Genomic DNA, 52,215 nt, shown 5'->3' on the forward strand with positions numbered 1-52,215 from the left:
ATTACCCGAGGCGGGACCGGGTCCCCAGCGATTGCCCGAGGCGGGATCGCCCGGGCCGGTTCGCCCGGAGCGGGGCTGCTCAGGTCTGCGCCATGTCCACGAAGCGCGAGTAGTGCCCCTGGAAGGCGACGGTGATCGTCGCCGTCGGACCGTTACGGTGCTTGGCCACGATCAGGTCCGCCTCGCCCGCACGCGGCGACTCCTTCTCGTAGGCGTCCTCACGGTGCAGCAGGATCACCATGTCGGCGTCCTGCTCGATCGATCCGGACTCACGAAGGTCGGAGACCATCGGCTTCTTGTCGGTGCGCTGCTCGGGGCCACGGTTCAGCTGGGAGAGCGCGATGACGGGCAGCTGGAGTTCCTTGGCCAGCAGCTTGAGGTTTCGGGACATGTCCGAGACCTCCTGCTGACGGCTCTCGGCACGCTTCGAGCCACCGGACTGCATCAGCTGCAGATAGTCGATGACCACCAGCTTGAGGTCGTTGCGCTGCTTCAGACGACGGCACTTGGCCCGGATCTCCATCATGGAGAGGTTCGGGGAGTCGTCGATGTAGAGCGGGGCCGCGGAGACGTCGGGCATCCGCCGCGCCAGCCGGGTCCAGTCCTCGTCGGTCATGGTGCCCGAGCGCATGTGGTGCAGCGCCACCCTCGCCTCGGCGGAGAGGAGACGCATCGCGATCTCGTTCCGCCCCATTTCGAGGGAGAAGATCACACTGGGCAGGTTGCTCTTGATCGAGCAGGCGCGGGCGAAGTCCAGGGCGAGCGTGGACTTACCCATGGCCGGACGGGCCGCGATGACGACCATCTGGCCCGGGTGGAGGCCGTTGGTCAGGGCGTCGAGGTCGGTGAAACCGGTCGGTACACCGGTCATCTCGCCGCTGCGTGAACCGATCGCCTCGATCTCGTCGAGCGCGCCCTCCATGATGTCGCCCAGCGGCAGGTAGTCCTCGCTGGTGCGCTGCTCGGTGACGGCGTAGATCTCGGCCTGGGCGGAGTTGACGATGTCGTCGACATCACCGTCGGCCGCGTATCCCATCTGCGTGATCTTCGTGCCGGCCTCGACGAGCCGCCGCAGGACGGCGCGCTCATGAACGATCTCCGCGTAGTACGAAGCGTTGGCCGCGGTCGGCACCGACTGGACCAGGGTGTGCAGATACGGGGCTCCACCCACCTTGGTGATCTCGCCGCGCTTGACCAGTTCGGCCGCCACCGTGATCGGGTCGGCCGGTTCGCCCTTGGCATAGAGGTCGAGGATCGCCTGGTAGACGGTCTCGTGCGCGGGCCGGTAGAAGTCGTGGCCCTTGATGATCTCCACGACATCGGCGATGGCGTCCTTGGACAGGAGCATGCCACCGAGGACGGACTGCTCCGCGTCCAGGTCCTGGGGCGGCACCCGCTCGAATCCGGAGGAACCGCCCTCCCAGTCGCTGCTCTCCCGGCCTCGCTCGTGCTGCTCGCCGCGGTCCCTGCTCTCACCCCGGCGCTGGCGGGAAACGGGCAGCCGGTCGCTGGGACCGGTGTCGGCCCAGGGATCGTCCAAAGGCTCGGGAATGCTCATCCGGCCACCTCCTCCCGTCCGCTCCGCGGACCTAGCCGTGCCACTCTTTCTTACGGCACGGCACCGACAAACAAGACGCCCGACTCCGGTTCCGGTGTGTCGGGTTCTGCGGGTTTCCAGGGCCGAAACGAGGTGTGGGCGCCGGACCACGTTAGGCGCCTCGGCACCGTCAGCCAATCTGGTTATCCACAGGGCATGTGGACGACGGACCAGATGCTGTGGAGAAGTCCGCAGAACCTGTGCACGGACCGGGGGACAGCACTGTGGACAAACTCATAGCCACGCCACCATCAGCGGCTTGACCTGCGCTTTCTCCATCCACGGGCTGTGGGGGAGAAAAACTTTCCGAGTCAGCACAAGATCGTGGCAACCGGCACATGCCAGAACGTCACTCCGCGGTATTTGTAAGGATCGCAAAGGGCTTGCATCCATTACCTGTGGAAGATTAGATTGACTCCCATGATCCAGGCACCGGCGACCCCGCCGTCACGTCGCGGGCGCCACGACCGCGAGATCATCGCGCTCGCCGTCCCCGCCTTCGGCGCCCTCGTGGCAGAGCCCCTTTTCGTGATGGTCGACAGTGCCATCGTCGGCCATCTCGGGACTCCGCAGCTGGCCGGTCTGGCCGTGGCCGCAGCCTTGCTGACGACCGCCGTGAGCGTCTTCGTCTTCCTCGCCTACGCGACCACCGCAGCCGTCGCACGACGGGTCGGCGCCGGCGATCTGCCGTCCGCGATCCGCCAGGGCATGGACGGCATCTGGCTGGCGATCCTGCTCGGCATCGCCGTCATCGCCCTGGCACTGCCCCTGGCCCCCTGGCTCGTCGAGGTGTTCGGTGCCTCCGACACCGCAGCCCCGTACGCGACCACCTACCTCCGGATCTCCAGCCTCGGCATCCCCGCGATGCTGGTGGTGCTGGCCGCGACCGGTGTGCTCCGGGGTCTGCAGAACACCCGCACCCCGCTCTATGTGGCCATCGGCGGATTCGCTGCCAACGGAGCCCTCAACGTAGGCCTCGTCTACGGCGCCGGACTCGGCATCGCAGGATCGGCCTGGGGCACGGTGCTCGCCCAGTTCGGCATGGCGGTCGCCTATCTCGTGGTCGTGGTCCGTGGCGCCCGGCGGCACGGGGCCTCACTGCGCCCCGACGCCGCCGGCATCAAGGCCAGCGCCCGGGCAGGCGTGCCCCTTCTGGTCCGCACGCTGTCGCTCCGCGCCGTCCTGCTCATCGCCACCGCCGTCGCCGCCCGGCTGGGCGACACCGACATCGCCGCGCACCAGATCATCCTGTCGCTGTGGAGCCTGATGGCCTTCGCGCTGGACGCCATCGCTATCGCGGGCCAGGCCATCATCGGGCGGTATCTGGGGGCCGGTGACACCAAGGGTGCCCGTGAGGCCTGCCGACGCATGGTGGAGTGGGGAATCGTCTCCGGTGTCGTGTTCGGAGCCCTGATCGTTCTGGCGCGTCCGCTGTTCGTCCCGCTCTTCACCAGCGACCAGTCCGTGCAGGACACGCTGCTCCCCGCCCTGCTGGTGGTTGCGCTGACCCAGCCGGTCGCCGGAGTCGTCTTCGTCCTGGACGGCGTACTGATGGGCGCCGGAGACGGGACCTATCTGGCCTGGGCCATGCTCGTGACCCTGGCGGTCTTCGCCCCGGCAGCCCTGCTGGTTCCAGTCCTCGGGGGCGGTCTGACCGCGCTGTGGTGCGCGATGGCCCTCATGATGCTCGTCCGCATGGCGACGCTCTGGCTTCGCGCCCGCTCCGGCAGGTGGATGGTCACGGGCGCCACCCGGTGAGCACACCGCGCCGGACCTGTTTCACGTGAAGAGCCATCCCGATTCCCGCAAAGACCGGGCCCGTTTCACGTGGAACGGGCCCGCCGTTTCACGTGAAACAGGTCCGCCCCGGCAACGGCGAAGGGCCGCACCCTCAGGGTGCGGCCCTTCACTGTTCTGCTGAGGTGCGGCCCAATCAGGCAGCAACAACCTCGACGCCGAGCTTCGCAGCGACCTCGGGGTGCAGACGCACGGACACCTGGTGTCCGCCGAGCGTCTTGATCGGCGAGCCGAGCTCGACGCGACGCTTGTCGACATCCGGGCCACCGGCGGCCTTGATCGCCGAAGCGATGTCGGCCGGGGTGACAGAGCCGAAGAGACGGCCGGCGTCGCCGGAGCGAACGGCCAGACGGACCTTCACGGCCTCGAGCTTGGACTTGATCTCGTTGGCCTGCTCGATCGTGGCGATCTCGTGGATCTTGCGGGCGCGGCGGATCTGCGCCACGTCCTTCTCGCCACCCTTGGTCCAGCGGATGGCAAAGCCACGCGGAACCAGGTAGTTACGGGCGTACCCGTCCTTGACGTCAACGACGTCGCCTGCAGCACCGAGGCCGGAGACCTCGTGGGTGAGGATGATCTTCATGATTCGGTCACCCTTCCCTTATCGCGCGGTGGACGTGTAGGGCAGCAGCGCCATCTCACGGCTGTTCTTGACTGCCGTGGCGACGTCACGCTGATGCTGCGTGCAGTTGCCGGTGACGCGGCGGGCACGGATCTTGCCGCGGTCGGAAATGAACTTCCGCAGCATGTTCGTGTCCTTGTAGTCCACGTACTGGGTCTTGTCCTTGCAGAACGCGCAGACCTTCTTCTTAGGCTTGCGCACAGGCGGCTTCGCCATGGTGTTTCTCCTGTGTGATCAAGAAGTGGGGGTACGAGCTGCCCTAGAAGGGAGGCTCGTCCGAGTAGCCGCCGCCAGAACCGCCGGAACCGCCGGAGCTTCCGCCCCAACCGCCTCCGCCGCTCTGCTGGCCCCCGCCCTGCTGGCCGCCGGCCGGCGCGCTCGTGGCCCACGGGTCGTCGGCGGGAGCACCGCCACCACCCTGCTGGCCACCAGCACCGGGACCGCCGCCCCAGTTACCGCCACCCTGCTGGCCGCCGCCGTATCCACCCTGGCCGCCGCCCTGGCCACCGCGACCGGTGGTCTTGGTGACCTTGGCAGTCGCGCTCTTGAGACTGGGGCCGACTTCCTCGACGTCCAGCTCGTAGACCGTGCGCTTAACACCCTCGCGGTCTTCGTACGACCGCTGCTTCAGCCGGCCCTGCACGACAACGCGCATGCCTCGCGTGAGCGACTCGGCGACGTTCTCCGCCGCCTGACGCCAGACCGAGCAGGTGAGGAACAGGCCTTCGCCGTCCTTCCACTCATTGGTCTGCCGGTCGAAGATGCGGGGTGTGGACGCGACGCGGAACTTCGCGACCGCCGCACCGGACGGGGTGAAGCGCAGCTCGGGGTCGTCGACGAGATTGCCGACGACCGTGATGACGGTCTCGCCTGCCATGGATGAACCTCTCGGCGGGGATTGCTTCTGGCTGCTTGCTGCTACTCGAACCCGATGACCACTGAGCTAGAAGCTCAGTGGATCTCGGGACGGAGGACCTTGGTCCGGAGGACCGACTCGTTCAGGTTCATCTGGCGGTCGAGCTCCTTGACGACCGCAGGCTGGGCCTGCAGGTCGATGACCGAGTAGATGCCCTCGGGCTTCTTCTTGATCTCGTAAGCGAGCCGACGACGGCCCCAGGTGTCGACCTTCTCAACCTTTCCTTCGCCCTCACGGACGACGGAGAGGAAGTTCTCGATCAGCGGGGAGACTGCTCGCTCCTCGAGATCGGGGTCGAGGATGACCATCACCTCGTAGTGACGCATGTGGAACCCACCTCCTTTGGACTCAGCGGCCACGGTCGTTCCGTGGCAGGAGGGTCGTGATGCGTAAGCAACAGTGTCTCCGAGTAGAACAGCCGCCACTGACAACGCCCTCCTTCGAGAAGGGGCTGACTGTGCTGGCCTGGGCAGACACCGGTGCAGACCGTCCAGAGTACCTGTAGACAGGCTTCCGGTTGAAATCCGGTGGTCAGGAGACGCAATCTGTACACATCGGGTGTGAGCGGCGCCACGACGCGCCGCCTTTCGGCCAGGAGGTACTCCATGGCACAAGCAATGCGATCCCGCCCCCGCTCGTCCGTCTCCCTCTTCGCGACGGACGGCAAGCCCCACCCGCTCCAGGACACCCTGGTGGCGGTGACGGTGGCTCTCGGCGCCCTCGCGTTCGTGACGGCGATGTTCCACAGCCTGCATCTGATCAGCTCGTGGGCCGGACTCGTCGGAATCATCACAGGCGGATACGGGCTGTACATCTCCGCCACCACACGGGAACGGTTCCCGCTGCTGGTCGGCATGGGCGCGGCCGGCCTCGGGTTCTTCCTGGGCATGGCCCACGGCGGACTCTTCGGCGGCGTGATCAGCTGACCGCGGCGCAGCAGCCTCCCGGGCAGCCTGCGGGGCGGCCCCATCCACGGACGGGGCCGCCCTGTACGCCGTACCGGGACCGCACGGGTACGACGGGGCCAGACCGCGCGCTTCCCGGTCACAGTAGGCTTCGGCGCGAGAGCCGGAGCCCCTGACCCATGGGGACACACCTGCCGAGGAGCGCCCCGCATGAGCCTGACCCTGAGGACCATCAGCCGAGAGCAGCATCTGGCGTACATCCAGAGTCTGCCCGCGGCCAGTCACATGCAGGTCCCGGCATGGGCGGATGTGAAGGCCGAGTGGCGCTCGGAGAGTCTGGGCTGGTTCGACAAGGGCGGCCAGCTCGTCGGCGCCGGCCTGGTCCTCTACCGGCAGCTGCCCAAGATCAAGCGATACCTCGCGTATCTGCCCGAGGGCCCGGTCATCAACTGGTACGCCCCCAATCTGAACGACTGGCTGCAGCCGATGCTGGCGCATCTCAAGCAGCAGGGTGCCTTCTCCGTGAAGATGGGCCCGCCGGTCGTCATCCGCCGCTGGGACGCCGCCGCCATCAAGGCCGGCATCCAGGACCCGGACGTGAAGCGTCTGCGCGACGTCGAGGCCACCCACATCGAGCCGCGTGCCTTCGAAGTCGCGGACCGGCTGCGGAAGATGGGCTGGCAGCAGGGCGAGGACGGCGGCGCCGGATTCGGTGACGTACAGCCTCGCTACATCTTCCAGGTGCCGCTGGCCAACCGCTCCCTCGAAGACGTGCACAAGGGCTTCAACCAGCTCTGGCGGCGCAACATCAAGAAGGCCGAGAAGGCCGGTGTCGAGGTCGTCCAGGGCAGCTACGCGGAGCTCGCCGAGTGGCAGCGCCTCTACGAGATCACGGCGGAGCGCGACCACTTCCGCCCGCGTCCGCTCGGCTACTTCCAGCGCATGTGGACGGCCCTCAACAACGAGGACCCCAACCGGATGCGGCTCTATTTCGCCCGTCACGAGGGCGAGAACGTCGCGGCCGCGACCATGCTGATCGTGGGCGGGCACGTCTGGTACTCGTACGGCGCCTCGGCCAACCACAAGCGCGAGGTCCGTCCCTCGAACGCGATGCAGTGGCGGATGCTGCGCGACGCGTACGCGATGGGCGCCACGGTCTACGACCTGCGCGGCATCTCCGACTCGCTGGACGAGACCGATCACCTCTTCGGCCTGATCCAGTTCAAGGTGGGCACCGGCGGCCAGGCCGCGGAGTACCTCGGTGAGTGGGACTTCCCGCTCAACAAGCTGCTGCACAAGGCTCTCGACATCTACATGTCACGCCGCTGATCCGCCGCGCAAGGCTGACGAAACCGGCTTTATTCGTTTCAATGGGCTCTTCCGGCAGGACCTGAGAAGGCGCTTCCGGAGCACCGCACACCACCGACACCACCGCAGCCACCAGAAAGGTTCCGGACCGGCCATGGCGCTCTCCCTGTACGTCGACACCGCGCGCTGGCGGGCGCACCAGAAATCCGTGCTCGACCAGTTCCCCGGCCTCGTACCGGTCTGCAAGGGCAACGGGTACGGCTTCGGCCACGAGCGGCTGGCCGACGAGGCCATCCGCTTCGGCTCCGACATCCTCGCGGTCGGCACCACCTACGAAGCGGCCCGTATCAAGGACTGGTTCAGCGGTGATCTGCTGGTGCTCACGCCGTTCCGGCGGGGCGAGGAGCCGGTGCCGCTGCCCGACCGGGTCATCCGCTCCGTCTCATCCGTGGACGGCGTGCACGCCCTGGTGGGCGCCCGTGTCGTCATCGAGTGCATGAGCTCGATGAAGCGCCACGGCGTCAAGGAGGAGGAGCTCGGGCAGCTGCACGCCGCCATCGAGGACGTACGTCTCGAGGGTTTCGCCCTGCACCTGCCGCTGGACCGCACGGACGGCTCGGACGCGGTCGAGGAGGTCATCGCCTGGATGGACCGTCTCCGGGCTGCCCGGCTGCCGCTGCACACGATGTTCGTGAGCCATCTGCGCGCCGAGGAGCTGGGCCGGCTGCAGCAGCAGTTCCCGCAGACCCGCTTCCGCGCCCGCATCGGCACCCGGCTGTGGCTGGGCGACCACGAGGCGACGGAGTACCGGGGCGCGGTGCTCGACGTCACGCGCGTCGTCAAGGGCGACAGGTTCGGCTACCGGCAGCAGAAGGCCGCCTCCGACGGCTGGCTCGTCGTCGTCGCGGGCGGCACGTCGCACGGCGTGGGCCTGGAGGCTCCGAAGGCGCTGCACGGTGTGATGCCGCGCGCCAAGGGAGTGGCGCGGGCGGGTCTCGCCACCGTCAACCGCAACCTGTCGCCGTTCGTCTGGGCCGGCAAGCAGCGCTGGTTCGCCGAGCCGCCGCACATGCAGGTGTCGATCCTGTTCGTCCCCTCGGACGCGGAGGAGCCGCGGGTGGGCGACGAACTGGTGGCCCATCTGCGTCACACGACGACCCAGTTCGACCGGCTCGTCGACCGCTGAGGCCCCGGGCCGCCGGTCGCTCAGTCGGCGACCGGTGTGCCCGCCGTGCCCCACTCCACCCGCGGGCCCGTCTCGGCGAACGCGGAATGGCGCGGCGGATGCGTCGCCGCGTGCCCGAGGACGAAGACGTCCTCGGCCCCGTCGAGAACCCCGCCCGACGGGTCGTCCGAGCCGTCACGCCGCACCACGTCGCGCTCCGGCATCAGGATGTCCCGTACGACCACGGCGCAGAGGTAGAGCGTGCCCAGCAGGTGCAGGACGATCGCCAGCTGATAGCCCTCCGTGGGCAGTCCCTGGTGCTTGTCACCGCTCGTCGTGTAGGCGAGGTACATCCAGATGCCCAGGAAGTACATGACCTCGCACGCCTGCCAGATCAGGAAGTCCCGCCAGCGCGGCCTGGCCAGCACGGCGAGAGGGATCAGCCACAGGACGTACTGCGGTGAGTAGACCTTGTTGACGAGGATGAACACCGCGACGACGAGGAACGCGAGCTGGGCGAAGCGCGGCCGGCGCGGTGCCATCAGCGTCAGCGCCCCGATCGCGGCGCACAGGCCGACCGTCGCCAGCGTGGAGACGGTGTTGACCGTGGAGACCTCGATGGGTTCGCCGGTGCGCTGGGTGATGACCAGCCAGAAGGAGCCGAAGTCGATCGAGCGTTCCTGGCTGAAGGTGTAGAACTTCTTCCAGCCCTCGGGCGCGAACACCATCACCGGCAGGTTGACCACCAGCCAGGAGGCGGCCGCGCCGAGCGTCGCCACCGAGAACTCCCGCCACTTCCCGGCCCGCCAGCACAGCACGAAGGCCGGGCCCAGCAGGAACACGGGATAGAGCTTGGCGGCCGTGGCAAGACCGATCAGGATGCCGAACGCGAGGGGGCGGCTCCGGGACCACATGAGCATCGCCGCGGCCGTGAGGGCGACAGCCAGCAGGTCCCAGTTGATGGTGGCCGTGAGCGCGAACGCGGGCGCCAGCGCCACCAGCAGGCCGTCCCAGGGGCGGCGGCGGTGCGTGCGTGCGACACACACGGCGAGGACGGCGGTGCAGACCATCAGCATGCCCGCGTTGACGAGCCAGTAGGCCTGCTCCTGCTCCTGGATGGAGCCGCCCGGGGTGAACCAGGCGGCGATCTGCATGAACACGCCGGTGAGGACCGGGTACTCCAGGAACTGCATGTCGCCGGGCAGCCGGTCGAAGTACGGCACCAGGCCCTCGGCGAAGCCGCGTCCGGAGTACAGATGCGGGATGTCGGAGTAGCAGGCATGGGTGTACTGCGAGCCCGCACCCCTGAACCACGCCCAGTTGTAACAGGGCAGCTTCTGCACCATGCCGAGCGCGAACATCCCGATCGCCACCAGCGCGACGGCACCCACGGGGGTGAGCGCGGTGCTGCCGAGACGGGTCCAGCGCCCCGACCTCCCACCGATCAGCTCGCTGCCGGCCGCGGCGATCTCGTCCTGGTGCGTGGGCCGTACGACGGACCGTTCCTGGTGCACGCTCGTGTCCTCTGCGCTTGGCATGCCGCACATCCTGCCGTACCGGACTGTGGAAACGGTGAGGGCCGCCGCACCTTGTGGTGCCGCGGCCCTCGTCATGCTGCTCGGGTCACCTCGCGCGGCCCCGGTGGGACGCCCGAGATGTACGGGCGGGGCGTTACCCCCCGCCGCCGATCCAGCCGCCGTTCCCGTTCCCGTTCCCGTTGCCACCTGTTTCGGGTGACGGGCTGGTGCCCCCGGCCGTCTCGCCCTCCGTGGTCCCGGTGGTGGTCCCGGCGTCCGTGCCGCTGGTTCCGCCGTCGGTCGTCCCGGCGTCGGCGCCCCCGTCGGTCCAGCCGGTCGAATTGCCGCCGCCGTTGTTCTGGCAGGCCACGTCCCACGTACCGCAGGTCTCGGTCGGGTCGGGAGTCGGGACGTCGGGGGTCGGCGACGGTGTGGTGGTCTCCGTTTCGGTCGGCGTCGGCGTGGGCGTCGGCGTGGGCGTGGGCGTCGGCTTGGGGCTCGCGCCGCCGCCGTAGACCGTGTCGCCGATCGGCTCCGGCTTCGGGAAGGACAGCTTCTCCTGGCCCTTCAACGCGTCGGCCATGTAGTCGTGCCAGATCTGCGCGGGGAACGACGCACCGTGGATCGACGTCTCATTACCGGTGCCGTACATCTTCAGGAACTTGCGGTCCTTGTTCTTCTCGTTGTCGTCCAGCCGGTACATGCTGATCGCGGTCGACAACTGCGGGGTGTAGCCCACGAACCAGGCGGACAGGTTGTCGTCCGTCGTACCCGTCTTGCCCGCGACGTCCCGTCCGGGAAGCCTTGCGGGCGTGCCGGTTCCCTTGTCGACGACGTTCTTGAGGACGTCGGTGACGTTGTCGGCGATGATGTTGGAGAAGGCGCTCTTGGCGACCTCCTTGTGCTGGTAGACCACCTCGCCGCCCTTCTTCACCTCGGTCACCGAGAAGGGCTCACGCTGCTGGCCGCTGGCCGCGAAGGTGGCGTACGCCCCGGCCATGCGGGTCGTACTGGGCGAGGAGGTACCGATGGAGAACGACGGCACGCTCGCGTTCGCCATGTATTCGTCGTCCTTCAGGCCGGCCGCGATGGCCACGTCCTTCACCTTGTCGGTGCCGACGTCCATGCCCAGCTGCACGTAGGGGGAGTTGGCGGACACCCGCATCGCCTCGCGCAGGGTGACGTTGCCCAGCGAGTCGTCCCCGTCGTTGACCTGGAGCCACTCCTTGCCCTTCTCGTCGGTCCAGACATCGCCGTTGTACTTCTTGATCTTCAGCTTGTTGTCGCCGTTGTAGATGCTCTTCGGCGAGACCTTCGTACGCTGCGACTCGTCCTGCTCGGGGCCGCCCGAGGGGTCCCGCTTGCCGTACTCCATCGCTGCCGCCAGCACGAACGGCTTGAAGGTCGAGCCGACCGCGGCGCCGGTGGGATCGGCGTTGCTGGTGTAGTGCTTCGTCGCGTCCACACCGCCGTAGATCGCCTCGATGGCACCGGTCTTCGGATTGACCGACGAGCCGCCGAACTGGACGTGGGTGTCCGTCTTGGGGCGCTTCTTGGAGTCGATCTTCTCGTCGTAGACCCTCTTGACGGCCTTGCTGAGCTGGTCGACCTTCTTCTTGTCGAAGGTCGTGTGGATCTCGTAGCCACCCTGGTCGAGCTGGTCGCGGGTGATGTCGTAGTTGTTGAGGAAGTTGGACCTGGCCATCGCGACGAGGTAACCGATCTGGCCGCCCAGCTGAGCGTCCTTCTTCGGCTTGTCGGGCATCGGGAACTCGGTGTACTTGTCGCGTTCCGACTGCTCCATGCGGCCGTCCTTCACCTCCTCGTCAAGGATCCACTTCCAGCGCTTGATCGCCCGGTCCGTGTTCTTCGCCGGGGTCGCCTCGACCGGGTCGACCTCCGTGGCACCTGCGGGGTCGTAGTAGCTGGCCCCCTTGAGCAGGGTGGCCAGGAAGGCGCACTGGCTCGGATTCAGCGCCTTGGCGTCCTTGCCGTAGTACGTACGGGCCGCCGCCTGGATGCCGGAGGCACCGCGTCCGTAGTACGAGACGTTGAGGTACCCCGCCATGATTTGTTTCTTGTCCATCTCGCTGCCGACCTTCAGCGTGATGAAGAGTTCTTCGAACTTGCGGCTCAGGGTCTGGTCCTGGGAGAGCCGGGAGTTCTTCACGTACTGCTGGGTGATCGTCGAGCCACCCTGGGTCGCGCCGCCCTTGGCCATGTTGAACACGGCTCGGGCGATACCCATCGGGTCGATGCCGTGGTCGGTGTCGAAGGTCTTGTTCTCCGCCGAAATGACGGCGTTGCGCATCGCTTCCGGGATCTGGGCGTAGTCGATGATCTGGCGGTTGACGTCACCGCCGGTCGCCACCATCTGCGAGCCGTCTTTCCAGAAGTAGACGTTGTTCTCCGCCTTCGCGGCCGCCTGGACCTCAGGTTTGGCGACCATCGCGTACGCAAGGCCGGCGAGCCCCATCAGAAGGCCGAGAAAGGCGATGCACAGCCCGGAGACCAGCTTCCACGACGGCATCCAGCGCCGCACGCCGTACTTGCCGGCGCGCGGGTAGTCGATGAAGCGCTTCTTGGCCGGACGCTGGCTCCCGCGTCCACGCCCGCGGCCGGGGCCCTCATTGCCGCCGTCGCCGCCTCCGCGTCGCCGGCCGCCGCCCCCTCCGTCGGAACCGCCGCGGCCACCGCCGCCACGCTGTGCGGCCCGTCTGGCCGCGGCACGCCCGCCGTACGGGGAATCCTCGCCGTAGGAATCGGAAGGTGACTCTGAAGTTACTCCGCGTGACGGTGCCGCGCGGCGTCCAGGTGACTGCTGGGCGGCTCGTCTGGCCGCGGCACGCCCGCCACCTTGCGGTTGCGGCATCTTGCGACGGTGCTCGCTCATCGAACGACTACTCCTCGGGCAGGCGAGATCGCCTGGAAGCGGCAGTTGAGATCCGGTCCCCCGAATTACGGACCAGCCCTGCGACAGGCTCATCCGCAGTGCATCCGGTCAGTCCGCGAAAACTGACGCGCTCGGACGTCACGCGGTTCCCGGTGGTCTGCATGCCGCACAGACTACGCACGGTCAAAACCCTCCTGGGGCCGAACTTCACCCCAAATTACGCAAGTCGGTTACTACGAATTGGCGATGTGACGCCGCTCACTAAGGCACCCCTTGTCGCAGCCCCGACTCCGATCTATCGTGCTGATGTATCGACTCGATACATCAGCTCGGTACATCGACTCGGTACATCGGCTCGGCACAGGGTCACGTGAGAGCACTCGGAGAAGGAGGAGGCGAGGTTGAGCAGACGCTCAGGCATCCTCGAGTTCGCCGTTCTCGGACTGCTCCGCGAGTCCCCGATGCACGGCTACGAGCTGCGCAAGCGCCTCAACACCTCGTTGGGGATCTTCCGAGCCTTCAGCTACGGAACCCTTTACCCCTGCCTCAAGACGCTGGTCGCCACCGGCTGGTTGATCGAGGAACCGGGGAATGTTCCGGCAGACCTTCCGCCGGGCGCCGGTCGTGCGGTCGCCCCCGCCTCTTCACTGGCAGGGCGCCGCGCCAAGATCGTCTACCGGTTGACGGCAGAAGGTAAGGAGCACTTCGAGGAGCTGCTCTCGCACACCGGCCCCGACTCCTGGGAGGACGAGCACTTCGCTGCTCGTTTCGCCTTCTTCGGGCAGACGGAGCACGACGTGCGGATGCGGGTGCTGGAAGGCCGTCGCAGCCGGCTGGAGGAGCGCCTCGAGAAGATGAGCGCCTCTCTGGCCCGCACCCGCGAGCGCCTCGACGACTACACACTTGAGCTTCAGCGACACGGCATGGAGTCCGTGGAGCGCGAAGTGCGCTGGCTGAACGAGCTCATCGAGAGCGAGCGGTCGGGACGGGATCAGCGACGATCCTCGCCCGAGGGCTCAGCTCAGCAGAACACCGCAGGAGAGCCGGACGGCCTGCCCCGGCGGGGTAACAACCCGCCGGATCCGTCCGGCGACACCGCCAAGTGAGTTCCCCGCAGATCCGCGGGGCCTCATCAGGAACATCCATTACACACAGGGAGCAACCGGAATGGGTTCGGTTCGCGTAGCCATCGTCGGCGTGGGCAACTGCGCCGCCTCGCTGGTCCAGGGCGTCGAGTTCTACAAGGACGCCGATCCGGCCGGCAAGGTGCCCGGTCTGATGCACGTCCAGTTCGGCGAGTACCACGTGCGGGACGTCGAGTTCGTCGCCGCCTTCGACGTCGACGCGAAGAAGGTCGGGCTCGACCTCTCGGACGCCATCGGCGCCAGCGAGAACAACACCATCAAGCTCTGCGACGTGCCGAACGCCGGCGTGACCGTCCAGCGTGGCCACACCCACGACGGCCTGGGCAAGTACTACCGAGAGACCATCGAGGAGTCGGCCGAGGCCCCGGTCGACATCGTCCAGATCCTCAAGGACCGCAAGGTCGACGTCCTCGTCTGCTACCTGCCGGTCGGTTCCGAGGTCGCTGCGAAGTTCTACGCGCAGTGCGCCATCGACGCCAAGGTCGCGTTCGTCAACGCTCTCCCGGTCTTCATCGCCGGCACCAAGGAGTGGGCGGACAAGTTCACCGAGGCCGGTGTCCCGATCGTCGGCGACGACATCAAGTCGCAGGTCGGCGCCACCATCACGCACCGCGTGATGGCGAAGCTGTTCGAGGACCGGGGCGTCGTCCTGGACCGCACGATGCAGCTGAACGTCGGCGGCAACATGGACTTCAAGAACATGCTCGAGCGTGAGCGCCTGGAGTCCAAGAAGATCTCGAAGACGCAGGCCGTCACCTCGCAGATCCGTGACCGCGAGCTCGGTGCGGACAACGTCCACATCGGTCCGTCGGACTACGTGGCCTGGCTGGACGACCGCAAGTGGGCGTACGTGCGCCTCGAGGGCCGCGCGTTCGGCGATGTTCCGCTGAACCTGGAGTACAAGCTCGAGGTCTGGGACTCCCCGAACTCGGCCGGTGTCATCATCGACGCCGTCCGCGCTGCGAAGATCGCGAAGGACCGCGGCATCGGCGGCCCGATCCTCTCCGCGTCCTCGTACTTCATGAAGTCCCCGCCGGTTCAGTACTTCGACGACGAGGCCCGCGAGAACGTCGAGAAGTTCATCCGCGGTGAGGTCTCCCAGTAACGTCACCTGACACGGTGCATCGGCGCGGCGCAGTGAGGAGCGGCAACGCTCTTTGACTCACGCACCTTTGAGGGTCCCCGGGCAATCCGCCCGGGGACCCTCAACGTATGTGACCCTTGCTCCCATGCCCGTCGTGCGTGACCTGCGCGTGCTCCTGCGCCTTCGGAACTTCCGCCGCCTGCTGACTGTGCGGATCCTGTCCCAGTCGGCCGACGGCGTCTATCAGGTGGCCCTCGCCGCGCATGTCGTCTTCTCCCCGGAGAAGCAGGCCTCCGCCGGTGCGATCGCCTCCGCGATGGCCGTACTCCTGCTGCCCTACTCGCTCATCGGCCCGTTCGCCGGTGTACTGCTGGACCGCTGGCCACGCAGGCAGGTCTTCCTCTACGGCAACCTGCTGCGCGCCACACTCGCCTGCTGTACCGCGCTCCTGATCCTCGGCTCAGCCCCCGACTGGCTCTTCTACGCCTCGGCGCTCTGCGTGACCGCGGTCAACCGCTTCGTCCTGGCCGGCCTCTCCGCCGCCCTGCCACGCGTCGTCGACCGGGACCTGCTGGTGCTGGCCAACTCGCTGTCGCCGACCGCGGGCACCCTCGCCGCTACGGCAGGCGGCGGCCTCGCCTTCGCGGTCCGCCTGGCCCTCTCGGACTCCGACGCCGCGGTGGTGCTCCTGGGCGCCGGACTCTATCTCGCCTCGGCACTGGCCTCCCTGAGCCTTGCTTCCGGCCTGCTGGGTCCGGACCAGGCGGAAAGCCACCTTCGCCTGCGTGCGGCGCTGACCACCACCGCACGCGGTCTGGGCAACGGATTGCACCATCTGGCAGAACGAAGGAACGCCGCTCGGGCCCTGGCCGCCATGACAGTGATCCGCTTCTGTTACGGGGCGCTGACGGTCATGGTCCTGATGCTGTGCCGGTACGCCTGGACCGACAACGATTCCGACGGGCTGGCGCTGCTCGGCCTGGCGGTCGGGGTGTCCGGTGCGGGCTTCTTCACGGCCGCCGTACTGACTCCCTGGGCCGCGGGCCGGCTGGGAAGGTTCCGCTGGATGGTCGTGTGCGCCGCAGCGGCCGCTGTCCTTGAGCCGGCACTTGGCCTCTGGTTCAGGCCCGCCCCGATGCTCGTCGCAGCGTTCGTCCTCGGCCTGGTGACCCAGGGAGCGAAGATCGCGACGGACACCGTGGTGCAGACGGCGGTGGACGACTCGTTCCGCGGCAGAGTCTTCTCGCTCTATGACGTGCTGTTCAACGTGGCCTTCGTGGGCGCCGCCGCAGCCTCCGCGCTCCTCCTGCCCGCCGACGGGAGATCAGCAACGGTGGTGATCGGCGTCGCCTTGCTCTACGCCCTCACGGCCGTGATGCTGTGGCGATGGAGCAGGACCGACTGAGGGCGCCGCTTCGGCGGATGGCACTGTTTCACGTGAAACAGTGCCATCGGCGCATCCGCAACGGGTCATGTTTCACGTGAAACATGACCCGTTGCCCTGCGGGCAGAGCGGGTCTCCGCGACCTCAGCTCTGCGCCGCCCACCACTTCTTGAGCTCTGCGACTGCCGTGTCGTGCTCCATCGGGCCGTTCTCCAGCCGCAGTTCAAGCAGGAAGGCGTACGCCTTGCCGATGACCGGCCCCGGTCCGACGTCCAGGATCTGCATGATCTCGTTGCCGTCCAGGTCCGGCCGGATCGAATCCAGCTCCTCCTGGTCCTGCAGCTGAGCGATACGCTCCTCGAGCCCGTCATAGGTCCGCGAGAGAGCACTGGCCTTGCGCTTGTTGCGCGTGGTGCAGTCCGAGCGGGTCAACTTGTGCAGCCGCTCCAGCAAGGGACCCGCATCGCGCACATAGCGGCGGACCGCCGAGTCGGTCCACTCCCCGTCGCCGTACCCGTGGAAGCGCAGGTGCAGCTCCACCAGCTTGGCAACGTCCTTGACCATGTCGTTGGAGTACTTGAGATCGGTCATGCGCTTCTTGACCATCTTGGCGCCCACTACTTCGTGGTGATGGAACGAGACCCGCCCGTCCTTCTCGAACCGCCGGGTCCTCGGCTTGCCGATGTCATGGAGGAGAGCGGCGAGGCGCAGAACGAGGTCCGGGCCGTCCTGCTCCAGGTCGATCGCCTGCTCCAGGACGGTCAGGGAGTGCTCGTACACATCCTTGTGGCGGTGATGCTCGTCACGTTCCAGCCGGAGTGCGGGGAGCTCGGGAAGCACCTGGTCGGCCAGTCCCGTGTCGACGAGGAGCGCGAGGCCCTTACGGGGATGCGAGGAAAGCAGGAGCTTGTTGAGCTCCTCCCGGACCCTCTCGGCAGAGACGATCTCGATCCGGCCCGCCATCTCCGTCATCGCGGCGACGACATCCGGGGCCACCTCGAAGTCGAGCTGCGCGGCGAAGCGCGCGGCGCGGAGCATGCGCAGTGGGTCGTCGGAGAACGAGTCCTCAGGCGTTCCCGGGGTGCGCAGCACGCGCTCCGCCAGGTCATCGAGGCCACCGTACGGATCGACGAACTCCTTCTGCGGCAGCGCGACGGCCATCGCGTTCACCGTGAAATCACGGCGGACGAGGTCCTCCTCGATGGAGTCGCCGTAGGAGACCTCGGGCTTCCGCGAGGTCCTGTCGTACGCCTCGGACCGGTATGTGGTGACTTCGATCTGATAGCCGTCCTTCTGCGCGCCCACCGTGCCGAAGGCGATCCCGACCTCCCACACCGAGTCCGCCCAGGGCCTGACGATCTTCAGCACGTCCTCGGGACGCGCGTCGGTCGTGAAGTCCAGGTCGTTCCCCAGCCTGCCGAGGAGCGCGTCCCGGACCGACCCGCCGACCAGGGCGAGACCGAATCCGGCATCCTGGAATCGGCGGGCGAGATCGTCGGCGACCGGGGACACCCGCAGCAGTTCGCTGACTGCGCGGAGCTGCACCTGGGTCAGGGCGCTGGAGTTGTCTTCATTGGCGTTCGGCACAACAGAAAAGGGTACGTGCCCGGACCGGCCCGGACGTCATGGTTTCCGTTCACCCTGCGAGACGCTCCCACTCATGTGACCCACTCCCTGGCACTTGACCGCGGCGCAGATCGTTACCATGCGGGGACGCAGCGACGGAGACAATGATCGACAGCAGCTGACGACGACGAGGGACGGATACGCGTGGCCGAGGCGGCAGACAACCAGGGGACGAGTCCCTCTCCTGCCCGTCGGTGGCTGCGGCGCACAGCCGCCGTGCTCGCCGGGGCCCCGCTCGTCGCCGCTCTGCTGGCCGGGGTGGCCGCCCCGCAGGCGCAGGCCGGCGGGACGAGCAAGGCGCCCACGGGCTCCAGCACGGTCTCGGTATCCCTGGACACCCTGACGCCGAGCGCCCCAGTGAAGGGGGACACGCTCACCGTCTCCGGCACCCTGGTCAACAGGGGCAAGAGAACCGTCACCGACGCGCAGGTCGACCTGCGCGTGGGCCCGCGGCTCTACAACAGGACCTCTATCGACGCGGCCGCCCAACGCACGGGGTACGTCCCGGGGGCGGATCCCTACCCGGTCGGCGGCAAGTACACCGTCAAGATCGCCAAGCTTCCTTCGGGCATCAGCCAGGACTTCACGCTGTCCGTTCCGGTCAGCAAGCTGGACCTCGGCGACGACGGGGTCTACCAGCTCGGCGTCTCGTTGTCGGGTCAGACGGCCGGCGCTCAGTACGACCACGTGCTCGGCATCAACCGGACGTTCCTGCCCTGGCAGAACAAGGACAGTGACTCCAAGACCGGCATCAGCTACCTGTGGCCGCTGATCGCGTCGGCGCATCTCACCGCGGAGACCGGCTCCGACGAGCAGCAGACCCCGGTGTTCGCCGATGACGACCTGGCCGCCGAGATCGCACCGGGCGGCCGCCTCGAACGGATGGTGTCGCTCGGCAGTCAGCTGCCCGTTACCTGGGTCGTCGACCCGGACCTGCTCGCCAGCGTCGACGCCATGACCAAGAGCTATCGCGTCAAGGCGGGTGACACCACGGTCGCCGGGACGAACCAGGCCGTGGCCAAGAAGTGGCTCAGCTCGCTGGAAGCCGCCGTGGCCGACGGCAAGGTCGTCGCACTGCCCTTCGGGGACCCCGATCTGGCCTCCATCGCACACCGCGGCAAGAACGTGTCGGGCACGCTCAGCCACCTCCAGACGGCCAGCGAGGTCGCCGGGGTGACGGTGGAGACGATCCTCCATCTGAAGCCCTCGACCGACTTCGCCTGGCCCGTCGACGGTGCGATCGACCCGTCCATCGTGGATGTCGCCACCTCGGCGGGTGCCCACAACGTGATCGCCCGCAGCGACAGCCTCCAGGAGACCGCCGGCCTGTCGTACACACCGACCGCCGCACGGCCCATCGGTGGCGGCACCACCGCGGTGGTGTCCGACGCCCGGCTCTCCAAGGCCTTCCAGGGCGACATGGCGAAGGCCGGGGACTCCACGCTCGCCGTGCAGAAGTTCCTCGCCCTGACGCTCGCGCTGTCCGAGCAGGACACGGACAAGGACCGAAGCATCGTCGTGGCTCCCCAGCGGATGCCGACCATCGCCCAGGCCCAGTCGATGGCCCGCGCGCTCCACGCCCTCGACGACGGGCGCTGGACCGAGTCCCAGACCCTGATCGAGGCAGCGGCGGCGAAGCCCGACGCCGAGGCGACCACCACGGTCCCCCGGACATCCCAGTACCCGAAGAAGCTGCGCAGCCAGGAGCTGCCCACCCAGGCCTTCCAGGACATCAAGTCCACCCAGGCCTCCCTCGACAACTTCCAGATCGTCCTCACCCAGCCCGAGCGGGTGGTGACCCCCTTCGGCAACGCCGTCAACCGGTCCATGTCGACGTCGTGGCGGGGCAAGCCCCTGGAGGCCCAGCAGTACCGGGACTCGGTGCGCACCTACCTCCAGGGCCTCATCAACGAGGTCCAGCTCATCTCGAAGTCGGATGTCACCCTGTCCGGCCGCAGCGCCACGATCCCCGTGACAGTGCAGAACAGGCTGCTCCAGAACGTCGATCATCTGGTGCTCCGGCTGAAGTCGGAGAACGCGACGCGCCTCGAGCTGAACGACGGCGGCGCTGTGGCCGAGCAGCCGATCCAGATCGGCGCCGGCCACAGCCAGTCCGTGAAGTTCGATGCCGCGGCCAATATCAACGGTCAGGTACAGATGACCGCGCAGCTCTACACGGATGACGGCAGGCCGTACGGCGCGGAGATGGCGTTCACCGTGAAGGTGTCCGAGCTCACCCCCACCGTGCTGCTCGTGATCGCCGGTGGCCTCCTGCTCCTGGTCCTCGCCGGAATCCGGATGTATGCACATCGCAAGCGTGCCAACGCGGGCGGCGCGGCCGGTGACGACGGCAGTGAACCCGAGCAGCCGAGTGACCCGACGCCGGACACCGGTCCCGAAAGCGCGGAGCCGTCGGGCACGGGTGAGAAAGTGGACCGTTGAGCGATGTCTGTCGCGGCCGGTCGGCCGGGGACGATGAGGTGGGGTTTCGATGAACGCGCCGTACGACGGTGACCGCGGTCAGGGTACGGGCGGAGCCGGTTATCCCGAGGGGCCACCGGTGCCCCCGGGTCCGGAGCAGGTACCGCCTGCCCCGGACCCGTATCTGCAGGACGCGTACGACTACGACCCCTACCGGTCCCAGGATCTCTCCGCCCAGGACCCGGTGAGCGAGGCGCTGTACGACCGCGCCGCTCATCCGCCGCCGCCCCCTGGCACCTATCAGCAGCCGCAGCCGCTCTACCAGCAGCCGCCGGCAGCCCAGTACCCGCCCGATCCGCGGATCTGGGCGCAGACGCCGCCACCCGAGCCGGACGGCCCGTCGCGCCACCTGCCGTACGGGGACGACGCCGCGACCACCCAGTTCGTGGGCCTCGACGATCTCGTCACCCAGGCGTCGACGAACCGCGAGGAGCCGGACGCTTTCGCTCACCTCTTCCGGGACCAGGAGGGCCCTGCGGGGACCCCGGCTCCGGACCGGCCCGAGCCGGCCCCCGCAGCCACGCCGCCGAAGTCGGGCGGCGGGCGGGCTTCCAGCCTGCTGAAGTCCAGCGCGGTCATGGCCGCCGGCACCCTCGTCTCACGACTCACCGGTTTCGTCCGCAGCCTGGTGATCACCGCCGCGCTCGGCGCGGCCCTGCTCGGCGACAGTTTCACCATCGCGTACACGCTGCCGACGATGATCTACATCCTCACCGTGGGCGGCGGCCTCAACTCCGTCTTCGTCCCGCAGCTCGTCCGCTCGATGAAGGACGACGAGGACGGCGGCGAGGCCTACGCCAACCGTCTGCTGACCCTGGTGATGGTCGCGCTCGGGCTGATCGTCGCCGTGGCGGTCTTCGCCGCGCCCTTCCTCATCCGCCTGATGTCCTCGACGATCGCCGGCGACCCTGCGGCCAACAACGTGGCCACCACGTTCGCCCGGTACTGCCTGCCCACCATCTTCTTCATGGGTGTGCACGTCGTCATGGGGCAGATCCTCAACGCCCGCGGGAAGTTCGGCGCGATGATGTGGACCCCGGTCCTCAACAACATCGTCATGATCGTCACGTTCGGCCTGTTCATCTGGGTGTACGGCACTTCGCACGAGTCCCAGATGGGTGTCACGACGATTCCGCCGGAGGGCGTCCGGCTGCTGGGCATCGGCACCCTGCTCGGCCTCGTCGTCCAGGCCCTGGCCATGATCCCGTATCTGCGCGAGGCCGGATTCCGCTTCCGTCCGCGCTTCGACTGGAGGGGCCACGGCCTCGGCAAGACGGTCAGGCTGGCCAAGTGGACGGTGCTGTTCGTCCTCGCCAACCAGGCCGGTGTGCTGGTCGTCACCCAGCTCGCGACCTCCGCGGGCAAGGCCTCCGGCCAGAACGGGGCGGGCTTCCTCGCATACTCCAACGCTCAGCTGATCTGGGGCATGCCGCAGGCGATCATCACCGTGTCGGTCATGGCGGCCCTGCTGCCGCGCATCTCCCGTGCCGCCCACGACAACGACCCGGGCGCGGTCCGCGACGACATCTCCCAGGGCCTGCGCAACTCGGCGGTGGCCATCGTGCCGGTCGCCTTCGCCTTCCTCGCCCTGGGCGTGCCGATGTGCACCCTGCTCTACGCCTCCAGCGGCCCCGAGGCCGCCCGCTCCATGGGATTCATCCTGATGGCCTTCGGCCTCGGACTGATTCCCTACTCCGTGCAGTACGTGGTGCTGCGCGGGTTCTACGCGTACGAGGACACCCGGACGCCCTTCTACAACACCGTCATCGTCGCCCTCGTCAACGCGGCCGCCTCGGCCGTCTGCTACGTCGTGCTGCCCGCCCAGTGGGCCGTGGTCGGCATGGCCGCCTCCTACGGGCTCGCCTACGCCGTCGGCGTCGGCATCGCGTGGCGCCGGCTCCGCAACCGCCTGGGCGGCGACCTGGACGGAGCGCACGTCCTGCGCACCTACGCCCGTCTGTGCCTCGCGGCGATCCCTGCGGCAGTGATCGCAGGCGGGGTGGGATTCGGCCTTCTCCACATGCTCGGCGACGGCGCTTCCGGCTCGCTCCTGGCCCTGCTCTGTGGCGGGATCGTGCTGCTGGGGGTCTTCGTCGTCGCGGCGAAGCGGATGCGGATCGAAGAGATCAACGGCATGGTCGGGATGATCAGGGGAAGGCTCGGCCGCTGAGGATCACCGGCCCGCACAACCATCGTCGGTTCCCGCGTGTCGTGCATGGTGCCGGAGTGTGGGCACAATTGGCGTGACTGTGCGGAGCTGGCTGGCATCGCCCAACGGATGGGGAGGCAGGAACGACGGTGGCGGAACGTAGCACGGCTGCCGTCGACGTGGCCGACAACAGTGGCGACGAGCCGCTGGCCGCGAAGGCGGACGAGGCCACGAGCGACGGTACGGCAGAAGCTCAGGATTCAACGGGCGCGGAGAGCGAGCCGAACGGCTCCGGAACCACCGTGCCGACCCCTGATCTGCACAGCGGTCACAAGCTTGCCGGGCGCTACCGGCTAGAGGAGTGCGTCACCCGCCTGGACGGGTTCAGCAGCTGGCGCGCTGTCGACGAGAAACTGCGCCGCGCGGTGGGAGTGCATCTCCTGCCCGCCGACCATCCACGGGCCCGGTCCGTGCTGGCTGCGGCCCGTTCGTCCGCCCTTCTCGGCGACCCCCGCTTCGTGCAGGTCCTCGACGCCGTGGAGGAGAACGATCTCGTCTACGTCGTCCACGAGTGGCTTCCGGACGCCACCGAGCTGACCGCCCTCCTGGGCGCGGGCCCGATGGACGCCCACGACGCGTACCAGCTCGTCAGTCAGCTCTCCCAGGCCATGGCAGCCGCACACCGCGAGGGGCTGGCCCATCTGAGGCTCACGCCCGGGGCGGTGCTGCGCAGTTCCTCCGGCCAGTACCGCATCCGCGGCCTCGCTGTGAACGCGGCGCTGCGGGGAATTACCTCCGACGGACCCCAGCGCGCCGACACCGAGGCGATCGGGGCCCTTCTGTACGCGGCGCTGACCCGGCGCTGGCCCTACGAGAGCGATGCCTACGGCCTCACCGGGCTTCCCAAGGGCGTCGGGCTGATCGCGCCCGACCAGGTGCGGGCCGGAGTCCACCGCGGTCTCTCCGAGATCGCCATGCGGGCGCTCGCCAACGACGGAGCCACGGCGTCGCGCCAGGAGCAGCCGTGCACCACCCCGGACGAGCTCGCCAAGGCGGTCGCGGCGATGCCGCGCATCCGCCCGCCCGAGCCCACGTTCACCGCCCCGCCGGAGTACCAGCGGACCACGTACCAGCAGGGCACGTACGGGCGCCCGGCCGGACCCGGCAACGGCCCCACTCAGCCTGTCGCCGTACCTCCCGCCCCGCTCCAGAGCCGCACCGGCAAGGCGCTCAAGTGGGCCGTGTCGGCGCTGCTCATCGCCGCGCTCGGTCTCGGCAGCTGGCAGCTGGCGGAGACGCTCCTGGACCGCGACAAGGGCTCCGACGACCCGGGCACGACCCAGACCAACCCGGAGAACGGCGACGAGCCAAAGTCGGTCGCGGAGAGCAAGCCGGTGCCGATCATGGGCGCTCGGGACTACGACCCCCTCGGGGACCAGTCCGAGAAGCCCCAGGACATCGGTCACGTCTACGACGGCGACGCGACGAGCTACTGGAACACCGACGGCTACTTCACCGCCGACTTCGGCAAGCTCAAGGACGGCGTGGGTGTCGTACTGGACCTCGGCAAGGTCCAGCAGGTCGGCACGGTGGACGTGACCTTCCTGGGTGGCACCACATCGGTCGAGTTGCGGACAGCCACCAGCGCCGAGGTGCCGAAGCTTCCCACCGGCTTCACCAAGGTTGCACAGGGTTCCGGAACAAAGGTGGCACTCAAGCCTGGCGAACCCGTCCAGGCACGGTACCTTCTGGTCTGGCTCACCAATTTGCCACCGAGCGATTCAGGGAACTTCCGAGGCAAGATCTCGGACATCAAGGTCACCAGCTGACAGCGCCAGGGGAGGGGGCTCACCGTTGGACAGCACGAGATTCGCCGACACGAGCGACCAGGATCTTCTGGCCGACCACGTCGCCGGCGAACCGGACGCCTTCGGTGAGCTCGTACGACGTCATCGCGACCGGCTGTGGGCCGTGGCGCTGCGGACCCTGGGCGACCGCGAGGAAGCGGCCGATGCCGTGCAGGACGCCCTGATCTCCGCCTTCCGCGCCGCCCACACCTTCCGTGGCCAGTCCGCCGTCACCACCTGGCTGCACCGGATCACGGTCAACGCCTGCCTCGACCGGGTCCGGAAGGCGTCCTCCCGGAAGACCGCGCCGGTCGACGACGCGGAGCGGCTCGACCAGCTCATGGAGCCCCACGAGTCCGCCGAGGCGCCGGCCGAGCGCCAGGACCTTCAGCGCGAGCTGTTCGCGGCTCTCGCCACACTTCCCGCCGAACAACGGGCCGCCCTCGTCCTCGTCGATATGCAGGGGTATCCGGTGGCGGAAGCGGCCCGCATCCTCGATGTGCCGGTCGGCACCGTGAAAAGCCGCTGCGCGCGCGGACGCGCCAGGCTTGCCCCCCAGCTCACCCATCTCCGCAGCGGGACCGACGACGGCAAGGGGCCGGGGACGGAGGAGGGTCCGAGGACGGAAGGGAACCGGACGCCGAGAGCATCCGTCCCACCCGCGGCGGGACCAAGGGACGTGGACACGAGTGATCCAGCGGCAGCGAAGGGCGGAGGTGGACGCACATGACATCAACGACCGACGCGACCCGGCACCCGGACGTCTCGGAGATCTCCGACCTCACCGAGGACCTGCTCCCCCCGTCCCGCGCCGAGGATGTCCGAGACCATCTGGCCGGCTGCGAGATCTGCTCCGATGTCCTCGTCTCTCTGGAGGAGATCCGCGGGCTCCTGGGCACCCTGCCGGCCGCTGAACCCATGCCCGCCGATGTCGCAGACCGCATGGACGCCGCACTCGCGGACGAAGCAAGAGGGCGCACTCCCTTCGCGGCGCCTGTCTCAACGGCAGATGTTTCACGTGAAACAGAGCCCGCTGTCACGGCGAAGGAGCTCTCGGACCGACCCTCAGGGCACTCACGCGCCGCCACCGGTCCCGGTCGCCGTGCCGTCCGCCGGCGACGCCGAAACGCAGTGCTCGGCGCCGCACTCGGCGCCGCTGTCGTCAGCGTGAGCGTCCTGCTTCTGCAGAACGTCACCTCGTCCGGGAGCTCGGACGGGTTCAAGGCGGCCGACCAAGGCGTCAGCGCTTCCAGGGACGGATCACAGGCGTTCTCTCAGTCCACACTGGAAGATCGGGTTCACAGCCTTCTGGGCTCCCACACGGATTCTGTCGGCCCACAGGAATCCAGCGGCGCAAAGCAGAATCCTTCCGCTGACACGAAGTCCTCGGCGGAGTCCTCCCCGCCCACATCCGCATCCCCTCAGGCCCCGCTCCGTGCTCCCTCCGTAGCCGTCCCCCCTTGTATCGAGCAGGGCATCGGCCGGAACACCGCCGCCCTCGCCATCGAGCGGGGCATCTACGAAGGTTCCGACGCCTTCCTCGTCGTCCTCCCGCACCCCACGGACTCCGCCAGGGTTCAGGCCTACGTCGTCGACGCGGCATGTGTCGGCGCCGAGCCTGCGGCCAAGGGAAAGCTCCTGCTGACGCACGTCTACGCACGCCCCTGAGAATCACGCCTGATGCCGCCCCGGCACGTCGGGAATGCATCCCCCGTAGGATCCGTTGGGTGGGGTGAGAGTCGTTGAACCGACCCCAGTAGGCGTGGACAGTAGGCAGTCTGCAGAGACGAGGAAGAAACCCGTGAGCGACGTGCGTAATGTGATCATCATCGGCTCCGGCCCCGCGGGCTACACAGCCGCCCTGTACACCGCGCGTGCCTCGCTGAAGCCGCTGGTGTTCGAGGGCGCCGTCACCGCTGGTGGCGCGTTGATGAACACCACCGACGTGGAGAACTTCCCCGGATTCCAGGACGGGATCATGGGCCCGGAGCTCATGGACAACATGCGCGCCCAGGCCGAGCGCTTCGGTGCCGAGCTCATTCCGGACGACGTGATCTCCGTGGACCTCACGGGTGACATCAAGACGGTCACCGACACCGCCGGCACGGTGCACCGCGCCAAGGCCGTCATCGTCACCACCGGTTCGCAGCACCGCAAGCTCGGTCTGCCCAACGAGGACGCCCTCTCCGGACGCGGCGTCTCCTGGTGTGCCACCTGCGACGGCTTCTTCTTCAAGGACCAGGACATCGCCGTGATCGGCGGCGGTGACACCGCGATGGAAGAGGCGACGTTCCTCTCCCGCTTCGCCAAGTCGGTCACCATCGTCCACCGCCGCGACTCCCTGCGTGCCTCCAAGGCCATGCAGGACCGCGCATTCGCCGACCCGAAGATCAAGTTCGCCTGGGACAGCGAGGTCGCCGGTGTCCACGGCGAGCAGAAGCTCTCCGGTCTGACCCTGCGCAACACGAAGACCGGCGAGACGTCCGAGCTCCCCGTGACCGGCCTGTTCATCGCCGTCGGCCACGACCCGCGCACGGAGCTCTTCAAGGGCCAGCTCGACCTCGACGACGAGGGCTACCTCAAGGTCGCGGCTCCCTCGACGCGCACCAACCTCACCGGTGTCTTCGGCGCCGGCGATGTCGTCGACCACACCTACCGGCAGGCCATCACCGCTGCCGGCACCGGCTGCTCCGCCGCCCTCGACGCCGAGCGCTTCCTGGCCGCGCTCGCCGACGACGAGAAGGCCGCCGCAGCCACCGTCTGATCCACGCCTTACCCCACACCCCCGCGAAGTTAAGGAGGCCGCCGTGGCCGGCGCCCTGAAGAACGTGACCGACGACTCGTTCGACGAGGTCGTCCTGAAGAGCGACAAGCCCGTGCTGGTGGACTTCTGGGCTGCCTGGTGCGGCCCGTGCCGCCAGATCGCCCCCTCCCTGGAGGCGATCGCCGCCGAGCACGGCGAGATCGAGATCGTCAAGCTCAACATCGACGAGAACCCGGCCACCGCTGCCAAGTACGGCGTCATGTCCATCCCGACGCTGAACGTCTACCAGGGTGGCGAGGTCGCCAAGACCATCGTCGGTGCCAAGCCGAAGGCCGCGATCCTCCGCGACCTCGAAGGCTTCATCACCGAGTAGAGCCGGACAACCGTTCCGCTGTTTCACGTGAAACGGGCCCATCCCCTGAGGGATGGGCCCGTTTCACGTTCCTGCTCACAGAGGCCGCAGCGCGGGCTCCTTCTGCACAGCCCCCAGCAACCGGTCCAGAGCCAGCTCTACGTCTTCCTTCCACGACAACGTCGTGCGCAGCTCCAGGCGCAACCGTGGGTGCATCGGGTGGGGCCGTACGGTCTTGAAGCCCACAGCCAGCAGATGATCTGCGGGCAGCACACAGGCGGGTTCCTTCCAGCGGGCGTCCCCGAAGGCCTCGATCGCCTTGAACCCCCGGCGGATCAGGTCCTTGGCAACGGTCTGCACCATGACCCGGCCCAGTCCCTGGCCCTGGTATCCCGGCAGGATCAGGGCGGTCATCAGCTGAACCGCGTCGGGGGAGACAGGACTCGTCGGAAAGGCAGTCGCTCTCGGCACGTAGGCGGGCGGAGCGTAGAGGACGAAGCCGGCCGGAACGTCGTCGACATAGACCACGCGGCCGCAGGATCCCCACTCCAGCAGAACAGCGGAGATCCAGGACTCCTTCTCCCGTTCGGCTCTGCCGCCCTTGACCGCAGCGTCTCCCCTGACCGGATCGAGTTCCCAGAACACGCACGAGCGGCAGGGCTGGGGGAGATCAGACAGGTTGTCCAGCGTGAGCGGTACGAGCCGACGCCCCATGAAGGCTGTTCCTCACTTCCCTCACCCACCGCGTCATGTGACGGCCGGTGCACTCCGTTCGCGGAGGTGGATCAAATGGATGCGCCCTACCAGAACGCATCGTATCCACCGAGGGATCAAGCCGACACCGTGAAGAAGCAAAGGGCGGACCGTCACCTGAAGGAAAGCGAAAAGCGGGCCGTGCTCCGTCATCCGCCGGAGCACGGCCCGCCACTCACCACCCGGAACGTCAGCTCTCGTCGTCCTCGGCCGGCTCCTCAGCGGAGGTGCGGTCCAGGACACGCCCCTCGCCGGGCGCGAGGCTGCCGAGAATGCGGTCCAGATCCTCCATCGATGCGAACTCGACGACGATCTTTCCCTTCTTCTGCCCGAGGTCGACCTTCACCCTGGTCTCGAACCGGTCGGACAGCCGGGACGCCAGGTCGGTCAGCGCCGGCGACAGCCGACCCCCGGCCCGAGGCCCCTTCGCCCGTGCCGTGCTCGTGGGCCTGGAGCTCATGAGCGTCACGATCTCCTCGACCGCGCGCACGGAGAGCCCTTCGGCCACGATGCGATGCGCCAGCTTGTCCTGCTCCTCGGAGTCGTCCACCGACAACAGCGCCCGTGCGTGTCCTGCCGACAGCACCCCGGCCGCGACCCTGCGCTGAACCGGCGGCGACAGGCGCAACAGACGCAGGGTGTTGGACACCTGCGGCCGGGAACGCCCGATCCGGTCCGCCAGCTGGTCATGGGTGCACTTGAAGTCCTTGAGCAGCTGGTCGTACGCGGCTGCCTCCTCCAACGGGTTCAGCTGAGCCCGGTGGAGGTTCTCCAGAAGCGCGTCCAGAAGGAGCTTCTCGTCGTCGGTGGCCCGGACGATCGCCGGGATCTGCTTCAGATCGGCCTCACGGCAGGCCCTCCAGCGCCGCTCGCCCATGATGAGTTCGAAGCGCCCGGACGCCGCTTTCCGTACGACGACGGGCTGGAGAAGACCCACCTCCTTGATGGAGGTGACCAGCTCGGCGAGCGCGTCCTCGTCGAACACCTCACGCGGCTGACGAGGGTTCGGCGTGATCGAGTCGATGGGAAGCTCGGCGAAGTACGCCCCGGCCACCTCGGCCGGGCCGGCGGTGCCGTCGGACACCGAGACCGGTGCGCTCGGCTCCGGCACCACAGGGCCACCCGAGCCAAGGGTGGTCACCTTCGCGACGGCCACACCCCGCTCGGACGTCAGCACCGGCATCGTCCCGGACGAGGACGTACCCATCCCGGCGGGCGGCACCTGCTTCTCCTGCGGAGCGGCGGGGATCAGGGCACCTAGCCCTCGCCCCAAACCTCTGCGACGCTCACTCACTGGATCCCCTCCGAAGTATTCTGCTGGCTGTTCCGGCTGCCCGTCTGGGCGTGCTGGGCCTCGTACTGGACCCCGACCCCGCGCAACGCGATCTCACGGGCTGCTTCGAGGTAGGACAGGGACCCGCTTGAACCGGGGTCGTACGTGAGCACGGTCTGCCCGTAGCTCGGCGCTTCCGAGATCCGCACCGACCGGGGAATGCTGGTCCGCAACACCTCCTTGCCGAAGTGACTGCGCACCTCCTCCGCCACCTGTGACGCGAGCCTGGTCCGGCCGTCGTACATGGTGAGCAGGATGGTCGACACATGGAGATCGGGGTTGAGATGCCCCCGCACCAGGTCGACGTTGCGCAGTAGCTGACCCAGCCCTTCCAGCGCGTAGTACTCGCACTGAATCGGGATCAGCACCTCCGCGCCGGCCACCAGAGCATTGACCGTCAGCAGGCCGAGCGAGGGCGGGCAGTCGATCAGGATGTAGTCGAGCGGCTGCTCGTACGCCTGGATCGCTCGCTGCAGCCGGCTCTCCCGCGCCACCAGCGACACCAGTTCGATCTCCGCACCGGCGAGATCGATGGTCGCCGGGGCACAGAAGAGACCCTCGACGTCCGGGACCGGCTGGACCACGTCGGAGAGCGGTTTGCTCTCCACCAGGACGTCATAGATGGAGGGGACCTCGGCATGGTGGTCGATCCCCAGAGCCGTAGAGGCGTTCCCCTGCGGGTCGAGGTCGACCACCAGAACACGTGCACCGTGAAGTGCCAGCGAGGCGGCAAGGTTGACCGTCGAGGTGGTCTTGCCTACCCCGCCCTTCTGGTTGGCCACCACCATGACCCGCGTCTGGTCAGGCCGCGGCAGCCCCTCGCCGGCACGGCCGAGGGCCTCCACCGCCAGCTGGGCCGCACGACCGATGGGTGTGTCATCCATCGGCGGCGGTGTTTCACGTGAAACACCGTCCCCCGCCGATTCGGATCGGGGACCGGGGACCGGATCGGTCATCGGTCCCGCGATGTTGGCGTCGGACCGCAAGGATTCACTCTCCTCGACTTCAGGCTCGCAATGAGCAGAGCCTGCCATGGTTTCGGGGTCGCGAACCAGCGAGGCCCGCTCTTCTGTGGATGAATCCACTTCTGTGGACAACTCCGTAGCCCTAACGGGCCTGCGATGGCGAGGGGCGGCGGCCGCACGACCGCGGCCGATGATTCCATGCAGCAGAGAGCGACGTTTCACGTGAAACACGATGCCCCTGCAGCGTAGCTACAGGGGCACGACACTCCGCGCGGGGTACGCACAGCTGCGCCCAGCGACGACGGCCGGTACGCACAGCTGCGCTCAGCGACGACGTCGGGTCCGGCTGACCCGCGCGGCCTTGGCACGCTTTGCGGCGAACCTCACACCGCCAGGACTCTCGCCCACCACCACACGCACCACGGTGGACATCGGGTCGACGACGCCTTCGCCTACGTGGAGCACCTCTGTCTCCACGACGCCGAGCTTGCTGAGGGCCGCTCGCGCGCCGTTAATCTCCTCCTCGGCGGTATCGCCCTTGAGCGCCAGCATCTCGCCGTACGGGCGCAGCAGGGGCACTCCCCAGCCCGCCAGGCGATCCAGCGGTGCGACCGCCCGAGCCGTCACCACATGCACCGGCTGGAGCGTGCCCAGAACTTCCTCGGCCCGGCCACGGACGACCGTCACATGATCGAGCCCCAGCAGCTCGACGACCTCCTGGAGGAAGTTCGTACGCCGCAGCAACGGTTCCAGCAGGGTGATCTTCAGGTCCGGGCGCACCAGCGCCAGGGGAATCCCCGGAAGGCCCGCGCCGGAGCCCACATCGCAGACCGTGACGCCGTCAGGGACGACCTCGGAGAGCACCGCGCAGTTCAGCAGGTGCCTCTCCCACAGACGCGGGACCTCGCGCGGACCGATCAGCCCACGCTTGACCCCCGCGTCGGCCAGCAGTTCCGCGTACCGGACGGCCTCGGGAAAGCACTCACCGAACACCTCCCGGGCCTCGTCGGGCGCCTGGGGAAGCGCTACTTCCTCCGTCACGGGAACCGTCCTTCCATACCGCTTTACCGCACCATGGGTGGCTGACTATCAGGCTGACAAAGATCGGCCCCGTCTGCGAACAGACGGGGCCGACACGAGAGGATCCGGTCAGGCCGGAAGGACGACGACGAAGCGCTGCGGCTCCTCGCCCTCCGATTCGCTGCGCAGACCTGCGGCCGCGACCGCGTCGTGCACAACCTTGCGCTCGAACGGCGTCATCGGGTCGAGCTTCACCGGCTCACCGGTGCTCTTGACCTCGTCCGCGGCCTTGGCACCCAGCTCGGCGAGTTCCGTGCGCTTCTGGGCGCGGAACCCGGCGATGTCGAGCATCAGACGGCTGCGGTCACCGGTCTCCCGGTGCACGGCCAGCCGCGTCAGCTCCTGGAGTGCCTCCAGCACCTCACCGTCGCGGCCCACGAGCTTCTGCAGTTCACGTGCCGATTCACTGATGATCGAGACCGCGGCCCGGTCCGCCTCGACGTCCATGTCGATGTCGCCGTCGAGGTCGGCGATGTCGAGCAGGCCCTCAAGGTAGTCCGCTGCGATCTCCCCTTCCTGCTCGAGGCGGGTCAAGGTGTCGCTGCCCTCAGCGGCCGTGGTGGTGGTGCCTTCCGTCACGGATGGACTCCTTCTTACTTCTTGGACGGGTGCTTGGGCCGCTGCGGACCCTTGCGCTGTCCGGACTTGGCTTGGCGTGAGGAGCCGGACGCGGGCTTGCCCGCCGGCTTGGGCTTGTCGTCCTGCGGTGCGCTCTTCTGCAAGGAGGTCTTCGACTCGGACTCGCCGGCCTCCGCGTCCTTGGCCCCGCCCGGGTGGCCTGCGGTGGTCTGGCGCTTCGCCTTCGTCTGACGCTTGGGCTGCTGGCGCCTCTGTGCGGCTCCGCCCTCGGCCTCGGCGACGGCCGTGTCGCTCTTGGCCACCGTGCCGTCCTCCTGGGGGGCGAGGCCGAGCTTGGCCAGGCCGGTCACGAACTTCCGCTCGATGTCATTGCGGTCCGTGCCCTTGGCCACGATGCGCTTGACCGTGTTGCGCCGGGTGCGGCCCTTCACCTCACCGTGCGAGGTGACGCTCTTCAGGAGACGGCCGAGGTACTGCTCCTGCGCCTTGCTGCCCGGGGTGGGGTTCTGGTTGATCACGTACATCTGCTGACCCATGGTCCAGACGTTCGTGGTGAGCCAGTAGACGAGGACACCGACGGGGAAGTTGATACCCATGACGGCGAAGATCAGCGGGAAGATGTACATGAGCATCTTCTGCTGCTGCATGTACGGCGTCTTGACCGTGAGGTCGACGTTCTTCGTCATCAGCTGGCGCTGCGTGAAGAACTGCGAGGCCGACATCATCACGATCATGACCGCGGTGACGATCCGCACGTCGGTCAGCGAGGCGCCGAGCGCCTCGACCTTCTCGGCGCTGTCCATGAACTTGGCGGCCAGCGGAGCACCGAAGATGTGTGCCTGACGAGCGCTGTCGAGCAGCGACTGGTCGATGACACCGATCTTCTTGTTCGACGCGATGGCAGAGAGCACGTGGTACAGGGCGAAGAAGAACGGCGACTGCGCCAGGATGGGAAGGCACGAGGAGAGCGGGTTGGTACCCGTCTCCTTGTACAGCTTCATCATCTCTTCGGACTGACGCTGCTTGTCGCTCTTGTAGCGCTCCTGGATCGCCTTCATCTTCGGCTGGAGCACCTGCATGTTCCGCGTCGACTTGATCTGCTTGACGAACAGCGGGATCAGGCAGATACGGATCAGCACCACGAGGGACACGATGGAAAGACCCCAGGCCCATCCCGTGTCAGGGCCGAAGATCGCCCCGTACAACTTGTGGAACTGGACGATGACCCAGGAAACGGGCCACGTGATGAAGCTGAACAGACTGGCAATCGTGTCCACTAATCAGGCTCCTTGAGCATTGGGCGAAGTCTCTGCGGCCGGACCCGGGAGGTCGGTGGCCGACTTCCCGGAAGGCACATCAGCGGCGGAGTCCCCGCCCTTGCTGCCGCGTACGGCACTACGCAGCAGTTCGTGCCAGCGCGGACGTTTGCGTGGTGGAACGTGATCCACGCCGCCGGGTGACCACGGATTGCATCGCAGGATGCGCCAGGCTGTCAGCGCCGTGCCCTTGATCGCTCCGTGCCGGTCGATCGCCGTATATCCATAGTGGGAACACGACGGGTAGTAACGGCAGACAGGCCCGAGTAGTGGGCTGATCGTCCACTGGTACAGCTTGATGAGAGCCAGCAGCGGGTACTTCATCGCGCGCCCCCTCCCAGCAGCCGCTGGAGAGCGGCATCCAGGTCTCGGGCCAGCTGTTCATGGTCGGCGTCACCCGAACCGGGCAACGCGCGTACGACAACCAGGCTACCGGGGGGCAGCATGGCCAGCCGTTCGCGGACCAGATGGCGAAGCCTTCGCTTCACCGCTGTGCGGACGACCGCACCACCCACTGCTTTGCTGACAACGAAACCCGCACGCGGCGGGGGAGCAGTCTCCCCAGTCACGTGCGGGTCCGTTGCACCGCTGCGTAGATGGACGACGAGTAGCGGGCGGCCTGCCCTGCGTCCTCGTCGTACTGCGGTCGCGAAGTCCTCGCGCCGCCTCAGCCGATTCTCGGTAGGCAGCACGTCATGACGACCTGTACGCGATCAGGCGGACAGGCTGGCGCGGCCCTTGCCACGGCGGGACGCGAGGATCGCGCGGCCGGCACGGGTCCGCATACGCAGACGGAAACCGTGGGTCTTCGCGCGACGACGGTTGTTCGGCTGGAAGGTGCGCTTGCTCACTCGGGGGCTCCAGTAATGATCGTTTGTTGGCGGGACATCGCCTGGCTGTCACCGTGCGCCCACGAGAGACTCGCGTAAACGCCCTAGTTGCACCGCTTCACAATCACAGATCGTGATCTTTGCCCATCGGAGGCAGGCGGCAGCAGCCATCGACAACTCGACCTGGTCACGGTACGCGCGGCTACGCCATCCGGTCAAACCGACCCTGTCGGACCCCCCATTGTGCACAGCCTGTGGACAACGACTTGAACCGCACGGGTCAGCCCGCCTACCGTGGCTGAACCCCGGTTCTTTTTCTTCCCGCCTGCCGGTCCTCACCCATCCCGACCCATACGTCCCGAGAACCACACATTCGTGGGACCAGCGAGAGAGCGTGCCCTGTGGCTGACGTACCTGCCGATCTTGCCGCAGTGTGGCCACGCGTGCTGGAGCAACTCCTCGGGGAGGGCCAGCAGGGCATCGAGCCGAAGGACAAGCAGTGGATCGAGCGCTGCCAGCCGCTCGCCCTGGTCGCCGACACCGCGCTGCTCGCCGTCCCCAATGAATGGGGCAAGCGCGTCCTGGAGGGCCGGCTCGCCCCGCTCATCAGCGAGACCCTGAGCCGTGAGTGCGGGCGGCCGATCCGGATCGCGATCACGGTCGACGACTCCGCGGGCGACCCCCCGCATCCGCCGGCGCCCCCCATGCATCAGTCCCAGCAGCACCGCTACCAGGGGCCCCAGCACGAAGAGCGGCAGCACAACGACGGCTACGACGGATACGGCCACCGCCCCTCGGACGACGGCATGCCGACGGCCCGGCCCGCCTACCCCGACTATCAGCAGCAGCGCCCCGAACCGGGCGCCTGGCCGCGCACCCAGGAGGACCTCTCCTGGCAGCAGCCCCGGCTCGGCGGGTTCCAGGACCGCGAACCGTCCCCCGAGCAGTGGCGCGAGCCGTACGGAGGCGGCCGCCCCCAGCAGCAGCCGCAGCACGACTACCGTCCGCAACCGCCCGAGCGCCAGGGGTACGAGTCCCAGCGCCCCGAGCGCCACGACATGCAGGAGCCCCAGCACCGGCAGGGCGGTGGCACCGGACGGCCCGGCGGCGGCACCGGCCCCATGGGCGCACAGCCCGCACCGGCGCCCGGCCCCGGTGAACCGCACGCCCGGCTGAACCCGAAGTACCTCTTCGACACCTTCGTCATCGGGGCGTCGAACCGGTTCGCGCACGCCGCGGCCGTCGCGGTGGCCGAAGCGCCCGCGAAGGCGTACAACCCGCTCTTCATCTACGGGGAGTCGGGGCTCGGCAAGACCCACCTGCTGCATGCCATCGGGCACTACGCCCGCAGCCTCTATCCGGGCACCCGCGTGCGGTACGTGAGCTCGGAGGAGTTCACCAACGAGTTCATCAACTCGATCCGTGACGGCAAGGGCGACACCTTCCGCAAGCGGTACCGCGACGTGGACATCCTGCTGGTCGACGACATCCAGTTCCTGGCGAGCAAGGAGTCGACGCAGGAGGAGTTCTTCCACACCTTCAATACGCTCCACAACGCCAACAAGCAGATCGTGCTGTCCTCGGACCGCCCGCCCAAGCAGCTGGTGACCCTGGAGGACCGGCTGCGGAATCGTTTCGAGTGGGGTCTGACCACCGATGTGCAGCCTCCGGAGCTGGAGACGCGCATCGCGATCCTGCGCAAGAAGGCGGTACAGGAGCAGCTCAACGCCCCGCCGGAGGTCCTGGAGTTCATCGCCTCCCGTATCTCCCGCAACATCCGTGAGCTGGAGGGCGCCCTGATCCGGGTGACGGCCTTCGCCAGCCTCAACCGTCAGCCGGTGGACCTCGGGCTGACCGAGATCGTGCTGAAGGACCTGATCCCCGGCGGCGAGGACTCTGCTCCGGAGATCACGGCGACGGCCATCATGGCGGCGACCGCGGACTACTTCGGTCTGACGGTGGAGGATCTCTGCGGGTCCTCCCGCAGCCGTGTGCTGGTGACGGCGCGCCAGATCGCCATGTACCTGTGCCGCGAGCTGACGGACCTGTCACTGCCCAAGATCGGCGCCCAGTTCGGCGGCCGGGACCATACGACGGTGATGCACGCCGACCGCAAGATCCGCGCGCTGATGGCGGAGCGGCGCTCCATCTACAACCAGGTCACCGAGCTCACCAACCGCATCAAGAACGGCTGACGGCACACCGCGGCCGGCCCCACGCACGCGACCGAAGGGCGCTGTGCGGACTCGTCAGGAGTCCGCACAGCGCCCTTCTCCGTTCCCCGTGGAGCGCCCGGCAACCCCTGTTCGCGGCGATGGTGAGGCGCTCGGGGACCGTCGTCACGACGATGACGAGCGCTTCTGCCCGGCCTCGCTGTTCGAATACCCGCCAGGACACGGGTGTTCTCCACAGATCTGGGGAGAATTTTCCCTCCACAGCCTGGGGATTCAAAAGTTGTCCATACTGCTTCCACAGGCGAGACAGCCGATAGTCCATCAGGCCAGCTCAGGGGCCTGGGGATTTGTGGTCAACAATGATCCACAGCCTGTGGACAAGTTTTTCGTCCACAGGGGGCCGACGACGTTGTCCACCGTCGGCCCACAGGACGGCGGCCGTTTTCCCCAGGGATGACGGGCTTCTCCACACCGCTGTCCACTGTTCGGCAACGCAACACCCGCTTTCACCGCCCCGAGTGAAAGGCGTCACACCGAGAGGGTCGGTTGGGCTGTGGGGAACGTGGGTAAAGCTGGGGACAGCCCTGGGGAGAAACCCCCCTGCCCTGTGCATCGGGTGTGCACAACTTTCGGGTGTCCACAGAAACACCGGGTTGTCCACCGGTGCCACCCACAGGGTCGGTGGACAAAAAACTGGTTCTGACCTGCGAAAACGACGTTATCCACCGTTTCCACAGGCCCTACTACTACTGCCACCTATAGTTAGCCCGGAATCCGCTTCGAAGTGGGGCCTGTGCACAACTCGGCGCCGGAGCTCTCCGAACCTCTCGTCGCGACTTGACCCCGAGCAGCACCGAGTGTCGGTGCCGTACGTCAGACTGGTCCCCGGCGTCCTCCCCCCGGCATCGGTGGAGCGACCCGACCAGACGACGAAGGCCAGCAGGGCGAGCGAGCAACAGCAGGAGGCGGTTCCGGTGAAGATCCGGGTGGAGCGCGATGTACTCGCGGAGGCTGTGGCCTGGGTGGCCCGTAGCCTCCCGGCCCGTCCGCCGGCGCCCGTTCTTGCGGGCCTTCTGCTGAAGACTGAGGACGGCGCCCTCAGCTTCTCGAGCTTCGACTACGAGGTCTCGGCCCGGGTCTCGGTGGATGCCGAGATCGAGGAGGACGGCACGGTGCTCGTCTCCGGCCGGCTGCTCGCCGACATCTGCCGCGCCCTGCCCAACCGGCCGGTGGAGATTTCCACAGACGGTGTACGGGCGACGGTCGCCTGCGGATCCTCGCGGTTCACACTCCACACCCTTCCTGTGGAGGAGTACCCCGCACTTCCGCAGATGCCGACCGCGACCGGCACCGTGCCCGGTGAGGTCTTCGCCTCCGCCGCCGCCCAGGTCGCCATCGCCGCGGGCCGCGACGACACGCTGCCCGTGCTCACCGGTGTGCGCATCGAGATCGAGGGCGACACCGTCACCCTCGCCTCCACCGACCGCTACCGCTTCGCGGTCCGCGAGTTCCTCTGGAAGCCGGAGAACGCCGACGCCTCCGCTGTCGCGCTGGTGCCCGCCAAGACGCTGCTGGACACGGCCAAGGCGCTGACCAGCGGTGACACCGTGACGCTGGCCCTGTCGGGCTCCGGCGCAGGTGAAGGTCTCATCGGCTTCGAGGGCGCGGGCCGGCGGACGACCACCCGACTGCTCGAAGGCGACCTGCCGAAGTACCGCACTCTCTTCCCCACCGAGTTCAACTCGGTCGCGGTCATCGAGACGGCCCCGTTCGTCGAGGCCGTCAAGCGCGTGGCCCTGGTGGCCGAGCGCAACACCCCGGTGCGGCTCAGCTTCGAGCAGGGCGTCCTGATCCTCGAAGCGGGTTCCAGCGACGACGCACAGGCTGTGGAGCGCGTCGACTCCGTGCTGGAGGGCGACGACATCTCGATCGCCTTCAACCCGACCTTCCTGCTCGACGGCCTGAGCGCCATCGACTCGCCGGTCGCCCAGCTCTCCTTCACGACGTCCACCAAGCCCGCGCTGCTCAGCGGCCGGCCCGCTGTGGACGCCGAGGCGGACGATGCGTACAAGTACCTGATCATGCCGGTGCGCCTCTCCGGCTGATCCGGTCACCGGTCCTGCCGTCGTTCGAGGAATCGCGGCAGGACCCGACGGGCATGTTCAGCGCCGAGCATGCCCGGCGTCCTGTCCCCCGCCGGGCGTAGGCTCGGTCCTGGGTACGAATCGGCACAACGCTTAAGGAATCTCTGATGGAGCTCGGTCTCGTCGGCCTCGGCAAGATGGGCGGCAACATGCGCGAGCGCATCCGCCGCGCCGGCCACACCGTCATCGGTTACGACCGCAACCCGGACGTCGCCGATGTCCACAGCCTCGAAGAGCTTGTGGGCAAGCTCAAGGGCCCCCGCGTCGTGTGGGTCATGGTCCCGGCCGGTGCCGCGACCCAGTCCACGATCGACGAGCTGGCCGAGCTCCTCTCGCCCGGCGACATCGTCGTGGACGGCGGGAACTCCCGCTGGACCGACGACGAGAAGCACGCCGTCGAGCTGGGCATCAAGGGCATCGGTTTCGTCGACTGCGGCGTCTCCGGCGGCGTCTGGGGCCTGGAGAACGGCTACGCGCTGATGTACGGCGGCGACGCCGAGCACGTCGCGAAGGTCCAGCCGGTCTTCGACGCCCTGAAGCCCGAGGGCGACTTCGGTTCCGTCCACGCGGGCAAGGTCGGCGCCGGCCACTTCGCGAAGATGGTCCACAACGGCATCGAGTACGCCATGATGCAGGCCTACGCCGAGGGCTGGGAGCTCCTGGAGAAGGTCGACTCCGTCACGGACGTGCGCGAGGTCTTCCGCTCCTGGCAGGAGGGCACGGTCATCCGTTCCTGGCTGCTCGACCTGGCGGTCAACGCGCTGGACGACGACGAGCACCTGGACCAGCTCCGTGGCTTCGCCGCCGACTCCGGCGAGGGCCGCTGGACGGTGGAGGCGGCCATCGACAACGCCGTTCCGCTGCCCGCGATCACCGCGTCGCTCTTCGCGCGCTTCGCCTCGCGCCAGGACGACTCCCCGCAGATGAAGATGATCGCCGCGCTGCGCAACCAGTTCGGCGGCCACGCGGTCGAGAACAAGAAGTAGCGGCCGGGAACAAGCAGCAGCCGCAACGGGGAGCGGGACGGCACCGAAGGTCCGCCCCGCCCCACGAAGCACGGAGCAGGAAGCCGGAAAGGTCGGCGTACACCATGCATGTCACGCATCTGTCGCTGGCCGACTTCCGCTCGTACGCCCGGGTCGAGGTGCCTCTCGACCCGGGCGTCACCGCGTTCGTGGGCGCCAACGGCCAGGGCAAGACCAATCTCGTCGAGGCCGTCGGTTACCTCGCGACGCTCGGCAGCCACCGCGTCTCCTCCGACGCGCCCCTGGTGCGGATGGGGGCCGACCGGGCCGTCATCCGGGCGGCCGTCACCCAGGGCGAGCGGTCCCAGCTGGTCGAGCTGGAGCTGAACCCGGGCAAGGCCAATCGTGCCCGGATCAATAGATCGTCCCAGGTCAGACCCCGTGATGTGCTGGGGATAGTACGCACGGTGCTGTTCGCGCCGGAGGATCTCGCGCTGGTCAAGGGCGACCCCGGCGAGCGCCGGCGGTTCCTCGACGAGCTGGTCACCGCGCGTTCGCCGCGCATGGCCGGGGTGCGCTCCGACTACGAGCGCGTGCTGAAACAGCGCAACACGCTGCTGAAGTCCGCGGCGATGGCGCGCCGCCACGGCGGACGGTCCATGGACCTGTCGACGCTCGACGTCTGGGACCAGCATCTGGGCCGGGTGGGTGCCGAGCTGCTGGCGCAGCGGCTGGATCTGATCGCGACGCTGCAGCCCCTGGCCGACAAGGCGTACGCGGACGTGGCGCCGGGCGGCGGTCCGGTGACGCTGGAGTACCGGAGCTCGGTGGGCGCGGAGGTGGAGTCCGCGCGCACGCGCGAGGAGCTGTACGGGCAGCTGATCGCGGCCCTCGCCGACGTGCGCAAGCAGGAGATCGAGCGCGGTGTGACGCTGGTAGGCCCGCACCGCGACGACCTGGTCCTGGGCCTGCGCGGAATGCCGGCCAAGGGGTACGCCAGCCATGGGGAGTCCTGGTCGTACGCGCTGGCCCTGCGGCTGGCCTCGTACGATCTGCTGCGCTCCGAGGGCAATGAGCCGGTGCTGGTCCTGGACGACGTCTTCGCCGAACTGGACGCACGGCGCCGGGAGCGGCTGGCCGAGCTGGTGGCCCCCGGCGAGCAGGTGCTCGTGACGGCCGCGGTGGACGACGACGTCCCCGGGGTGCTCGCGGGGACGCGGTACGCGGTGTCCGCCGGTGAGGTGGAGCGGCTGTGAGCGGCGACGGGGACGGCAAGGACCCGGCCGGGGACCCGGCGAAGCAGCCGGAGCCCTCGGGAGTGGACCTGGCGCGGGTGGCCCTGCGCGCGGCGAAGGAGCAGGCGAAGGCGCGGGGTGCGGCCGCCCAGCAGAAGAAGCAGGCCCGGCGGGGCGGCGGGCTGCGCTCCGGTGCGCGCGCCGACGGCCGGGATCCGCTGCCGCTGGGTGCCGCCATCAACCGGCTGATCACCGAACGCGGCTGGGAGACGCCGGCCGCGGTGGGCGGTGTGATGGGCCGCTGGCCGCAGATCGTGGGTGACGATCTGGCCAATCACTGTGTGCCGTTGCGTTACGACGAGGACCCCGACGAGCGGGTGCTGACGGTGCAGTGCGACTCCACGGCGTGGGCGACGCAGCTGAGGCTGCTGGCGCCGCAGCTGGTGGCCCGGCTGAACGCGGATCTGGGGCACGGCACCGTCCGGATGATCAAGGTCCTGGGGCCGGGAGGGCCCGCGCGCAGATACGGTCCGCTGCGCGCCCCGGGCAGCACGGGCCCGGGCGACACCTATGGATGACCGGCTCTGACCTGGTCTTTCTGACCTGTGCCACGAGGGCTCCGGCGCTGTGCGCGAGAGTCCCGGTGCGGGGTATGCCCCTGTTGCCGCCGATGACCGGCATACCCGTGTTGTGGGGGTGTGCGGTGGTTGAAACCGTACGGCGGGCAGCGGGCGTCCCTCACCGTAGCGGGAGGCTGACAGGCCGAAGCGCTCAATGCCCGTGTGAGCCTCTTGAGGCCCCTTCCCGGATATGGGGAGTCGTCAGGCGCTCATTCAGGGCGGCACATGCGGACTCAGGTACCGGCAAACCCCCATTCGGGTCGGCGCTACCGGTAGACTGATGGACAATCCCGCGTCCTTGCGGGATTCGTCGATACACGCCGAACGACGCAGCCGCTCCCGCCTGCCCGGAGAACGGCCTGTGCTGTGCCAGAAAGGGCGCTTCGTGGCCGATTCCGGCAACCCCAACGAGAACATTCCGTCCACCCCCGGTGAGAGCAGCGCTGCTCCCGCCCCGGCCGAGGTGAAGGCTTCGGGTGAGGTGAAAGCCTCGTACGACGCCAACGCGATCACCGTGCTCGAGGGTCTGGACGCGGTCCGCAAGCGACCTGGCATGTACATCGGCTCGACCGGTGAGCGCGGTCTCCACCACCTCGTGCAGGAGGTCGTCGACAACTCGGTCGACGAGGCGATGGCCGGGCACGCGGACAGCATCGACGTCACGATCCTCGCCGACGGCGGGGTGCGCGTGATCGACAACGGCCGTGGCATCCCGGTCGGCATCGTGCCGTCCGAGGGCAAGCCCGCCGTCGAGGTCGTCCTCACCGTGCTGCACGCCGGCGGCAAGTTCGGCGGCGGCGGCTACGCCGTCTCCGGTGGTCTGCACGGTGTCGGTGTCTCCGTGGTCAACGCGCTGTCCACCCGGGTGGCCGTCGAGGTCAGGACGGACGGCTACCGCTGGACCCAGGACTACAAGCTCGGCGTCCCGACCGCTCCGCTGGCCCGTAACGAGGCCACCGAGGAGACGGGCACGTCGGTCACCTTCTGGGCCGACGGCGACATCTTCGAGACGACCGAGTACTCCTTCGAGACCCTCTCCCGGCGTTTCCAGGAGATGGCCTTCCTCAACAAGGGCCTCACCCTCAAGCTCACCGACGAGCGGGAGTCGGCGAAGGCGACGGCCGGTGCGGACAGCGCCGAGGCGGTCGACGTCCCCGAGGAGGAGACGACCCGCACGGTCACGTACCACTACGAAAACGGCATCGTCGATTTCGTGAAGTACCTCAACTCCCGCAAGGGCGATGTCATTCACCAGTCGGTGATCGACATCGAGGCCGAGGACAAGGAGCGTCTCCTCTCGGCCGAGATCGCCATGCAGTGGAACACGCAGTACAGCGAGGGCGTCTACTCCTTCGCCAACGCGATCCACACGCACGAGGGCGGTACGCACGAGGAGGGCTTCCGTGCGGCGCTGACCTCGCTGGTCAACCGGTACGCGCGCGACAAGAAGCTGCTGCGCGAGAAGGACGACAACCTCACCGGTGAGGACGTCCGCGAGGGTCTGACGGCGATCATCTCGGTGAAGCTGGGCGAGCCGCAGTTCGAGGGCCAGACGAAGACCAAGCTGGGCAACACGGAGGCCAAGACCTTCGTGCAGAAGGTCGTCCACGAGCAGCTGACGGACTGGTTCGACCGGAACCCCAACGAGGCCGCCGACATCATCCGCAAGGGCATCGCCGCGTCGACCGCCCGCGTGGCGGCCCGCAAGGCGCGTGACCTGACCCGCCGCAAGGGGCTCCTGGAGAGCGCCTCGCTGCCGGGCAAGCTGAGCGACTGCCAGTCCAACGACCCGACGAAGTGCGAGATCTTCATCGTCGAGGGTGACTCCGCCGGTGGTTCGGCGAAGTCCGGCCGTAACCCGATGTACCAGGCCATCCTGCCGATCCGCGGCAAGATCCTGAACGTCGAGAAGGCCCGGATCGACAAGATCCTGCAGAACACCGAGGTCCAGGCGCTGATCTCGGCCTTCGGCACCGGGGTCCACGAGGACTTCGACATCGAGAAGCTCCGCTATCACAAGATCATTCTGATGGCGGACGCCGACGTCGACGGTCAGCACATCAACACCCTGCTGCTGACGTTCCTCTTCCGCTTCATGCGGCCGCTGGTCGAGGCCGGGCACGTCTACCTCTCGCGCCCGCCGCTCTACAAGATCAAGTGGGGCCGGGACGACTTCGAGTACGCGTACTCGGATCGCGAGCGCGACGCCCTCGTGGTGCTCGGCAAGGAGAACGGCAAGCGGATCAAGGAAGACTCGATCCAGCGCTTCAAGGGCCTCGGCGAGATGAACGCCGAGGAGCTGCGTGTCACCACGATGGACGTCGACCACCGGGTGCTCGGCCAGGTCACGCTCGACGACGCGGCGCAGGCCGACGACCTGTTCTCGGTGCTGATGGGTGAGGACGTCGAGGCGCGGCGCTCGTTCATCCAGCGCAACGCCAAGGACGTCCGCTTCCTCGACATCTGAGTCGGCCGTACAAGCAAGCCGCAGCGCGAAAGGACTTTGACCAGCAATGGCCGACGAGAACACCCCTGCCCCCGTGACGCCCGAAGAGGTCCCGCCCGTCGAGGGCGTGGGCATGCGTGTCGAGCCCGTCGGGCTCGAGACGGAGATGCAGCGCTCCTACCTCGACTACGCGATGTCCGTCATCGTGTCGCGCGCCCTGCCCGACGTGCGGGACGGACTCAAGCCCGTCCACCGCCGGGTGCTGTACGCGATGTACGACGGCGGCTACCGGCCCGAGAAGGGCTTCTACAAGTGCGCCCGCGTCGTCGGTGACGTCATGGGTACGTACCACCCGCACGGCGACTCCTCCATCTACGACGCCCTGGTGCGCCTGGCGCAGCACTGGTCGATGCGCATGCCGCTGGTGGACTCCAACGGCAACTTCGGTTCCCCGGGCAACGACCCGGCCGCCGCCATGCGGTACACCGAGTGCAAGATGATGCCGCTGTCCATGGAGATGGTCCGTGACATCGACGAGGAGACCGTCGACTTCAAGGACAACTACGACGGCCGCAACCAGGAGCCGGTGGTTCTGCCGGCGCGCTTCCCGAACCTGCTGATCAACGGTTCGGCGGGCATCGCGGTCGGCATGGCGACCAACATCCCTCCGCACAACCTGCGCGAGGTCGCCTCCGGTGCCCAGTGGTACCTGGAGCACCCGGAGGCCACTCAGGAGGAGCTGCTGGACGCTCTCCTGGAGCGGATCAAGGGCCCTGACTTCCCGACGGGCGCGCTCGTCGTGGGCCGCAAGGGCATCGAGGAGGCGTACCGCACGGGCCGTGGCTCGATCACGATGCGCGCGGTCGTGGCGGTCGAGGAGATCCAGAACCGCCAGTGCCTGGTGGTCACGGAGCTTCCGTACCAGACCAACCCCGACAACCTCGCGCAGAAGATCGCCGACCTGGTGAAGGACGGCAAGGTCGGCGGCATCGCGGACGTCCGTGACGAGACCTCGTCGCGTACGGGCCAGCGCCTGGTCGTCGTGCTGAAGCGGGACGCGGTCGCCAAGGTCGTACTGAACAACCTGTACAAGCACACCGATCTGCAGTCCAACTTCAGCGCGAACATGCTGGCGCTGGTGGACGGGGTGCCGCGCACCCTGTCGATCGACGCGTTCATCCGCCACTGGGTGACGCACCAGATCGAGGTCATCGTCCGGCGTACGAAGTTCCGGCTGCGCAAGGCCGAGGAGCGCGCGCACATCCTGCGCGGTCTGCTCAAGGCCCTGGACGCCATCGACGAGGTCATCGCCCTCATCCGGCGCAGCAACACCGTGGAGATCGCGCGCGAGGGTCTGATGGGCCTGCTGGAGATCGACGAGATCCAGGCGAACGCGATCCTGGAGATGCAGCTGCGCCGGCTGGCCGCACTGGAGCACCAGAAGATCACCGCCGAGCACGACGAGCTCCAGGCGAAGATCAACGAGTACAACGCGATCCTCGCCTCGCCGGAGCGGCAGCGGCAGATCGTCAGCGAGGAGCTGGCGACGATCGTCGACAAGTTCGGCGACGACCGGCGCTCCAAGCTCGTGCCCTTCGACGGTGACATGTCCATCGAGGACCTGATCGCCGAGGAGGACATCGTCGTCACGATCTCCCGCGGCGGCTATGTGAAGCGGACGAAGACGGACGACTACCGCTCGCAGAAGCGCGGCGGCAAGGGTGTGCGCGGCACGAAGCTCAAGTCGGACGACATCGTCGACCACTTCTTCGTGTCCACGACGCACCACTGGCTGCTGTTCTTCACCAACAAGGGCCGGGTCTACCGGGCGAAGGCCTACGAGCTCCCGGACGCCGGCCGTGACGCCCGCGGTCAGCACGTGGCGAACCTGCTGGCCTTCCAGCCGGACGAGCAGATCGCCCAGATCCTGGCGATCCGCGACTACGACGCGGCGCCGTATCTGATCCTGGCCACGAAGGGCGGTCTGGTGAAGAAGACCGCGCTGAAGGACTACGACTCGCCGCGTTCCGGTGGCGTCATCGCCATCAACCTGCGCGAGACGGCCGACGGATCGGACGACGAGCTGATCGGCGCCGAGCTGGTGTCGTCCGAGGACGATCTGCTGCTCATCAGCAGGAAGGCCCAGTCGATCAGGTTCACCGCTACGGACGACGCGCTGCGCCCGATGGGCCGTGCCACTTCGGGTGTCAAGGGCATGAGTTTCCGCGAGGGAGACGAACTGCTCTCGATGAATGTCGTCAGGCCCGGTACTTTCGTGTTCACTGCCACTGACGGCGGGTACGCGAAGCGGACCCCTGTCGACGAGTACCGCGTCCAGGGTCGCGGTGGCCTCGGCATCAAGGCCGCCAAGATCGTCGAGGACCGGGGCTCGCTGGTCGGTGCGCTGGTGGTCGAGGAGACGGACGAGATCCTCGCCATCACGCTCGGCGGTGGTGTGATTCGTACGCGAGTCAATGAAGTCAGGGAGACGGGCCGTGACACCATGGGCGTCCAACTGATCAATCTGGGCAAGCGAGACGCCGTTGTCGGTATCGCTCGCAACGCCGAGGCAGGGCGCGAGGCCGAAGAGGTCGACGGTTCCGTCGACGCTGATGCCGAAGGCGGGACGATCGAGGCAGTGTCAGCGGAGGCCACCACGGCCGACGCGACTGCCGGGAGCACGGACGACGGCACAGTCGAGGGCAACACGTCCTCGACCGGGGAGCACGAGGAGTAGAGCGTGAGTGGAGCCACGGGCGCAGGTTCGGCCGCTTCAGGAGCCGGCGGGAACGGTGCCCGTGGCTCTGCCACGGACTCCCAAGGGGGCACTGTGACGGATACCCGGGGCCCTCAGCCCCAGTACGAGGGTTACGCGACCGGGCCGTTGCCCGGTGAGCGGGAACCCGCACCGGGCCAGGCGGGCCCGTACCACCCGCCGCAGGCCTACCCCTCGCCTCCGGGCGGGACCCAGGGCGGCGGCCGGTCCCACGGGGGCCAGCAGGGCGCGGGAACGGCTCAGGCGACCCGTAGACCGCGCACGGGCGCGCGGACGACTCCGCGTACCCGCAAGGCGCGTCTGAGGGTGGCCAAGGCGGATCCGTGGTCGGTGATGAAGGTCAGCTTCCTGCTGTCCATCGCGCTCGGCATCTGCACGGTGGTCGCCTCCGCGGTGCTGTGGATGGTCATGGACGCCATGGGCGTCTTCGAGACCGTCGGCGGCACCATCAGCGAGGCGACCGGTTCCAACGAGGGCAACGGCTTCGACCTGCAGTCGTTCCTCTCGCTGCCGCGGGTGCTGATCTTCACCTCGGTCATCGCGGTGATCGACGTGGTGCTGGCGACCGCGCTGGCGACGCTGGGCGCCTTCATCTACAACCTGTCGGCGGGCTTCGTGGGCGGAGTCGAGCTCACGCTGGCCGAGGACGAGTAGCGGTACGGGTATCGATTTTGGGACTGGCCCCGACGTGCGCTAATCTTCTTCACGTCAGCGCGACACAAAAGCGCGGCGGGGCTATAGCTCAGTTGGTTAGAGCGCATCCCTGATAAGGATGAGGCCACAGGTTCAAATCCTGTTAGCCCCACAGCAGTAAGTAGCAGGTCGGAAGGCCGGTAGATCCCAGGATCTACCGGCCTTCCGCGTATGTGCGGCCCTGGAGCTTCCGCACGGTGAGCGCCTCGACGGATCGAGGCGTGGGACCGCGTGGAGTACGAGGTGACCGGCTGATCGCCCTGGCAGGCATGGCGGTCCACCCGGTGCCGTCGCTGATCGCCCCAACCGGGGCGGGGACAACCGGTGGCTGGTTCTGGTCGTCGACGTCGTCCTCGGCGCGACGTTCCTGGGCTGGGTGGTGGCCCTCGTGCCGGCCCTGCGCGGGCCCAGGGCCCCGTCCGTGGTGTGACCCCGGCCCGGAGGACCCCGCAGGACACCCTGCGGGGCGTGACGCCGGCCGGCCCGCAGGGCACCACCCTGCGGGCATGAAGAAGGCCCCTGCCGGGGATCCCGGTCCAGGGGCCTCGCGTTGTCAGGCGCGGTGCGCTCAGGGTGGCAGGGGGACGCCGTCCTGAGCCTGGGCGTTGCCGAGGGCGGTGCGGGTGCCGTGCGGGGCGCGGGCGGTGTCCAGGGTGTCAGGGGCGAGCGTCCGGGCGGCGGGCGAGGAACCGTGGGCCTCGGCGCGGATGCGCTGCTTCATTGTGGGCGGCAGCGCCCGGTCACGCGGGAGGGTCCATCGCACCGACGGGGCGGCCGGAGTTGCGGCGGTCCGGGCCCTGTGCTCGTGGCTCGTGGCCGCCGGCTCCGTGACCGTGGCTTCCGTGGCCGCCGCGGTGGAGCTTGCGAGGCCCAGGGACGCGAGGAGTGCGAAGAACGCGGTGATGAAGGCGGTCCAGATGCTCTTGGCCTTGAAGGTGCTCATGGCCCCTCACTTTCGGGTGGTCCGGTTTGCTTACCTTTCTGATGATGTGGATCCGGCTCGCGATTCCGTGGAGCGACGCCACCGATATGCCGTTCTTCAGATGAACACCACTCGTATGGTGCAACCGGTGCGGATATGAGGTGTCCGGGCGTCGAGTGCGGGTGCCGCCGGCACCCGTGTCCGCCGATGCACAGGCCGGCGATGATCGCTCCTCCGTAGGCGCCAGTTGGGTTGCGGGGAGGTCACCGGTCGATATCGGCCGATGTGTATAGTCGGGCAGCAGAATCCCCCAATGCCAAGGAAAGACGAGGTCGCGCGGTGAAGAAGCTTCTCCTGGTCGCACTGGCCGCCATCGGCGGGCTCCTCGTGTACCGCCAGATCCAGGCGGATCGCGCCGAGCAGGATCTGTGGACGGAGGCGACTGACTCCGTGCCCGCAGGTTCGGGTGTGTGAGACAGAACAGCCTGTCGCGGGCCCCGGTCGCAGATGCGGCCGGGGCTTCGTGCTGTTGCGGGACCGTGACGCCTGTGCCCTTGAGTTCCCTTAAGCAAATCAATAGCTTGCTTGAGCAAAGAAACCGGGGTTCGGGGCGAGGGGGCACGGGTGAACGCACGCAATCACCACCGCACAGCGCGGGTGGGGACATTGATCGGCGGGGCGCTGTTCGCCCTGGTGGCAGGCGGGCTGCCGGCCCTGGCGGACCCGTCGGCCGCCCCTGAGACACCGGCCGCGGCCCGGTCCGACGGGAGCGGCAGCCTGGTCATGGTGCTCGACTCGTCCGGCTCCATGGCGGACGACGACGGTACGGGGCGCACCAGGATGGAGAGCGCCCGGACAGCCGTCGGCACGGTCGTGGACGGTCTCCCCGACGGCTTTCCGACGGGCCTGCGCGTGTACGGCGCCGACCGGCCGCAGGGCTGCGCGGACACCCGGCTCGTACGCCCGGTGCGCCCCCTCGACCGGGCCGCGATGATGCAGGCCGTGGCGGCGGTACGGCCCCGGGGGGACACCCCCATCGGTCTGTCGCTCCGGAAGGCGGCGCGGGACCTGCCGCGACCCGCGGGCGGATCCATCGGTACGCGCACGATCCTGCTGGTCTCCGACGGCGAGGACAACTGCGGTACGCCGCCGCCGTGCGAGGTGGCCGAGCAGCTCGGCAAGGAGGGCGTCGGGCTGCGCATCGACACCGTCGGCTTCCAGGTGAAGGGCGCGGCCCGCGAACAGCTGGAGTGCATCGCGAACGCGGGCAACGGCCGCTACTGCGACGCGCCGGACGCCGAGGCGCTGGCCCGGCAGCTCCAGCGCGCCTCCCGGCTCTCCGCCGACGGCTACCGCCTGCGGGGCGAGCGGGTGGCGGGCGCGGCCACCGCCGGCGGGGCGCCCGTGCTCGTACCCGGGCAGTACCTGGACACCATAGGGCCGGGCGAGAAGCGGTACTACGCGGTCGGTCTGGACGCCGTGTCCACGGTGGACTTCGCGGCGACGGCGGTGCCGCAGCCCGGGGCGGCCGTGGACACGTTCGACGCGCTGAGCACCCGGATCGAGTACGACGAGCACGGCTCCTGCGGGACGCACACCGCACGCTTCCTGCAGAAGGAGGGCGCGGTCCCGCTGACTTCGGCGGTCGCCCGGATCCGTTCGCAGGAGGGCACCCGCACCTGCGACCGGGCCGGCCGCTACCGGCTGGTGGTGGAACGCGAGAGCAAGAAGGGCTCCGACGCGGCGCGTTGGCCCATCGAGCTCGTGTACGGGGTCGAGGCGCCGCCGGCGAAGGGTGTGACGCTTGCCCAGTCGCAGACGGAGTACGGCCGGGGCGGCAAGGAGGCCGTCCTGCCCGCGGGCGACCCCCGTGAGGTACGCGGCGGCACCGGGTTCAACGACGCCGAGACGATCGGCGAGGGCGTGTGGCGCGACCGGATCCTGCCGTCCCAGACGCTCTGGTACAGGGTTCCGGCGGGCTGGGGCCAACAGGTCCGTTACGAGGTGGAGTTCGCCAACGAGCCCACGGTGGACGGCGGCACGGCCACGTACTCGTACGGCGCGACCCAGCTGTACACGCCGGCCCGCCACCCGCTCACCGGCGGCGGCGAGTTCCACCCGAGCGCGATGTACAACGGCCGCCCTGCCGCGGTGGCGATGGGCGGGGTGCCGGTCGCCTGGACCAACCGCTACGAGGACCGGACCGATGTGTGGCCTGTGCACGCCGGGGGCGGCTTCTACCTCTCGGTGACGCTGGGCGCACAGGCCGCCGAGATCGCGGAGAACCCGCAGATCGGTCTGGTGCTGCGGGTGTCGGTGCTCGGCGAGGAACGGGCCGGACCGGAGCACGGCGCGCCCGCGGCCGAGGCCCCGGGCGGGGACGGGAAGCACGACTCGACCGCGTCCGCAGACAGCGGTGGTGCGGGAGGGGCAGGATGGACCGGCATCGCGGCTGCTGCCGGGGCTGCCGTCATGGCCGCGCTGGTCGCCGTGTTCGTATATGTACGCAGCCGCCGCGGGGCAGCCGCACGGACGACGAGGGGAAGCGCGTGATGAGGCAGCGCAGCAGGGGCCGGGTGACGCTGGCCGCGGTCGCGGCGATGTGCGCGGTGGCGGCGCTGCCGGGACCGGCGTGGGCGGACGGTGAGACCGCCGCGTACACCTTCGACCCGGGTGCCGAGGCGGTGGCCGGCGCGGTGGTGAACACCGATGCGAAGGCGCTCAAGGCGGGTTCCGTCTACCGGAGTTCGATCAAGACCGGCGAGAAGCTGTACTACCGGCTGAACCTGGACGCGACGACGAACGCGTACGTCTCCGCCGTCGCGGTGCCCAAGAGCGGCGGCAAGGTCGCCTATGGGGACGGCATCACGGTGAGCGTCAGGGACTCCTCGGATCTGCAGTGCAGCTCCGAGGACGCCCGGTTCGAGTCCGCGGAGTATCCGCGTCCGATCGCCGCGTACGCCTACCGGGTCGTGGAGAAGGACAGCAGTACCTGCCAGGGCCCGGGTACGTACAACGTCCTCGTCGAGCGGGAGAGCAAGGCCACCTCGGGACCGGAGGACTGGGAGCTGGAGCTGCGGTACGCGACGGAGCCGGAGCTCGCCGACGACGCCGCGATGCCCACTGAGGCGCCGGAGGACTGGCCGTCCGCGTCGCCCGCGCCGCCGACGCCCGCCACCGACAACCGCAGGCAGGGCGGCTCCGGTTACTACGACGCCACGAGCCTGGAGACGGGTGAGTGGAAGGACGAGATCACGCCGGGGCAGACCCGCTTCTACCGGGTTCCGGTGGACTGGGGACAGCAGATCTTCGCCACGGCCGGACTCGGCAACAGCACCGCTTCCGACGAGTACGTCAGCGGCGCGCTCGCGATGGCCCTCGACAACCCGGCCCAGGGCCATGTCGGCGACGCGTCGCCCATGGCGTACTCGGGCAAGCCGGCCTCCGTCTCGCTGGACCCGGTGCCTCCGGTCGCGTACCGGAACCGGTTCGCCGCGAGCAGCAGTGTCAGCGCCGTGCGCTTCGCGGGCTGGTACTACCTGTCCGTCACGCTGAGCCCGGAGGTCGCCGAGGCCTACGGCGACAAGCCGTTCCCGCTGACGCTGACCGTCAAGGTCGAAGGCGAGACCGAAGGGTCTCCGTACGCGGGCGACGCCGGGATCTTCGCGGTCACGGACAAGGACAAGGACCTGGCCAAGAGCGGTAAGAGCGGCCCGCAGGCGGCCGAGAGCGAGAGCGACACCATGAAGCTCGTCGGCGCGGCCGGCATCGGCGCGGGCGCCGTGCTGGTCCTCGCGCTGGGCGTGTGGACGCTGCTGGCGCGGCGCCGCGC

The 52,215-nt window shown here is 68.3% G+C and carries 43 protein-coding genes, 1 tRNA gene and 1 pseudogene; 27 read left to right on the plus strand and 18 right to left on the minus strand.

All coding sequences use genetic code 11. From position 1 onward, the window contains the following. Positions 1–79: 79 nt before the first annotated feature. Positions 80–1,558 (minus strand): replicative DNA helicase, encoded by a 1,479-nt coding sequence (gene dnaB / locus JGS39_RS13445; protein ID WP_219569099.1) that lies wholly within the window; start codon positions 1,556–1,558, stop codon positions 80–82. 459 nt (positions 1,559–2,017) lie between these two features. On the opposite strand from dnaB, the gene JGS39_RS13450 reads away from it, so the two are divergent. Beyond that, positions 2,018–3,355 carry an MATE family efflux transporter gene (locus tag JGS39_RS13450; protein WP_219569100.1) on the plus strand — a complete coding sequence of 446 codons (1,338 nt, stop codon included), beginning with the start codon at positions 2,018–2,020 and terminating at the stop codon, positions 3,353–3,355. 175 nt (positions 3,356–3,530) lie between these two features. Here the strand turns inward: JGS39_RS13450 and rplI are convergent, their stop codons facing one another. From rplI to rpsF, 4 genes are all read right to left on the minus strand, one after another. Next, positions 3,531–3,977, minus strand: a complete 447-nt coding sequence (rplI, locus tag JGS39_RS13455) for a 50S ribosomal protein L9 (protein WP_073733221.1) — start codon at positions 3,975–3,977, stop codon at positions 3,531–3,533. A gap of 18 nt (positions 3,978–3,995) precedes the next feature. After that, positions 3,996–4,232 (minus strand): 30S ribosomal protein S18, encoded by a 237-nt coding sequence (gene rpsR / locus JGS39_RS13460; protein WP_003967857.1) that lies wholly within the window; start codon positions 4,230–4,232, stop codon positions 3,996–3,998. Positions 4,233–4,275: 43 nt separating this feature from the next. Continuing rightward, entirely contained in the window at positions 4,276–4,893 is a 618-nt protein-coding gene (locus JGS39_RS13465) for a single-stranded DNA-binding protein (protein WP_148019638.1), read from the minus strand. A gap of 74 nt (positions 4,894–4,967) precedes the next feature. Continuing rightward, positions 4,968–5,258 (minus strand): 30S ribosomal protein S6, encoded by a 291-nt coding sequence (gene rpsF, locus JGS39_RS13470; RefSeq protein ID WP_148019639.1) that lies wholly within the window; start codon positions 5,256–5,258, stop codon positions 4,968–4,970. Positions 5,259–5,537: 279 nt separating this feature from the next. On the opposite strand from rpsF, the gene JGS39_RS13475 reads away from it, so the two are divergent. The 3 genes from JGS39_RS13475 to JGS39_RS13485 all read left to right on the plus strand — a co-directional run bounded on the left by JGS39_RS13475 (position 5,538) and on the right by JGS39_RS13485 (position 8,331). Continuing rightward, on the plus strand, positions 5,538–5,858 hold the full coding sequence (locus JGS39_RS13475; protein ID WP_219569102.1) for a hypothetical protein: 321 nt from the start codon (positions 5,538–5,540) through the stop codon (positions 5,856–5,858). A gap of 189 nt (positions 5,859–6,047) precedes the next feature. Further along, complete coding sequence (locus JGS39_RS13480; RefSeq protein WP_219569104.1) at positions 6,048–7,166, plus strand: lipid II:glycine glycyltransferase FemX; 1,119 nt, start codon at positions 6,048–6,050, stop codon at positions 7,164–7,166. 133 nt (positions 7,167–7,299) lie between these two features. Next, the gene (locus JGS39_RS13485; protein WP_136330867.1) at positions 7,300–8,331 is read left to right on the plus strand and encodes an alanine racemase; all 1,032 of its coding nucleotides are present in this window, start codon (positions 7,300–7,302) and stop codon (positions 8,329–8,331) included. 20 nt (positions 8,332–8,351) lie between these two features. Here the strand turns inward: JGS39_RS13485 and JGS39_RS13490 are convergent, their stop codons facing one another. Both JGS39_RS13490 and JGS39_RS13495 read right to left on the minus strand, forming a co-directional pair. Further along, on the minus strand, positions 8,352–9,848 hold the full coding sequence (locus JGS39_RS13490) for a glycosyltransferase family 87 protein (RefSeq protein WP_219569106.1): 1,497 nt from the start codon (positions 9,846–9,848) through the stop codon (positions 8,352–8,354). 133 nt (positions 9,849–9,981) lie between these two features. Beyond that, entirely contained in the window at positions 9,982–12,720 is a 2,739-nt protein-coding gene (locus JGS39_RS13495) for a transglycosylase domain-containing protein (protein ID WP_219569108.1), read from the minus strand. Positions 12,721–13,121: 401 nt separating this feature from the next. On the opposite strand from JGS39_RS13495, the gene JGS39_RS13500 reads away from it, so the two are divergent. The 3 genes from JGS39_RS13500 to JGS39_RS13510 all read left to right on the plus strand — a co-directional run bounded on the left by JGS39_RS13500 (position 13,122) and on the right by JGS39_RS13510 (position 16,354). Next, complete coding sequence (locus JGS39_RS13500; protein WP_219569110.1) at positions 13,122–13,826, plus strand: PadR family transcriptional regulator; 705 nt, start codon at positions 13,122–13,124, stop codon at positions 13,824–13,826. Positions 13,827–13,887: 61 nt separating this feature from the next. Beyond that, the gene (locus JGS39_RS13505) at positions 13,888–14,970 is read left to right on the plus strand and encodes an inositol-3-phosphate synthase (protein ID WP_219569112.1); all 1,083 of its coding nucleotides are present in this window, start codon (positions 13,888–13,890) and stop codon (positions 14,968–14,970) included. Between the two features lie 124 nt (positions 14,971–15,094). Continuing rightward, a complete protein-coding gene (locus JGS39_RS13510; protein ID WP_219569114.1) occupies positions 15,095–16,354 on the plus strand; it encodes an MFS transporter in 1,260 nt (419 codons plus the stop codon). Between the two features lie 123 nt (positions 16,355–16,477). On the opposite strand, the gene JGS39_RS13515 is transcribed toward JGS39_RS13510, so the two are convergent. After that, positions 16,478–17,920 (minus strand): CCA tRNA nucleotidyltransferase, encoded by a 1,443-nt coding sequence (locus JGS39_RS13515; protein WP_219569116.1) that lies wholly within the window; start codon positions 17,918–17,920, stop codon positions 16,478–16,480. A 183-nt stretch (positions 17,921–18,103) separates the two neighbouring features. Here JGS39_RS13515 and JGS39_RS13520 point away from each other — a divergent pair, with 183 nt between their 5' ends. The 7 genes from JGS39_RS13520 (at position 18,104) to trxA (ending at position 27,573) form a co-directional block, all read left to right on the plus strand. Further along, a complete protein-coding gene (locus JGS39_RS13520) occupies positions 18,104–20,401 on the plus strand; it encodes a DUF6049 family protein (RefSeq protein WP_219569118.1) in 2,298 nt (765 codons plus the stop codon). Between the two features lie 49 nt (positions 20,402–20,450). Next, positions 20,451–22,610 carry a murein biosynthesis integral membrane protein MurJ gene (gene murJ / locus JGS39_RS13525; RefSeq protein WP_219569120.1) on the plus strand — a complete coding sequence of 720 codons (2,160 nt, stop codon included), beginning with the start codon at positions 20,451–20,453 and terminating at the stop codon, positions 22,608–22,610. Positions 22,611–22,738: 128 nt separating this feature from the next. Continuing rightward, positions 22,739–24,418 (plus strand): protein kinase family protein, encoded by a 1,680-nt coding sequence (locus JGS39_RS13530; protein WP_219569122.1) that lies wholly within the window; start codon positions 22,739–22,741, stop codon positions 24,416–24,418. Positions 24,419–24,443: 25 nt separating this feature from the next. Further along, the gene (gene sigM, locus JGS39_RS13535; protein WP_219569124.1) at positions 24,444–25,166 is read left to right on the plus strand and encodes an RNA polymerase sigma factor SigM; all 723 of its coding nucleotides are present in this window, start codon (positions 24,444–24,446) and stop codon (positions 25,164–25,166) included. Then, on the plus strand, positions 25,163–26,104 hold the full coding sequence (locus JGS39_RS13540; RefSeq protein ID WP_219569126.1) for an anti-sigma factor family protein: 942 nt from the start codon (positions 25,163–25,165) through the stop codon (positions 26,102–26,104). Before sigM ends, JGS39_RS13540 begins: the two co-directional genes overlap by 4 nt. Before the next feature lie 133 nt (positions 26,105–26,237). Then, a complete protein-coding gene (trxB, locus tag JGS39_RS13545) occupies positions 26,238–27,200 on the plus strand; it encodes a thioredoxin-disulfide reductase (RefSeq protein WP_219569128.1) in 963 nt (320 codons plus the stop codon). Between the two features lie 43 nt (positions 27,201–27,243). Further along, positions 27,244–27,573: a thioredoxin gene (gene trxA / locus JGS39_RS13550; protein WP_219569130.1), complete on the plus strand. Its 330-nt coding sequence runs from the start codon at positions 27,244–27,246 to the stop codon at positions 27,571–27,573. Positions 27,574–27,648: 75 nt separating this feature from the next. Here the strand turns inward: trxA and JGS39_RS13555 are convergent, their stop codons facing one another. The 9 genes from JGS39_RS13555 to rpmH form a co-directional block, all read right to left on the minus strand. Continuing rightward, complete coding sequence (locus JGS39_RS13555; RefSeq protein ID WP_219569132.1) at positions 27,649–28,266, minus strand: GNAT family N-acetyltransferase; 618 nt, start codon at positions 28,264–28,266, stop codon at positions 27,649–27,651. 229 nt (positions 28,267–28,495) lie between these two features. Continuing rightward, complete coding sequence (locus JGS39_RS13560) at positions 28,496–29,599, minus strand: ParB/RepB/Spo0J family partition protein (protein ID WP_219569134.1); 1,104 nt, start codon at positions 29,597–29,599, stop codon at positions 28,496–28,498. Beyond that, positions 29,596–30,672 carry a ParA family protein gene (locus JGS39_RS13565; protein WP_219569160.1) on the minus strand — a complete coding sequence of 359 codons (1,077 nt, stop codon included), beginning with the start codon at positions 30,670–30,672 and terminating at the stop codon, positions 29,596–29,598. The genes JGS39_RS13560 and JGS39_RS13565 overlap by 4 nt, the downstream gene beginning before the upstream one ends. A 255-nt stretch (positions 30,673–30,927) precedes the next feature. After that, entirely contained in the window at positions 30,928–31,644 is a 717-nt protein-coding gene (gene rsmG, locus JGS39_RS13570) for a 16S rRNA (guanine(527)-N(7))-methyltransferase RsmG (protein WP_219569136.1), read from the minus strand. A gap of 108 nt (positions 31,645–31,752) precedes the next feature. Then, positions 31,753–32,262 carry a Jag family protein gene (locus JGS39_RS13575; RefSeq protein WP_219569138.1) on the minus strand — a complete coding sequence of 170 codons (510 nt, stop codon included), beginning with the start codon at positions 32,260–32,262 and terminating at the stop codon, positions 31,753–31,755. A 14-nt stretch (positions 32,263–32,276) separates the two neighbouring features. Next, the gene (yidC, locus tag JGS39_RS13580; RefSeq protein ID WP_219569140.1) at positions 32,277–33,539 is read right to left on the minus strand and encodes a membrane protein insertase YidC; all 1,263 of its coding nucleotides are present in this window, start codon (positions 33,537–33,539) and stop codon (positions 32,277–32,279) included. Positions 33,540–33,542: 3 nt separating this feature from the next. After that, positions 33,543–33,902, minus strand: a complete 360-nt coding sequence (gene yidD, locus JGS39_RS13585; RefSeq protein ID WP_219569142.1) for a membrane protein insertion efficiency factor YidD — start codon at positions 33,900–33,902, stop codon at positions 33,543–33,545. Next, positions 33,899–34,270: a ribonuclease P protein component gene (gene rnpA / locus JGS39_RS13590; protein WP_136326747.1), complete on the minus strand. Its 372-nt coding sequence runs from the start codon at positions 34,268–34,270 to the stop codon at positions 33,899–33,901. The genes yidD and rnpA overlap by 4 nt, the downstream gene beginning before the upstream one ends. A 21-nt stretch (positions 34,271–34,291) precedes the next feature. After that, a complete protein-coding gene (gene rpmH / locus JGS39_RS13595) occupies positions 34,292–34,429 on the minus strand; it encodes a 50S ribosomal protein L34 (RefSeq protein WP_010985740.1) in 138 nt (45 codons plus the stop codon). Between the two features lie 380 nt (positions 34,430–34,809). Here rpmH and dnaA point away from each other — a divergent pair, with 380 nt between their 5' ends. The 10 genes and pseudogenes from dnaA to JGS39_RS41900 all read left to right on the plus strand — a co-directional run. Next, entirely contained in the window at positions 34,810–36,603 is a 1,794-nt protein-coding gene (dnaA, locus tag JGS39_RS13600; RefSeq protein ID WP_219569144.1) for a chromosomal replication initiator protein DnaA, read from the plus strand. A 953-nt stretch (positions 36,604–37,556) separates the two neighbouring features. After that, positions 37,557–38,687 (plus strand): DNA polymerase III subunit beta, encoded by a 1,131-nt coding sequence (gene dnaN / locus JGS39_RS13605; protein WP_219569162.1) that lies wholly within the window; start codon positions 37,557–37,559, stop codon positions 38,685–38,687. Between the two features lie 146 nt (positions 38,688–38,833). Beyond that, entirely contained in the window at positions 38,834–39,712 is an 879-nt protein-coding gene (gnd, locus tag JGS39_RS13610) for a phosphogluconate dehydrogenase (NAD(+)-dependent, decarboxylating) (RefSeq protein WP_123460434.1), read from the plus strand. 104 nt (positions 39,713–39,816) lie between these two features. Further along, positions 39,817–40,947 carry a DNA replication/repair protein RecF gene (recF, locus tag JGS39_RS13615; protein WP_219569146.1) on the plus strand — a complete coding sequence of 377 codons (1,131 nt, stop codon included), beginning with the start codon at positions 39,817–39,819 and terminating at the stop codon, positions 40,945–40,947. Next, a complete protein-coding gene (locus JGS39_RS13620) occupies positions 40,944–41,504 on the plus strand; it encodes a DciA family protein (RefSeq protein WP_219569148.1) in 561 nt (186 codons plus the stop codon). Before recF ends, JGS39_RS13620 begins: the two co-directional genes overlap by 4 nt. A gap of 403 nt (positions 41,505–41,907) precedes the next feature. Beyond that, positions 41,908–44,013: a DNA topoisomerase (ATP-hydrolyzing) subunit B gene (gene gyrB, locus JGS39_RS13625; protein WP_219569150.1), complete on the plus strand. Its 2,106-nt coding sequence runs from the start codon at positions 41,908–41,910 to the stop codon at positions 44,011–44,013. A gap of 46 nt (positions 44,014–44,059) precedes the next feature. Next, positions 44,060–46,729: a DNA gyrase subunit A gene (gyrA, locus tag JGS39_RS13630; protein WP_219569152.1), complete on the plus strand. Its 2,670-nt coding sequence runs from the start codon at positions 44,060–44,062 to the stop codon at positions 46,727–46,729. A 93-nt stretch (positions 46,730–46,822) separates the two neighbouring features. Continuing rightward, on the plus strand, positions 46,823–47,422 hold the full coding sequence (locus tag JGS39_RS13635) for a DUF3566 domain-containing protein (RefSeq protein ID WP_219569154.1): 600 nt from the start codon (positions 46,823–46,825) through the stop codon (positions 47,420–47,422). 77 nt (positions 47,423–47,499) lie between these two features. Next, positions 47,500–47,573, plus strand: a tRNA-Ile gene (locus JGS39_RS13640). Positions 47,574–47,780: 207 nt separating this feature from the next. Continuing rightward, positions 47,781–47,891, plus strand: a pseudogene (locus tag JGS39_RS41900) (hypothetical protein); the annotation flags it as partial. Between the two features lie 138 nt (positions 47,892–48,029). Here JGS39_RS41900 and JGS39_RS13650 read toward each other — a convergent pair. Continuing rightward, on the minus strand, positions 48,030–48,404 hold the full coding sequence (locus JGS39_RS13650; RefSeq protein ID WP_219569156.1) for a DUF6344 domain-containing protein: 375 nt from the start codon (positions 48,402–48,404) through the stop codon (positions 48,030–48,032). Between the two features lie 318 nt (positions 48,405–48,722). Here JGS39_RS13650 and JGS39_RS13655 point away from each other — a divergent pair, with 318 nt between their 5' ends. From JGS39_RS13655 to JGS39_RS13665, 3 genes are all read left to right on the plus strand, one after another. Continuing rightward, on the plus strand, positions 48,723–48,857 hold the full coding sequence (locus tag JGS39_RS13655; protein WP_003958712.1) for a DLW-39 family protein: 135 nt from the start codon (positions 48,723–48,725) through the stop codon (positions 48,855–48,857). Positions 48,858–49,007: 150 nt separating this feature from the next. Further along, positions 49,008–50,936 carry a vWA domain-containing protein gene (locus JGS39_RS13660; RefSeq protein WP_308120399.1) on the plus strand — a complete coding sequence of 643 codons (1,929 nt, stop codon included), beginning with the start codon at positions 49,008–49,010 and terminating at the stop codon, positions 50,934–50,936. Beyond that, positions 50,936–52,215 (plus strand): hypothetical protein (locus JGS39_RS13665; protein ID WP_236063539.1); only part of this gene is annotated, 1,280 nt, incomplete at its 3' end. The genes JGS39_RS13660 and JGS39_RS13665, both read left to right, overlap by 1 nt.

The sequence above is a fragment of the Streptomyces poriferorum genome (assembly GCF_019399235.1).
GTDB classification, from domain to species: domain Bacteria; phylum Actinomycetota; class Actinomycetes; order Streptomycetales; family Streptomycetaceae; genus Streptomyces; species Streptomyces poriferorum.

What these genes read in the sequence shown, in the direction of transcription:
- dnaB (WP_219569099.1), bottom strand. Translation starts at nt 1,558, where the DNA reads ATGAGCATTCCCGAGCCTTTGGACGATCCCTGGGCCGACACCGGTCCC.
- JGS39_RS13450 (WP_219569100.1), top strand. Translation starts at nt 2,018, where the DNA reads ATGATCCAGGCACCGGCGACCCCGCCGTCACGTCGCGGGCGCCACGAC.
- rplI (WP_073733221.1), bottom strand. Translation starts at nt 3,977, where the DNA reads ATGAAGATCATCCTCACCCACGAGGTCTCCGGCCTCGGTGCTGCAGGC.
- rpsR (WP_003967857.1), bottom strand. Translation starts at nt 4,232, where the DNA reads ATGGCGAAGCCGCCTGTGCGCAAGCCTAAGAAGAAGGTCTGCGCGTTC.
- JGS39_RS13465 (WP_148019638.1), bottom strand. Translation starts at nt 4,893, where the DNA reads ATGGCAGGCGAGACCGTCATCACGGTCGTCGGCAATCTCGTCGACGAC.
- rpsF (WP_148019639.1), bottom strand. Translation starts at nt 5,258, where the DNA reads ATGCGTCACTACGAGGTGATGGTCATCCTCGACCCCGATCTCGAGGAG.
- JGS39_RS13475 (WP_219569102.1), top strand. Translation starts at nt 5,538, where the DNA reads ATGGCACAAGCAATGCGATCCCGCCCCCGCTCGTCCGTCTCCCTCTTC.
- JGS39_RS13480 (WP_219569104.1), top strand. Translation starts at nt 6,048, where the DNA reads ATGAGCCTGACCCTGAGGACCATCAGCCGAGAGCAGCATCTGGCGTAC.
- JGS39_RS13485 (WP_136330867.1), top strand. Translation starts at nt 7,300, where the DNA reads ATGGCGCTCTCCCTGTACGTCGACACCGCGCGCTGGCGGGCGCACCAG.
- JGS39_RS13490 (WP_219569106.1), bottom strand. Translation starts at nt 9,848, where the DNA reads ATGCCAAGCGCAGAGGACACGAGCGTGCACCAGGAACGGTCCGTCGTA.
- JGS39_RS13495 (WP_219569108.1), bottom strand. Translation starts at nt 12,720, where the DNA reads ATGAGCGAGCACCGTCGCAAGATGCCGCAACCGCAAGGTGGCGGGCGT.
- JGS39_RS13505 (WP_219569112.1), top strand. Translation starts at nt 13,888, where the DNA reads ATGGGTTCGGTTCGCGTAGCCATCGTCGGCGTGGGCAACTGCGCCGCC.
- JGS39_RS13510 (WP_219569114.1), top strand. Translation starts at nt 15,095, where the DNA reads ATGCCCGTCGTGCGTGACCTGCGCGTGCTCCTGCGCCTTCGGAACTTC.
- murJ (WP_219569120.1), top strand. Translation starts at nt 20,451, where the DNA reads ATGAACGCGCCGTACGACGGTGACCGCGGTCAGGGTACGGGCGGAGCC.
- JGS39_RS13540 (WP_219569126.1), top strand. Translation starts at nt 25,163, where the DNA reads ATGACATCAACGACCGACGCGACCCGGCACCCGGACGTCTCGGAGATC.
- JGS39_RS13555 (WP_219569132.1), bottom strand. Translation starts at nt 28,266, where the DNA reads ATGGGGCGTCGGCTCGTACCGCTCACGCTGGACAACCTGTCTGATCTC.
- JGS39_RS13565 (WP_219569160.1), bottom strand. Translation starts at nt 30,672, where the DNA reads ATGGCAGGCTCTGCTCATTGCGAGCCTGAAGTCGAGGAGAGTGAATCC.
- yidD (WP_219569142.1), bottom strand. Translation starts at nt 33,902, where the DNA reads ATGAAGTACCCGCTGCTGGCTCTCATCAAGCTGTACCAGTGGACGATC.
- gnd (WP_123460434.1), top strand. Translation starts at nt 38,834, where the DNA reads ATGGAGCTCGGTCTCGTCGGCCTCGGCAAGATGGGCGGCAACATGCGC.
- recF (WP_219569146.1), top strand. Translation starts at nt 39,817, where the DNA reads ATGCATGTCACGCATCTGTCGCTGGCCGACTTCCGCTCGTACGCCCGG.
- gyrA (WP_219569152.1), top strand. Translation starts at nt 44,060, where the DNA reads ATGGCCGACGAGAACACCCCTGCCCCCGTGACGCCCGAAGAGGTCCCG.
- JGS39_RS13650 (WP_219569156.1), bottom strand. Translation starts at nt 48,404, where the DNA reads ATGAGCACCTTCAAGGCCAAGAGCATCTGGACCGCCTTCATCACCGCG.